Source organism: Achromobacter pulmonis, assembly GCF_002885955.2.
Lineage (GTDB): Bacteria > Pseudomonadota > Gammaproteobacteria > Burkholderiales > Burkholderiaceae_B > Achromobacter > Achromobacter pulmonis_A.
Genome location: NZ_POQS01000007.1, coordinates 244,062 through 299,260 on the forward strand (window position 1 = coordinate 244,062; position 55,199 = coordinate 299,260).

At 68.5% G+C, this 55,199-nt stretch carries 53 protein-coding genes, 2 pseudogenes and 1 riboswitch (1 of these 56 only partly in view); of the genes and pseudogenes, 22 read left to right on the top strand and 33 right to left on the bottom strand.

The annotated features are described in order from the left end of the window. From C1I89_RS25355 to metF, 10 genes and pseudogenes are all read left to right on the top strand, one after another. Window positions 1-595, top strand: a pseudogene (locus C1I89_RS25355) (tripartite tricarboxylate transporter substrate-binding protein); its annotated part reaches 131 nt to the left of the window's first position; the annotation flags it as partial. A 2-nt stretch (window positions 596-597) separates the two neighbouring features. Next, window positions 598-1,011, top strand: a pseudogene (locus C1I89_RS25360) (tripartite tricarboxylate transporter substrate-binding protein); the annotation flags it as partial. A 16-nt stretch (window positions 1,012-1,027) separates the two neighbouring features. Beyond that, window positions 1,028-2,443, top strand: coding sequence for a 3-isopropylmalate dehydratase large subunit (leuC, locus tag C1I89_RS25365; RefSeq protein WP_102775378.1), 1,416 nt, complete (start codon window positions 1,028-1,030; stop codon window positions 2,441-2,443). Beyond that, on the top strand, window positions 2,444-3,094 hold the full coding sequence (gene leuD / locus C1I89_RS25370; RefSeq protein ID WP_102775148.1) for a 3-isopropylmalate dehydratase small subunit: 651 nt from the start codon (window positions 2,444-2,446) through the stop codon (window positions 3,092-3,094). A 9-nt stretch (window positions 3,095-3,103) separates the two neighbouring features. Next, window positions 3,104-4,006, top strand: coding sequence for an alpha/beta fold hydrolase (locus tag C1I89_RS25375; RefSeq protein WP_102775149.1), 903 nt, complete (start codon window positions 3,104-3,106; stop codon window positions 4,004-4,006). 74 nt (window positions 4,007-4,080) lie between these two features. Beyond that, window positions 4,081-4,317 carry a DUF1289 domain-containing protein gene (locus tag C1I89_RS25380; RefSeq protein WP_062683348.1) on the top strand — a complete coding sequence of 79 codons (237 nt, stop codon included), beginning with the start codon at window positions 4,081-4,083 and terminating at the stop codon, window positions 4,315-4,317. Between the two features lie 263 nt (window positions 4,318-4,580). After that, complete coding sequence (locus C1I89_RS25385) at window positions 4,581-5,645, top strand: glycosyltransferase family 4 protein (RefSeq protein ID WP_102775150.1); 1,065 nt, start codon at window positions 4,581-4,583, stop codon at window positions 5,643-5,645. 57 nt (window positions 5,646-5,702) lie between these two features. Next, a riboswitch (S-adenosyl-L-homocysteine riboswitch) is annotated at window positions 5,703-5,806 on the top strand. Between the two features lie 100 nt (window positions 5,807-5,906). Then, window positions 5,907-7,325, top strand: coding sequence for an adenosylhomocysteinase (gene ahcY / locus C1I89_RS25390; RefSeq protein WP_102775151.1), 1,419 nt, complete (start codon window positions 5,907-5,909; stop codon window positions 7,323-7,325). A gap of 120 nt (window positions 7,326-7,445) precedes the next feature. Next, entirely contained in the window at window positions 7,446-7,781 is a 336-nt protein-coding gene (locus C1I89_RS25395; protein WP_006389784.1) for a phage holin family protein, read from the top strand. A 138-nt stretch (window positions 7,782-7,919) separates the two neighbouring features. Continuing rightward, the gene (gene metF / locus C1I89_RS25400; protein WP_102775152.1) at window positions 7,920-8,768 is read left to right on the top strand and encodes a methylenetetrahydrofolate reductase [NAD(P)H]; all 849 of its coding nucleotides are present in this window, start codon (window positions 7,920-7,922) and stop codon (window positions 8,766-8,768) included. A gap of 178 nt (window positions 8,769-8,946) precedes the next feature. Here metF and C1I89_RS25405 read toward each other — a convergent pair whose 3' ends face one another. From C1I89_RS25405 to C1I89_RS25445, 9 genes are all read right to left on the bottom strand, one after another. Beyond that, entirely contained in the window at window positions 8,947-9,918 is a 972-nt protein-coding gene (locus tag C1I89_RS25405) for a Bug family tripartite tricarboxylate transporter substrate binding protein (protein WP_102775153.1), read from the bottom strand. A gap of 28 nt (window positions 9,919-9,946) precedes the next feature. After that, the gene (locus C1I89_RS25410) at window positions 9,947-11,104 is read right to left on the bottom strand and encodes a CaiB/BaiF CoA transferase family protein (RefSeq protein WP_102775154.1); all 1,158 of its coding nucleotides are present in this window, start codon (window positions 11,102-11,104) and stop codon (window positions 9,947-9,949) included. Between the two features lie 2 nt (window positions 11,105-11,106). Then, window positions 11,107-11,961 carry an HpcH/HpaI aldolase/citrate lyase family protein gene (locus tag C1I89_RS25415; RefSeq protein WP_102775155.1) on the bottom strand — a complete coding sequence of 285 codons (855 nt, stop codon included), beginning with the start codon at window positions 11,959-11,961 and terminating at the stop codon, window positions 11,107-11,109. A gap of 10 nt (window positions 11,962-11,971) precedes the next feature. Continuing rightward, window positions 11,972-12,421: a MaoC family dehydratase gene (locus tag C1I89_RS25420; RefSeq protein ID WP_102775156.1), complete on the bottom strand. Its 450-nt coding sequence runs from the start codon at window positions 12,419-12,421 to the stop codon at window positions 11,972-11,974. A 252-nt stretch (window positions 12,422-12,673) separates the two neighbouring features. Further along, complete coding sequence (locus C1I89_RS25425; protein WP_102775157.1) at window positions 12,674-13,435, bottom strand: IclR family transcriptional regulator; 762 nt, start codon at window positions 13,433-13,435, stop codon at window positions 12,674-12,676. Window positions 13,436-13,491: 56 nt separating this feature from the next. Continuing rightward, the gene (locus C1I89_RS25430; RefSeq protein WP_102775158.1) at window positions 13,492-14,490 is read right to left on the bottom strand and encodes a tripartite tricarboxylate transporter substrate-binding protein; all 999 of its coding nucleotides are present in this window, start codon (window positions 14,488-14,490) and stop codon (window positions 13,492-13,494) included. Window positions 14,491-14,622: 132 nt separating this feature from the next. Beyond that, entirely contained in the window at window positions 14,623-15,129 is a 507-nt protein-coding gene (locus C1I89_RS25435) for a DUF3800 domain-containing protein (protein ID WP_102775159.1), read from the bottom strand. A 314-nt stretch (window positions 15,130-15,443) separates the two neighbouring features. Continuing rightward, window positions 15,444-16,307, bottom strand: a complete 864-nt coding sequence (locus C1I89_RS25440; RefSeq protein ID WP_102775160.1) for a proteasome-type protease — start codon at window positions 16,305-16,307, stop codon at window positions 15,444-15,446. Window positions 16,308-16,414: 107 nt separating this feature from the next. Further along, window positions 16,415-17,089: a 5-formyltetrahydrofolate cyclo-ligase gene (locus C1I89_RS25445; protein ID WP_102775161.1), complete on the bottom strand. Its 675-nt coding sequence runs from the start codon at window positions 17,087-17,089 to the stop codon at window positions 16,415-16,417. Window positions 17,090-17,163: 74 nt separating this feature from the next. Between C1I89_RS25445 and C1I89_RS25450 the strand changes: the two genes are divergently transcribed. Together C1I89_RS25450 and C1I89_RS25455 are read left to right on the top strand one after the other, a co-directional pair. Beyond that, window positions 17,164-19,299, top strand: a complete 2,136-nt coding sequence (locus C1I89_RS25450; RefSeq protein ID WP_102775162.1) for a lytic transglycosylase domain-containing protein — start codon at window positions 17,164-17,166, stop codon at window positions 19,297-19,299. Beyond that, the gene (locus C1I89_RS25455; protein ID WP_102775163.1) at window positions 19,296-20,408 is read left to right on the top strand and encodes a CCA tRNA nucleotidyltransferase; all 1,113 of its coding nucleotides are present in this window, start codon (window positions 19,296-19,298) and stop codon (window positions 20,406-20,408) included. The genes C1I89_RS25450 and C1I89_RS25455 overlap by 4 nt, the downstream gene beginning before the upstream one ends. On the opposite strand, the gene C1I89_RS25460 is transcribed toward C1I89_RS25455, so the two are convergent. The 6 genes from C1I89_RS25460 to nhaA all read right to left on the bottom strand — a co-directional run bounded on the left by C1I89_RS25460 (window position 20,403) and on the right by nhaA (window position 27,030). Further along, complete coding sequence (locus C1I89_RS25460) at window positions 20,403-21,593, bottom strand: class I SAM-dependent methyltransferase (RefSeq protein WP_102775164.1); 1,191 nt, start codon at window positions 21,591-21,593, stop codon at window positions 20,403-20,405. The two genes, C1I89_RS25455 and C1I89_RS25460, sit on opposite strands and share 6 nt — an antisense overlap. Window positions 21,594-21,682: 89 nt before the next feature. Beyond that, complete coding sequence (locus C1I89_RS25465) at window positions 21,683-23,551, bottom strand: DEAD/DEAH box helicase (RefSeq protein WP_102775165.1); 1,869 nt, start codon at window positions 23,549-23,551, stop codon at window positions 21,683-21,685. 275 nt (window positions 23,552-23,826) lie between these two features. Next, on the bottom strand, window positions 23,827-24,588 hold the full coding sequence (locus C1I89_RS25470) for a uracil-DNA glycosylase (protein ID WP_102775166.1): 762 nt from the start codon (window positions 24,586-24,588) through the stop codon (window positions 23,827-23,829). A 33-nt stretch (window positions 24,589-24,621) separates the two neighbouring features. Next, the gene (gene tenA / locus C1I89_RS25475) at window positions 24,622-25,284 is read right to left on the bottom strand and encodes a thiaminase II (RefSeq protein WP_102775167.1); all 663 of its coding nucleotides are present in this window, start codon (window positions 25,282-25,284) and stop codon (window positions 24,622-24,624) included. A gap of 82 nt (window positions 25,285-25,366) precedes the next feature. After that, window positions 25,367-25,756 (bottom strand): DUF488 domain-containing protein, encoded by a 390-nt coding sequence (locus C1I89_RS25480; RefSeq protein WP_102775168.1) that lies wholly within the window; start codon window positions 25,754-25,756, stop codon window positions 25,367-25,369. Between the two features lie 65 nt (window positions 25,757-25,821). Then, complete coding sequence (nhaA, locus tag C1I89_RS25485; protein WP_102775169.1) at window positions 25,822-27,030, bottom strand: Na+/H+ antiporter NhaA; 1,209 nt, start codon at window positions 27,028-27,030, stop codon at window positions 25,822-25,824. Window positions 27,031-27,335: 305 nt separating this feature from the next. On the opposite strand from nhaA, the gene C1I89_RS25490 reads away from it, so the two are divergent. Continuing rightward, a complete protein-coding gene (locus C1I89_RS25490; RefSeq protein WP_102775170.1) occupies window positions 27,336-27,710 on the top strand; it encodes a hydrogenase in 375 nt (124 codons plus the stop codon). Next, window positions 27,704-28,840 carry a glycosyltransferase gene (locus tag C1I89_RS25495; protein WP_102775171.1) on the top strand — a complete coding sequence of 379 codons (1,137 nt, stop codon included), beginning with the start codon at window positions 27,704-27,706 and terminating at the stop codon, window positions 28,838-28,840. The genes C1I89_RS25490 and C1I89_RS25495 overlap by 7 nt, the downstream gene beginning before the upstream one ends. A 4-nt stretch (window positions 28,841-28,844) precedes the next feature. Here C1I89_RS25495 and C1I89_RS25500 read toward each other — a convergent pair whose 3' ends face one another. From C1I89_RS25500 to C1I89_RS25515, 4 genes are all read right to left on the bottom strand, one after another. Then, a complete protein-coding gene (locus C1I89_RS25500) occupies window positions 28,845-29,309 on the bottom strand; it encodes an HIT family protein (protein ID WP_102775172.1) in 465 nt (154 codons plus the stop codon). Beyond that, a complete protein-coding gene (locus C1I89_RS25505; RefSeq protein ID WP_102775173.1) occupies window positions 29,306-29,755 on the bottom strand; it encodes a GNAT family N-acetyltransferase in 450 nt (149 codons plus the stop codon). Before C1I89_RS25505 ends, C1I89_RS25500 begins: the two co-directional genes overlap by 4 nt. A gap of 22 nt (window positions 29,756-29,777) precedes the next feature. Beyond that, complete coding sequence (pap, locus tag C1I89_RS25510) at window positions 29,778-31,244, bottom strand: polyphosphate:AMP phosphotransferase (RefSeq protein WP_102775174.1); 1,467 nt, start codon at window positions 31,242-31,244, stop codon at window positions 29,778-29,780. Between the two features lie 89 nt (window positions 31,245-31,333). Continuing rightward, window positions 31,334-32,197 carry an MBL fold metallo-hydrolase gene (locus C1I89_RS25515; RefSeq protein WP_102775175.1) on the bottom strand — a complete coding sequence of 288 codons (864 nt, stop codon included), beginning with the start codon at window positions 32,195-32,197 and terminating at the stop codon, window positions 31,334-31,336. A 124-nt stretch (window positions 32,198-32,321) separates the two neighbouring features. Between C1I89_RS25515 and C1I89_RS25520 the strand changes: the two genes are divergently transcribed. The 5 genes from C1I89_RS25520 to C1I89_RS25540 are packed head-to-tail and all read left to right on the top strand — an operon-like array spanning window position 32,322 to window position 35,604. Continuing rightward, complete coding sequence (locus C1I89_RS25520; RefSeq protein WP_102775176.1) at window positions 32,322-32,657, top strand: ArsR/SmtB family transcription factor; 336 nt, start codon at window positions 32,322-32,324, stop codon at window positions 32,655-32,657. Further along, window positions 32,654-33,088 (top strand): YeeE/YedE family protein, encoded by a 435-nt coding sequence (locus tag C1I89_RS25525; RefSeq protein ID WP_102775177.1) that lies wholly within the window; start codon window positions 32,654-32,656, stop codon window positions 33,086-33,088. The genes C1I89_RS25520 and C1I89_RS25525 overlap by 4 nt, the downstream gene beginning before the upstream one ends. A 1-nt stretch (window position 33,089) precedes the next feature. After that, a complete protein-coding gene (locus C1I89_RS25530; RefSeq protein ID WP_102775178.1) occupies window positions 33,090-33,509 on the top strand; it encodes a YeeE/YedE family protein in 420 nt (139 codons plus the stop codon). Between the two features lie 18 nt (window positions 33,510-33,527). Beyond that, entirely contained in the window at window positions 33,528-34,763 is a 1,236-nt protein-coding gene (locus C1I89_RS25535) for an NAD(P)/FAD-dependent oxidoreductase (RefSeq protein WP_440130664.1), read from the top strand. Window positions 34,764-34,773: 10 nt separating this feature from the next. Further along, the gene (locus C1I89_RS25540; RefSeq protein ID WP_102775180.1) at window positions 34,774-35,604 is read left to right on the top strand and encodes a sulfite exporter TauE/SafE family protein; all 831 of its coding nucleotides are present in this window, start codon (window positions 34,774-34,776) and stop codon (window positions 35,602-35,604) included. Here C1I89_RS25540 and C1I89_RS25545 read toward each other — a convergent pair. From C1I89_RS25545 to C1I89_RS25575, 7 genes are all read right to left on the bottom strand, one after another. Next, window positions 35,595-36,863: a phenylacetate--CoA ligase family protein gene (locus C1I89_RS25545; protein WP_102775181.1), complete on the bottom strand. Its 1,269-nt coding sequence runs from the start codon at window positions 36,861-36,863 to the stop codon at window positions 35,595-35,597. The two genes, C1I89_RS25540 and C1I89_RS25545, sit on opposite strands and share 10 nt — an antisense overlap. A gap of 82 nt (window positions 36,864-36,945) precedes the next feature. Next, on the bottom strand, window positions 36,946-37,782 hold the full coding sequence (locus C1I89_RS25550) for an ABC transporter ATP-binding protein (RefSeq protein WP_102775182.1): 837 nt from the start codon (window positions 37,780-37,782) through the stop codon (window positions 36,946-36,948). A gap of 198 nt (window positions 37,783-37,980) precedes the next feature. Next, window positions 37,981-39,318: an ABC transporter substrate-binding protein gene (locus tag C1I89_RS25555; protein WP_102775183.1), complete on the bottom strand. Its 1,338-nt coding sequence runs from the start codon at window positions 39,316-39,318 to the stop codon at window positions 37,981-37,983. Between the two features lie 86 nt (window positions 39,319-39,404). Beyond that, window positions 39,405-40,469 carry a branched-chain amino acid ABC transporter permease gene (locus C1I89_RS25560; RefSeq protein WP_102775184.1) on the bottom strand — a complete coding sequence of 355 codons (1,065 nt, stop codon included), beginning with the start codon at window positions 40,467-40,469 and terminating at the stop codon, window positions 39,405-39,407. Window positions 40,470-40,479: 10 nt separating this feature from the next. After that, entirely contained in the window at window positions 40,480-41,409 is a 930-nt protein-coding gene (locus tag C1I89_RS25565; RefSeq protein ID WP_102775185.1) for a branched-chain amino acid ABC transporter permease, read from the bottom strand. An 11-nt stretch (window positions 41,410-41,420) separates the two neighbouring features. After that, the gene (locus tag C1I89_RS25570) at window positions 41,421-42,218 is read right to left on the bottom strand and encodes an ABC transporter ATP-binding protein (protein WP_102775186.1); all 798 of its coding nucleotides are present in this window, start codon (window positions 42,216-42,218) and stop codon (window positions 41,421-41,423) included. Window positions 42,219-42,221: 3 nt separating this feature from the next. Continuing rightward, window positions 42,222-44,198: an AMP-dependent synthetase/ligase gene (locus C1I89_RS25575; RefSeq protein ID WP_102775187.1), complete on the bottom strand. Its 1,977-nt coding sequence runs from the start codon at window positions 44,196-44,198 to the stop codon at window positions 42,222-42,224. 167 nt (window positions 44,199-44,365) lie between these two features. Here C1I89_RS25575 and C1I89_RS25580 point away from each other — a divergent pair, with 167 nt between their 5' ends. Further along, on the top strand, window positions 44,366-45,073 hold the full coding sequence (locus C1I89_RS25580; protein ID WP_102775188.1) for a Crp/Fnr family transcriptional regulator: 708 nt from the start codon (window positions 44,366-44,368) through the stop codon (window positions 45,071-45,073). Between the two features lie 99 nt (window positions 45,074-45,172). Here the strand turns inward: C1I89_RS25580 and C1I89_RS25585 are convergent, their stop codons facing one another. The 6 genes from C1I89_RS25585 to C1I89_RS25610 all read right to left on the bottom strand — a co-directional run bounded on the left by C1I89_RS25585 (window position 45,173) and on the right by C1I89_RS25610 (window position 51,879). After that, window positions 45,173-45,895, bottom strand: a complete 723-nt coding sequence (locus C1I89_RS25585) for an ABC transporter ATP-binding protein (RefSeq protein WP_102775189.1) — start codon at window positions 45,893-45,895, stop codon at window positions 45,173-45,175. Between the two features lie 18 nt (window positions 45,896-45,913). After that, entirely contained in the window at window positions 45,914-47,836 is a 1,923-nt protein-coding gene (locus tag C1I89_RS25590; RefSeq protein ID WP_102775190.1) for a branched-chain amino acid ABC transporter ATP-binding protein/permease, read from the bottom strand. Between the two features lie 2 nt (window positions 47,837-47,838). Further along, entirely contained in the window at window positions 47,839-48,711 is an 873-nt protein-coding gene (locus C1I89_RS25595; RefSeq protein WP_102775191.1) for a branched-chain amino acid ABC transporter permease, read from the bottom strand. A 105-nt stretch (window positions 48,712-48,816) separates the two neighbouring features. Continuing rightward, window positions 48,817-49,980, bottom strand: a complete 1,164-nt coding sequence (locus C1I89_RS25600) for an ABC transporter substrate-binding protein (RefSeq protein ID WP_102775192.1) — start codon at window positions 49,978-49,980, stop codon at window positions 48,817-48,819. Between the two features lie 243 nt (window positions 49,981-50,223). Next, on the bottom strand, window positions 50,224-51,162 hold the full coding sequence (locus C1I89_RS25605; RefSeq protein ID WP_181391049.1) for a LysR substrate-binding domain-containing protein: 939 nt from the start codon (window positions 51,160-51,162) through the stop codon (window positions 50,224-50,226). Between the two features lie 84 nt (window positions 51,163-51,246). Next, window positions 51,247-51,879, bottom strand: a complete 633-nt coding sequence (locus C1I89_RS25610; RefSeq protein ID WP_102775193.1) for a LysE/ArgO family amino acid transporter — start codon at window positions 51,877-51,879, stop codon at window positions 51,247-51,249. A gap of 149 nt (window positions 51,880-52,028) precedes the next feature. On the opposite strand from C1I89_RS25610, the gene C1I89_RS25615 reads away from it, so the two are divergent. Next, window positions 52,029-52,928, top strand: coding sequence for a LysR family transcriptional regulator ArgP (locus tag C1I89_RS25615; RefSeq protein ID WP_102775194.1), 900 nt, complete (start codon window positions 52,029-52,031; stop codon window positions 52,926-52,928). Between the two features lie 31 nt (window positions 52,929-52,959). Next, the gene (locus C1I89_RS25620; protein WP_102775195.1) at window positions 52,960-53,451 is read left to right on the top strand and encodes a copper chaperone PCu(A)C; all 492 of its coding nucleotides are present in this window, start codon (window positions 52,960-52,962) and stop codon (window positions 53,449-53,451) included. A gap of 141 nt (window positions 53,452-53,592) precedes the next feature. Here C1I89_RS25620 and gdhA read toward each other — a convergent pair whose 3' ends face one another. After that, a complete protein-coding gene (gene gdhA / locus C1I89_RS25625; protein WP_102775196.1) occupies window positions 53,593-54,939 on the bottom strand; it encodes an NADP-specific glutamate dehydrogenase in 1,347 nt (448 codons plus the stop codon). Window positions 54,940-55,199: the final 260 nt, after the last annotated feature.

Sequence of the window (55,199 nt, forward strand, 5' to 3'; positions counted from 1 at the left end):
CGGCAGCGTGGACATCGCCGCCCGCCTGATCTCCGACGCCTGGGGCCGCGCGCTGGGGCAGAGCGTGGTGGTGGAAAACCGCGCCGGCGCTTCCGGCAATATCGGCATGGCCGCCGTGGCGCGGGCCCAGCCCGACGGCTACACGCTGGCGATCAACACCATGTCGCTGGCCATCAACCCGGCGCTGTTCCAGAGCATGCCGTTCGACACGAAGAAAGACCTGCGCTCGGTGGGCACGGTGGGAACCTCCCAGCACGTGCTGACGGTGACCAACGGCCTGCCGGTGGCCACCGTCGGCGAGCTGCTGTCCTACGTGCGGGCGCGGCCGGCCAACGATCTGAGCTTCGGTTCCGCGGGCACCGGCAGCACCTTCCACATGGCCGCGGAACTGTTCAAGTCCGTCTCGCAGACGCAGATCCTGCACGTGCCGTACAAGGGCGGCGGTCCGGCCATGCTCGACACCATCAGCGGCCAGGTGCAGATGAGTTTCCCGGTGCTGTCCGCGGCCAAGCCGCAAGTCGACGGCAAGAAGCTGCGCGCGCTGGGCGTGACCGGCACGCGGCGCTCGCCGCTGTTGCCGGACGTGCCCACCATCGNGGCGGTCCGGCCATGCTCGACACCATCAGCGGCCAGGTGCAGATGAGTTTCCCGGTGCTGTCCGCGGCCAAGCCGCAAGTCGACGGCAAGAAGCTGCGCGCGCTGGGCGTGACCGGCACGCGGCGCTCGCCGCTGTTGCCGGACGTGCCCACCATCGCGGAATCGGGCCTGCCCGGCTACGAATTCAATACCTGGTTCGTCATCAGCGCGCCCGCCAATACGCCGCAGGCGGTAATAGACACGCTCAACGCCAAGCTGGAGCAGGCGCTGCGTTCGCCCGAGCTGGCGCAGCGCATGGGCAAGGAAGGCTTCGATCCGCTGATCTCCACGCCCGCCAGGACGGACGCGATGGTGGACGAAGAAATGACGCGCTGGGCCGGCATCGTCAAGCAAGCCGGCATCAAGGCCAACTGATTCAAGGATGCAAGACATGCCCGGCATGACGCTGTACGACAAACTGGTGGCCAGCCATGAGGTGGCCCAGATCGACGACGAGCACGTGCTGCTGTACGTCGATCTGCACATCATGAACGAATACACCAGCCCGCAGGCCTTCAGCGGCCTGGCCGCGCGCGGGCGCGCGGTGCTGCGCCCCGGGCAGCAGATGGCGGTGGTGGACCACGTCATCCCCACCCATCCGGTCGCGCCGGCGCTGCGCGTCATCGCCGACGAGGCGTCCTCGCGCCAGGCGGGCAACCTCAAGCGCAATTGCGATGCGCAGCAGATCGCGCTGTTCGACACCACCGATCCGCTGCAGGGCATCGAGCACGTGATCGCGCCCGAGCACGGCATGGTGCTGCCGGGCATGGTGGTGCTGTGCGGCGACAGCCACACCACCACCTACGGCGCGCTGGGCGCGCTGGGCTTCGGCATCGGAACCTCGGAAGTCGAGCACATCCTGGCCACCCAGACGCTGGTGTACCGAGTGGCGCGCAACATGCGCATCCGCATCGACGGCACGCTGGGCCGCGGCGTCACGGCCAAGGACCTGGTCATCTGCGTGGTGCATCGCATCGGCGCGCAGGGCGCGCGCGGCCATGCCGTGGAGTTCTGCGGCGAGGCGATAGACGCGCTGTCGGCCGAGGCCCGCATGACCCTGTGCAACATGACGGTCGAGGCCGGCGCGCGCGCCGCGCTGATCGCGCCGGACGCCACCACCGACGCCTATGTCGCCGCGCACGCGCCGCAGCTGCGGGGCGACATTTTGGCGCAGGCGCGCGCCAGCTGGGCCGGATTGCGATCGGACGCCGACGCCGTCTTCGACGTGGAGCACGTGCTCGACGCCGCAACCATCGCGCCCTTCGTCACCTGGGGCACCAGCCCGGACCAGGCCGTGCCGATCGATGGCGTCGTGCCCGACCCGCAAGCCGAGCCCGACGCGCTCGCCCGCCTGGCGCTGGAGAAGGCCATGGACTACATCGGCCTGACGCCGGGCGCGCCCATCGCGGGCCTGCCGATAGACCGGGTGTTCATCGGCTCCTGCACCAACGGCCGCATCGAGGATCTGCGCGCCGCGGCCAGCGTGGTGCGCGGGCGCAAGGTCGCGGCCGGCGTGCGGGCCATGGTGGTGCCGGGCTCGGGCGCGGTGCGCGCCCAGGCCGAGGCCGAGGGCGTGGCCGCGCAATTGATCGAGGCGGGCTTCGAGTGGCGCCAGCCGGGCTGCTCCATGTGCCTGGCCATGAACGACGACGTGCTGAGCCCGGGCGAGCGCTGCGCCTCCACCACCAACCGGAATTTCGAAGGCAGGCAGGGCCGGGCGGGGCGCACCCACCTGATGAGCCCGGCCATGGCCGCCGCCGCCGCGCTGGCCGGCCGCATCGTCGACGTGCGCGAATGGGAGAAATGAATGAACCCGATGATCGAAGGCGTGGCCGCGCCCCTGCCTTTTTCCAATCTGGACACCGACCAGATCATGCCCAAGCAGTTCCTGCGCATCATCGACAAGTCGGGCCTGGAGCGGGGGCTGCTGTATGACCTGCGCTTCGACGCCGACGGCGCGCCGCGGCCCGGTTTCGTGCTGAACCAGCCGGCCTACGCCGGCGCGCGCATTCTGGTGGCGGGGCCGAACTTCGGCTGCGGCTCCAGCCGCGAGCATGCCGTGTGGGGCCTGCAGCAGTTCGGCATCCGCGCGGTGATTGCGCCCAGCTTCGGCGAAATTTTCTACTTCAACGCGGTCAACAACGGCTTGCTGCTGGTCAGCCTGGCGCCAGCCGAGGTCGATGCGCTGCTGGCCCGGGCATCCGATACGGCCGCCAACCGCGTGAGCATCGACGTGGCGGCCGGCCGCGTCAGCGCCGCCGACGGCTGGACCGCCGGTTTCACGCTGCCCGAACGCCATCGCCGGATGTACGCTCAGGGCCTGGACATGGTGGGCGCCTCGCTGCAGCGGCTGGACGAAGTGCAGCGTTTCGAGGCCGGACATTGGGCGCGCCATCCATGGATGAAAGACGTGGCGCGCCGGGTGCGCGACCGCCTGGACGCCGGCCGCGCAGACTGAGGCAGACCCATGACCGATTTCTTCGACCTACCCATCCGCCGCATCGCCGTCGACGGCGTGCGCATCGCCGCGCGCATCGACGGCTCGGGGCCGCCGCTGCTGCTGCTTCACGGCCATCCGCAGACCCATGCCATCTGGCACCGCGTGTGGCCCGAGCTGACGCGGCACCGCACCTGCGTGGCGGCGGACCTGCGCGGCTATGGCGACAGCGACAAGCCGCCCGCCAGCGCCGGCCACGCCGCGCATTCCAAGCGCGCAATGGCGGCCGACATGGCGGGGCTGATGCAGGCGCTGGGCCATGCGCGCTTCGAGGTGCTGGCGCACGATCGCGGCGCGCGCGTGGCGCACCGGCTGGCGCTGGACCATGCCGCGGCGGTCCAGCGCATGATGCTGCTGGACATCGCGCCGACCCTGGACATGTACGAAGGCACGACGCGCGCCTTCGCCCAGGCCTATTTCCACTGGTTCTGGCTGATCCAGCCGGCGCCGCTGCCGGAAACCATGATCGAGCGCGACCCCGTTTTCTACCTGCGTTCGGTCATGGGCGGGCGGCCCGGCGGGCTGGCGCATTTCTCCAAGGAGGCGATGGCCGAGTACGAGCGCGCCGCGCGGCTGCCGGGCTGGGCCACCGGCATCTGCGAGGACTACCGGGCCTCGGCCACCCTGGACCTGGAGCATGACCGCGCCGGCCGCAAGGCCGGCGAGCGCTTGACCCAGCCGCTGCGGGTGCTGTGGGGCGAGCGCGGCGCGGTGGGCAGGAATTTCGACGTGCTGGGCCTGTGGCGCGCGGTGGCCGACGACGTGTCGGGCGGCCCGCTGCCGGGAGCGCACTACCTGGCGGAGGAGTGCCCCGAGGCGCTGATGGCGCAGGTGCGGGCGTTCTTCGGATGGGACGGCGATCCGGCCCCTTAGCCCACGGGGGCAAGCCTGGACGCGGAGTAGGGCCATCCAAAAAGGGACGCACCGTGGATGTTAACCTTCGGCCCATGAATCGCTACACCGTCGACCTCTCCGAGCTGCCCGCCGCCGAAGACGCGCAACGCGCCTTCAAAGCCACCGATTCGCCCTGCGTGGCGGTGTGCTCCACGCTGTTCGACGAAATCTGCCGCGGCTGCGGCCGCACGGCCATGGAAGTCGCCAACTGGGTCTTCATGACCGAGGAAGAAAAACGCGAGGTCTGGGTGCGCATCAAGGCGCAGGGCTATCCGCGCCGCAACAACTAGTGTGCTGTCCCGTAGATACGCCCGCACGAAATTCCCCCCTTGACGCCAGGGCGTCGTTGCAAATCCTCGCGATACCTACGGGTATCGCTGCGGTTTGCGCCTAGCCCTGACGCCAAGAGGAGAAATTTCGTCATGCGGACGCATCTACGGGACAGCACACTAGCCGGGCGTTGCGCGGCCGCAAAGGCCGTCTTGGGCGTGTCACATGGAGCGGGCTAAATCGCGCTTGTCATCCATTTCCGGCCCCCGCCACCGGCTCCATCATGCGCATCGTCCTGGTCACGGATGCCTGGCATCCGCAAGTCAATGGCGTCGTCCGCACCTGGACGACCATGCAGCAGATCCTGAGCGAATGGGGCCACGAGCTGATCGTGGTGAATCCCCAGGGCAGCCGCACGGTGCCCGCGCCGTCCGAGCCGGACCTGCGCCTGTGCCTGCAACCCGGCCGGCAGCTGCGCCGCATCCTGGGCGAGACCGTGCCCGACGCGCTGCACATCGCCACCGAAGGGCCGCTGGGCCTGGCGGCGCGCCGGCTGGCGCTGGCGCGGGGCTGGCGCTTCACCACCTCCTTCCACACCATGTTCCCCGACTATCTGCAGGCGCGCATGGGCATTCCGGCGGCCTTGCCGTGGCGCTACCTGCGCTGGTTCCACCGGCCCTCGCAGCGCGTGCTGGTGCCCACGCCCACGGTGCGCGACGTGCTGGCGCGGCGGGGGCTGGCCAATCTGCGGATCTGGTCGCGCGGGGTGGACCCGCGCAAGTTCCGGCCTGGCGCCGGCGCGGCGTTCGAAGGCCTGCCCCGGCCCGTGTTCCTGAGCGTCGGGCGCGTGGCGCGCGAGAAGAATCTGGACGCCTTCCTGGAGCTGGACCTGCCGGGCAGCAAGGTGGTGGTCGGCGCCGGTCCGGACGAGGCGCGCCTGAAAAAGCGCTTTCCCGGCGCGGTCTTCATGGGCATGCAGCAGGACCCCGCGCTGCCGGCGCTGTATGGCGGCGCCGACGTGTTCGTGTTTCCCAGCCTGACCGACACCTTCGGCCTGGTCATGCTGGAGGCCATGGCCTGCGGCACGCCGGTGGCCGCGTTTCGCAGCGAGGCGCCGCTGGCGGTGGTGGCGCAGGGGGTGACCGGCGTGCTCGACGAGGACCTCGGCCACGCCTGCCGCGCGGCGCTGTCGCTGGACCGCCACGCGGTGCGCGAGCACGCGCTGACCCGCAGCTGGGACGCGGTGGCCTCGGACCTGCTGGCCGCGCTGGTGCCGCTGGACGGCACCGCCCGCGGCGCGCACCTGTTCAGCATGCCGGAGAACGCCGGCCGGCCGGCGCGGCAATAAGCGTCCGTGGCCCCGCGCCTGCTGCCCGCGGCACGGTTCCCGGGTACAATGCTCGGCAATCCTGAGGAGCGTTGCGACGACCCAGCGGTCGCCAGGCTCAGGAATCCTTGTTCAAGCGGCGCGCCCTCGGCGCGGCGCTGCAGCAACGGCGCTCACCTTTGTCGCATATGGCGGAAAAGGCGGGCACTCGACTGTCGTGGTGTATTCGCGTTGTCCGGCCATCTTGCGCGCCGTTCGTATTTCACGTGGAGCCTACACACCATGAACGCTGTGACTGACAAATCCTTCTCCGACTACATCGTCGCCGACCTGTCGCTGGCCGGCTGGGGCCGCCGCGAGCTGGCCATCGCCGAGACCGAAATGCCCGGCCTGATGGCCATCCGCGAGGAATTCGCGGCCCAGCAGCCGCTCAAGGGCGCCCGCATCGCCGGCAGCCTGCACATGACCATCCAGACCGGCGTGCTGATCGAAACGCTGGTGGCCCTGGGCGCCGAAGTGCGCTGGGCCTCGTGCAACATCTTCTCCACGCAGGACCACGCCGCCGCCGCCATCGCGGCCTCGGGCACGCCGGTCTTCGCCGTCAAGGGCGAGACGCTGGAAGAGTACTGGCAGTACACCCACAAGATCTTCGAATGGCCCAACGACCAGCACGCCAACATGATCCTGGACGACGGCGGCGACGCCACCTTGATGCTGCACCTGGGCACCAAGGCCGAGAAGGACATCTCGGTGCTGGCCAACCCGGGCAGCGACGAAGAGCGCATCCTGTTCGCCGCCATCAAGGAAACGCTGCAACGCGATCCCAAGTGGTATTCGACGCGCCTGGCCCAGATCAAGGGCGTGACCGAGGAAACCACCACCGGCGTGCACCGCCTCTACCAGATGTCGCAGAAGGGCGAACTGGCCTTCGCCGCCATCAACGTCAACGACTCGGTCACCAAGTCCAAGTTCGACAACCTGTACGGCTGCCGCGAATCGCTGGTCGACGGCATCAAGCGCGCCACCGACGTGATGGTCGCGGGCAAGATCGCGGTGGTGGCCGGCTACGGCGACGTGGGCAAGGGCTGCGCCCAGGCGCTGGCCGCGCTGCGCGCCCAGGTCTGGGTCACCGAGATCGACCCGATCTGCGCCCTGCAGGCCGCCATGGAAGGCTTCAAGGTCGTGACCATGGAAGAGGCCGCCGCGCACGGCGACATCTTCGTCACCGCCACGGGCAACTACCACGTCATCACGCGCGAGCACATGAACGCCATGAAGGACCAGGCCATCGTGTGCAACATCGGCCACTTCGACAACGAAATCGACGTCGCCAGCCTGGCCGACTGCAAGTGGGAAGAGATCAAGCCGCAGGTCGACCACGTCATCTTCCCGGACGGCAAGCGCATCATCCTGCTGGCCCAGGGTCGCCTGGTGAACCTGGGTTGCGCCACCGGCCACCCGTCGTTCGTGATGTCCTCGTCGTTCGCCAACCAGACGATCGCCCAGATCGAGCTGTACACGCGCAACGAGGCCTACAAGTCGGGCGAAGTCTACGTGCTGCCCAAGCACCTGGACGAGAAGGTCGCGCGCCTGCACCTGAAGAAGCTGGGCGTGAAGCTCACCACCCTGCGCCAGGAACAGGCCGACTACATCAGCGTGCCGGTCGAAGGCCCGTACAAGCCCAACCACTACCGTTATTGAGGGTTGTAGCAAAATAGGGGAAGTACCGCGCCATGTCGGCGCGGGCTTACCGGTCCGCAGCTCCCTCTCGCGACCGCATTGCGGCCGCGAGGCCGGCGGACCCAACACAGGAGGTCGAACATGGCATTGATACTCGTCTGGATCCTGAACGCGGTGGCCCTGCTGGCGGTTGCCTATCTGCTGCCCGGCATCACCGTGGCCAGCTTCGGTTCTGCACTCATCGCCGCGCTGGTGCTGGGCCTGGTCAACATGCTGGTCAAGCCGGTGCTGGTGCTGCTGACGCTGCCCATCACGATCGTCACGCTGGGCCTCTTCCTCATCGTCATCAACGCCTTGTTGTTCTGGTTCGTCGGCTCCGTGCTGAAGGGCTTCCAGGTCAACGGGTTCTGGTGGGCCGTGGGCGGTGCGATCCTGTACAGCATCATCTCGGGCCTGCTCACCAAGCTGATCCCCTAGAGTCGATCCCACCCCCGAGCGCTGCGCGCTCCCCCTCAAGGGGGCATGCCGGCGGACCGGCGAAGCCGGCTCCGCGGCATCCCGGTGGGGCGCACCCGGTTCATGCGGGACGCGTAGTGCTTATAGATAACTGCTGATATGTCCGATTCGATTTCTCCTGCTTTCAGTCTGGAATTTTTCCCCCCGCGCGACCTGGCCGGCCAAGAACGGCTGGTGCGCGCGGCCAAGCAGATGCTGGCCATCCAGCCCAAGTACGTCAGCGTGACGTTCGGCGCGGGCGGCTCCACGCGTGCGGGCACGGCGGACGCCGTGCGCACGCTGCGCAACCTGGGCTGCGATGCGGCGCCGCACCTGTCGTGCGTCGGCGCCTCGCGCCAGGACCTGCGGGACATCCTCCAGGCCTACAAGAGCGAAGGCGTGCGGCGCGTGGTCGCCCTGCGCGGCGACCTGCCCTCGGGCATGGGCGGCGATGCGGGCGAGCTGCGCTACGCCAACGAACTGGTGACGTTCATCCGCGAGGAGACCGGCGACTGGTTCCACATCGAAGTGGCGGCCTATCCCGAAATGCATCCGCAGGCGGCCAACCCCTCGGCCGACCTGGACCATTTCGTGCGCAAGGTGCGGGCCGGCGCCAATGCCGCCATCACGCAGTACTTCTTCAACGCCGACGCCTACTTCGACTTCGTCGACCGGGCCCAGGCCAAGGGCGTGGACGTGCCCATCGTGCCGGGCATCATGCCCATCACGAACCACACGCAGCTGCTGCGCTTCTCGGAAATGTGCGGCGCGGAAGTGCCGCGCTGGATCCGCCTGCGCCTGGCGGAGTTCGGCGACGACAAGGCCTCCATCCGCGCCTTCGGCGTGGACGTGGTGACCGAGCTGTGCCAGACGCTGCTGGACAACGGCGCGCCGGGCCTGCATTTCTACACCCTGAACCACGCCGAAGCGCCGATGGCGGTGTGGCGGGAATTGTCGCTGCAGGGATGAGGGCGGGGGCTTTGGGCGCCTGATGGGTTCCGCGCGCTCGAGCCTTGATTTCTTGTGTCGAATATCTCGCGCTGCACCCATCCTACGGCCTCACCACCGTAGGATGGGCGCAGCGCGAGAACGCCTGGGCAAGAACACGAATATCGAACGCGCGTAGCCCATCGGCCCCCCGGGCCGCCTATTCCGGCTGAATCCCCGCCTGGCGGATCTGCTCGCCCCAGGCTTCATACTGCGACCGGACGAATTGCTGCAAAGGCTCGCCGACCGCCAGGTCCGGCTCCATGCCCATCGCGCGCAGCCGTTCCTGGACGGCGGCATCGCGCATCGTCGCGCTCAACTGGTCGGCCCACCACTTGGCCGCCTCGGGCGCCAGGCCGGCCGGGCCGGCCACGCCGATCCAGCCGGTCAGGTCCAGGCTGCCCATGCCCAGCTCGCCGGCCGTGGGCACCGCGGGCAGAATGGTCGAGCGCTTGCTGGAGACCAGCGCCACGGCGTTCAGGTTCTGCGCGCGGATCTGCGGCAGCACCGCGCCCAGGTCGGCCGCCACGAAATCGATGCGCCCGCCCAGCAGGTCGGTCACGGCGGCGGGCTGGCCCTTGTAGGGCACGCCCAGCACCTCGGCGCCGGCGGCGCGGCTGAAGGCGGCCGCGACCACCTGGCCGGTGCCCGAGCCGTAGCCGCTGGTCACCGACTGCGGCTTCTGCCTGGCCGCCGCCACCAGCTGGCGCGCGTCGCCGTACGAGCCGCTGGCGCGCGTGACGATCACCACGTCGAACCGGACCACCCGGCCCACCTGGGTGAAGTCCTTGATCGCGTCATAGCGCTGGAACGCCTTGGACAGGTAGGGGCCCGAGGAACTGGTGGCGCTGGAGCTGGGCATCATGGTGTAGCCGTCGGGCGCGGCCCGGGCCACGGCGTCCACGCCCAGCACGCCCAGGGCGCCCGGCTTGTTCTCGACGACGATCTGCGCGCCGGTGCGGGCGCGGATGTCGTCGACCACCACGCGCGAGACGTTGTCGATGGTGCTGCCGGCCGGAAAACCGACGATGAAGCGTATGGGCTTGTCGGCCTGCGGGTAGCCGCCGGCGGCGGCCAGCGCGGGCACGCAGAGCGCGGCCGCCGCCAGGGCGGCTCGGATCGGGTTGTGCATGGTTGTCTCCTCTGTTTCTTTGTGCGGGTCAGCGAGCTTGGCCGGCGCGCGCCAGCGCCAGGATCTCGTCGGTGTGTTCGCCCAGCCCCGGCGGATGCCGGCGGATCTCGCCCGGCGTGCGGCTGAATCTGACGGGCAGGCCGGCCTGGATCAGGCGTCCTTCTGTGGGATGCTCCGATTCGTGCCAGAAGCCGGTGGCCTTGAGATGGGGGTCGGCCAGCAGCTCCTCGAAGCCGTTGACCGGCGCGAAGGGGATGTCGGCGCTGGCCAGCAGTTCGGTCCATTGCGCGGTGCTGCGTTCGGCCAGCACCGTCTCCACGTAGCGGTACAGCTCCGGGAAATGGCGGCTGCGGCTGTTGAGGGTCTGGTAGCGCGGGTCCTGCGCCATCTCGGGATGGCCGGTCAGGTCGAAAAAGCGCTGCCATTGCGGGGTGGTGTAGGGCACCACGCTCATGTAGCCGTCGCGCGTGCGGAACGGGCGGCGGTATTCGTTGAGCAGGCGCGTGTAGCCCGCCGGGCCCTCGGGCGGCACGAAGGTCAGGCCGGCCAGATGTTCCGGCGCCAGGAAGGCCACCATGCATTCGAACATCGGCACCTCGACCGCCTGGCCGCCGGCGCCGCGTTCGCGCGCCAGCAGCGCGCTGGTCACGGCGTTGGCCACGTACAGGGCCACCACCTTGTCGGCGACCACCGAATTGACGTAGCAGGGCGCGCCGGCGCCCGCGCCGCCTTGCAGCCAGGCCATGCCCGAGGCCGCCTGGATGGTGTCGTCGATGGCGGCTCGTCCGGCGTACGGGCCGGCTTCCGAATAGCCGTAGCAGGCGCAATACACCAGCTCGGGAAAGCGCGCCGCCAGCGTCGCGTAGTCCAGGCCCAGGCGGCGCATGGCGGGCGCGCGCATGTTGGAGATGAACACGTCGGCCCCGCCGATCAGCGCGTCCAGCTGCGCGCGGCCTTCGGCGGTCTTGACGTCGATCACCGCGCTGCGCTTGTTGCGGTTGAGGTTGAGGTGGGTGTGGCTCATGGCGGCATGGCGCTGCGGCGTGACGTGGCGGAACACGTCGCCTTCGGCGGACTCGATCTTGATCACGTCCGCGCCCATGTCGCCGAGCATCTGGGTGGCCATGGGCCCCATGCCCACGCTGGTCATGTCGATGACGCGTATGCCGTGCAGCGGTCCGGGCATGCTCAGTCCTCCCCCAGCAGGCGGCGCGCCAGGCGCAGGTGCGGCCGGTCGATCATCTTGCCGTCCAGCCGCAGCGTGCCCGCGCCGGGATGCTGCGCGAACGCATCGATCACGGCCCGCGCCCATTGCAGCTGCTGCGCGTCGGGCGTCAGCGCGGCGTTGACGGCGTCGACGTGGCGCGGATGGATCGCCATCTTGCCGACGAAGCCGTCGCGGAAAGCCTCGCGGGACTCGTCGGCCAGCACGTCAGGCGCGTCCAGGTCCACGCAGACCGTGTCGATGGCGCGCACGCCGGCGGCCGCCGCGGCCATCAGGCACAGCGAGCGCGCCAGCCGGAACGGTTCGGTATAGCGGCCGGCATCGCGGTTGCGCAGCGCGCCCACGTCGGCGGCCAGGTCTTCCCCGCCCCAGGACAGGCCCCACAGGCGGGCGGTGGCGTCGCGGTAATCGTGCAGCCCGAACAGCGACTGCGCGGTTTCGGTGACGATGGCCAGGATGCGGGTCGCGCCGGCGGCGGCGCCCGCGGCCGCCTCGAACGCGTCCAGGTAGTGCGCAAGCTGGCGCATGTCTTCGCGGCTGCGGCACTTGGGCAGCACGATGCCGCAGGGAGCGGCCGGCATCACGGCCGCCAGGTCGGCCAGCGCCGCGCCGCTGTCCAGCGCGTTGATCCGCACCCACAGGGACTTGCCGGCCGCGCCGCGTTCCAGCATGGCGCGCACCTGGGCGCGGGCTTCGGCTTTCTGGTCCGGCGCGACGGAATCCTCCAGGTCCAGGATCAGCGCGTCGGCCGCGCTGGCGGCGGCATGCTCGAATTTGCGCGCGGAATCGCCGGGCACGAAGAGCAGGGATCGGGTCATGGCGAGCCTCCTAGGGCTGCTTGCGCATCAGGGCCGAGCGCTTGCAGGTGGCGACCACTTCGTCGCGGTGGTTCAGGGCGGTGTGCTCGAACTCGACGATGCCCGCGTCCGGGCGCGAGCGGCTCTCGCGCATGGAGAGCACGCGGGTGCGCACATGCAGCGTGTCGCCGGCGAAGACCGGCTTGGGGAAATTCACGTCGGTCATGCCGAGGTTGGCCACCGTGGTGCCCAGCGTGGTGTCGTTGACCGTCATGCCGATCAGCAGGCCCAGCGTGAACAGGCTGTTGACCAGCGGCTTGCCGAATTCGGTCTTCGCGGCGAAATGCGCGTCCAGGTGCAGCGGCTGCACATTCATCGTCAGCGAGCTGAACAGCACGTTGTCCATCTCGGTCAGGGTGCGGGTCCAGGCATGATCGAAAGCCTGTCCGACGGAAAACTGTTCGTAATAGAGGCCAGCCATGTTTCTTCCTTCTGGGGGAGAGCGCCGGGCGCCAGCCCGGTTCCGGAGTCGCCGCAACAGAGGGGATTCCGGCGGCGTTCTTACTCTTGAACAAAAGTTTATAGTCATGAACTCGTGTCGGCAACGCCCGGGCCTAGGCGTAAACCCGCATGGCGTCGCCGCGGGCCTGGCGGGCGGCCGCGGGAATCCGGGGAAGGGAAGGGGGAAACCGCGCCCCGGGAACCGGGCGCGGGCAGCGGCAGGGGAAAAGCCCTACCGGGCGAGCGGGGCGGGGGTGTCGATGCGCTGGGCCAGCTGGCGGCTGGCGGCCAGCAGGGTCTGGCCGATGGCGTCGGCCTTGGCCGCCGACCGGTCCAGCGGCGCGCCCACGACCAGCGCCAGCACCGTGCCGTACAGCACCAGGGAGGCGGCGACCGACAGCGTGTCGGCCTGGTGTTCCGCCAGGTTCACGTGCCAGCCGCGCTCGGCCTCGGACGCGATCAGGCGCAGCAGCTGCTTGTGGGTCTTGACGGTCTGGCTGGTGTAGCGGTCCAGGCTCAGGCGCGCAGCCAGCGCCTCGCGCTCGGCGGGCGCCATGGCGCCCAGCAGGGCGCGTCCGGAGGCCGAGGCGTGCAGCGGCTTGCGCTGGCCGGCCTTGGCCGTGAACCGCACGATGCGTTCGGGTTCGACGACGTCCAGGTAGACCACGTGGTCGCCGGCGCGCTGCGCCAGGATCAGCGTCTCGCCCAGCTCGTCGCGCAGCGCTTCCAGCGTGGGCCGGATGCGCGTGGTCAGCTGGTCATGTTCGGCCACCGTGCTGGCTTCGTTCAGCCAGCGCCGGGTCAGGTAATAGCGCCCCGCGGTCTGGTGCGCATAGCCATCGCCTTCCAGCGTGTCGAGCAGGGCCAGGCAGCTGGATTTGGGTATGCCCAGCCCCGCCGAAATCTGCGACAGGGTGGCGGGCGCCTGGGTGGCGGCGAAGAACTGCAGGATGTCCAGCACCCGCCGGGCGCTTTTTACGTCGTTCGTACTCATGCACGGCAATATATATTCATGAACAGGCACCGGCAACCGCCGCTGCCCGCCGTGCTTCAGTCGGCGTATACCCCCGCCTTGCGGATCACGCCGCCCCACTTGTCGACCTCGCTCTTGAGCCAGGTCTGCAGGCCTTCGGGCGTCTGCTTGGATTCCGGCACGATCTCGGCGCCCAGCTCGGCCATCTTCTGCGTGAAGGCGGGGTCCTTGAGCGCGGCGCGCAGGGCCGCGTTGAACTTGGCGATGGCCTCGGGCGGCGTGCCCTTGGGCGCGTAGACGCCATGCCACACCTTGACCTCAAAGCCCTTCAGGCCGCTTTCCTGCAAGGTCGGCGCATCGGGCAGCGTCTTGATGCGTTCCAGCGTGGTGACGCCGTACAGCTTCACGCGGTCGGCCTTGATTTGCGGAATGGTCTGCGTGGTCTGGTCGCACAGCACGTCGACCTGGCCGCCCAGCAGCGCGGTCATCGCCGGCGCGGTGCCGGCGTAGGGCACGGTGGTGAACTGCACGCCCAGCGATTCCTGCAGCAGCATGCCGCAAAGCTGCGACACGGCGCCCAGGCCGGCATTGGCCAGGTTGATCTTGTTGCCGTTTTCGCGCGCGTACTTGATGAAGGCCGGCATGCCGTCGGCCGGCAGGTCCTTGCGGCCCAGCAGCGTCATGGGCACGTCGGCCACTTGGCCGACATAGGCGAAGTCGGTCAGCGGATTGAACGACAGCTTGCGGTACAGCGCCGGCGCGGTGGCCATGCCGTTGTGATGGATCAGGAAGGTGTAGCCGTCGGGCGCGGCGCGCGCCACGTGCTGCGAGGCCAGCGTGCCGCCGGCGCCCGTGCGGTTCTCGATGACGATGCTCTGGCCCAGCGTCTTGGCCATGGATGCGCCCAGGCTGCGCGCGACTACGTCGGTGGGTCCGCCCGCGGCGAAGGGCACGACCAGCGAAATCGGATGGTTGGGATAGGCGCCTTGCGCGGCCGCATTGCCGGCCGCCAGGCACGAAAGGGCCAGGACCGGCCAGGCGGCGCGTCGGGCCGCGCGCATGAAAATAGGGGGCATGTCTCGCTCCTCGTGGTTTTATCGGGGGCCCCCAGGGCAAAGCATGACGGGCCATGGCCAGTGTGGCCCACCCGCGCCCGGATGAGAATTCGCGGTTCTGCAAGCCGGGTTTCGGTAGCTGGAAAGGAGGGTTTATACGGAAGGCTGGCTACCTGCGGGCATCGCCGGCCGTTCGCATCGTTCCAGGCCGCTGCAGGGCAGCGCGACCGCCTGCAGCCGAGCGTGAAAGTAGCGGTGGAATATCTCCCAGTCCCGGTACTGGCTGGACGCCGCCTCATACGCGCACAGGCGGCCCACCAGACCGCAGATCCAGTCCGCGCACTGCAGCGTCTGGAAAAGATGGCTCTCGCCTTGGATCAGCGGCTCGATCAGGGTTCTGCATCGGTGGGCGGCATCTTCGAACATTGCCAGCGTGCAGACCTCCACGTTCATTTCGCGCCAACTGCCGCCGGCTTGTTGCTCGTCGACCAGGAGCATGAAGGTGGCCTGCCGCGCCGAGAAGAAGCGGTCCGCACGTCGGACAATGCGTAGCAGCTGGTGTTTGAAGCGTTCTGCGGACTGGTGCCGCGAGGTGCTGGCCGTCTTGCGTTCGCCGCTGTAGACCACGTGCCCGCCGATCTGCCGGATATGGTTGAGCAATCGGCCCGTGGCGGTCCGCAGTTGGCTGTATCGCTGCACATTCCTGACGGTATAGCGCAGTGTATTGCGCGGGAGCCGGTTGTTTACCCTTCAGTGCATGGAAATGTCACGCATGGAGCGGCCCGGACCAAAACACGAAAGCCCGCCGCAATTCATTGCGGCGGGCCTCGGAAGGTGGGCACATGACGGGCATATGCGTTGACGAAAATGTAGTCCCCTGCGCGCTCCGGTGCAAGAAGCCGGGCGCCTCGACACCCCTGTATCGGACTGAATCCCGGCAACGAGGGCGAGCGGCCGGATTCGATGGCCCGCCGCTAGCCCGCCTGCTTCTTGCCCGGGTCTTCGGCGAGCGACTGCGGTGCCGGGTGGCTTGCGCCCGTTTCGCCGGCCGGTTCGGCGCGCAGCGGCTGGTGCACGCGGCTGGGCGGCACCAGCGAGGTCGGGGCCTCGGGGCTGGTCCACAGCGGAGCGGGGATTTCGGCGAAGACCTGGCGCAGGCGCTCGCCCCAGCTGCCGCGGATCATGCGGAAGTATTCATTGTTCTCGTCGATGCAGGCGAAATGCGTGACCCGCAGCGTATCGGCGCCGTAGACCAGCAGATCCAGCGGCAGGCCGACCGAGATGTTGGAGCGCAGCGTGGAGTCCATGGAGATCAGCGCGCACTTGGCGGCTTCGTCCAGCGAGGTGTCGGGGCGCAGCACCCGGTCCAGGATGGGCTTGCCATACTTGGCCTCGCCGATCTGGAAGTACGGACATTCCTGGCCGGCCTCGATGAAGTTGCCGGCCGAGTACACCTGGAACAGCCGGCAGCGCTCGGCGCCGATCTGGCCGCCGAAGATCAGGCTGACGTTGAAGTCGACATGCTGCTCGTGCAGGGCGGCGGCTTCGTGGCGGTAGACCTCGCGCACCGCCGCGCCGACCACGCAGGCGGCCTCGAACATGTCGGGCGCGCTCCAGAGCGTTTCGCAGCCTTCGGGGCGAGGGCGCGTGAGCGCGTTCAGCACGGCCTGGCTGACCGCCAGGTTGCCCGAAGTCATCAGCGTCATGACGCGGTCGCCGGCGCGCTCGAAAACCGTCATCTTGCGAAAGACGCTGATCTGGTCGACGCCCGCATTGGTGCGGGAGTCGGAAAGGAACACCAGGCCGGAATCGAGACGGGCCGCGACGCAATAGGTCATGATCGGAACCGGGAAAAGCCATGCCGCATTCATTGTATTGCGGGGCGTTCCGGCGCGCGTTACGGTTTGCACCGTTTTGGTGCAAACCGCAGGCTGTCGCAGCGGCGTCAGCTCAGGCGGTAGCTGTGCAGCGTGGTGCCGCCGGCGCCGCCTTGCTCCAGCGGCGCGGCGGGCACCCAGCCGTCCTCGGTCAGGACCGCGTCCAGCGGGAAGTCATGCGCGGCCGGCGCGTAGCCGGCGTCCAGCGCGCCGCAGCTCCAGGCGATGCCGATGGCGATGAACGGGTGGCCGCGGTCGCGCAGCGCGGCCAGGCTGCGGTCGTAGTAGCCGCCGCCGTAGCCCAGGCGGTCGCCTTGGGCGGTGTAGCCCAGGGTGGGCACCAGCACCACGTCGGGCAGCAGTTCGGCGCCGTGCACCGGTTCCTGGATGCCGTAGGGGCCCGCGCGCAGTTCGGCCTCGGGCGTCCAGGGCAGGAAGGCGAGCGGCGCATTGCGTTCGCGCACCACCGGCAGCGCCACGGCCACGCCGCCGTCGGCCCATTGCTGCAGCAGGGGGCGCAGGTCGGGCTCGTCGGCCATGGGCCAGAACGCGGCCACGGTGGCGGGCGCGGCGCGGCCGGCGCGGACCGCTTCGTCGCGCGCCGCGTTCAGCCAGGTGAACAGCCGCGCGCGCATCAGCAGGGCGCCGCGGCCGCGCTGGTTTTCAGGCAGTTCGGCGCGCATTTTCCGCAATCGCGCGCGTAGCTGGACTGCGGTATTCTCTGGAATATTTTGCGTACTCATGCGGTGGTAGTGACAGGAATGGACAAAGATGGCGGAAGTGGCGGCGGCTTTGGCGGTCGAATGAGGGACGGCGCATGACACAAACTCTCCAAACCGGACGGTATCAGAAATCCGCGCACAAGGCCGCGGGCCCCGTCGCCGGAGCCGGGCTGCGCCGCTGGCTGCCGCTCCTGGCGCTGTTCACCGCGGCCTGTGCGCCGGTGGACGCGCAGCAGCGCAACGCGTCCATCAATGCCCAGCCGCAGGCCGCCGCCCAGGCCGCGCAGCCTGTCATTTCCGTGCCGCCCGCCGTGCTGGCGGGCCTGCCGCCCACCAACGATACGCCCGCGCTGGCCGCCGTGGTGGCCGCGCGCGAGGCCATGCAGCGCAAGCAGTGGTCCATCCTGGGCGCGCTGGTGCCGCAGGCCAAGTCCGACCCGCTGGGCATGTATCCCGAATACTGGCTGCTGCGCTATCAGCTGTGGACGCCGCCGGCCAGCGGCCGGCCCACCGCCGCGCTGCAGCAGTTCGTCAGCAGCAATCCGGATTCCTATCTGGCCGACCGGCTGCGCGGCGACTGGCTGCTTGCGGCCGCGCGCAGCGGCGACTTCGAAACCGTGCGCAAGCTGGCGCCGGTGAAAAACAGCAACGCCCAGATCGAATGCGCCATCCTGGACGCCCAGCACATGACCGGCAAGCGCGTCACCGCCGCGCAGGCCACCAGCGCCTTCGCGCCGGGCTCGGCCTGCTGGGCGCTGTATGACCAACTGGTGGCCGACGGCGTGCTCGGCTGGCAGGAGATCGAGCCGCAGCTGCGCGACGCCATCGAGGCCAACAAGACGACCGATGCGCGCAAGTTCGTGCAATACATCTTCGAGCCCGGCGACCTGAAAGCCTACGATCAGCTCATGAAGGATCCGATGCGGTGGCTGACGCGCCAGGACCGCCTGCCCGTGGGCCGCAACGAAAAAGAGCTGGTGACCATCGCGCTGGCCCGCCTGGCGCGCTCTGATGTCAGCGTGGCCGATTCCTACCTGCGCCGCGAATGGTCCAAGTCCGGGGAGTGGTCCAAGGCGATGGCCAAGTCGAACCTGGCCTGGGTCCGCAGCCAGTACGCGCTGACCGCCGCGCTCAAGCTCGACAGCCGCGCCGACGACTGGTATCGCGAGGCCGGCCATATCCGCATGACGGAATACAACGCCGCCTGGAAGGTGCGCGCGGCCCTGCGCCAGCCCAAGATCGACTGGAAGTGGGTCATCGAATCCATCGACCAGATGCCGGCGGCGCAGCAGGCGGACCCTTCGTGGGTGTACTGGAAGGCGCGCGGCCAGGCCGCGCTGGGCAACAAGGAACAGGCCGCGGCCGCCTACGCCAGCATCGCGGACCGCTTCGACTTCTACGGCCAGCTGGCGGCCGAGGAGCTGGGCCGGCGCATCAACGTGCCGCCGCGTCCGGCGCCCGTGACCGACCAGGAAATCGCCGAGGCCCGCGCCAACCCGGGCCTGCGCCGCGCGGTCCAGCTGTTCCGCCTGGGCTGGCGCGCCGAGGCGGTGCCGGAATGGAATTACAGCCTGCGCGGCATGAGCGACCGCCAGCTGCTGGCCGCCGCCGAACTGGCCCGGGCCGAGAACATCTACGACCGGGTGGTCAACACGTCCGACCGCACCGAGAAGGAATTCGATTTCAGCCAGCGCTTCATCGCGCCCTTCGAGGGCCGTGTCACCGCCAAGGCCAACGCCATCGCGCTGGACCCGGCCTGGGTCTACGGCCTGATCCGCCAGGAATCGCGCTTCATCATGGACGCGCGTTCGCACGTGGGCGCCTCCGGCCTGATGCAGCTGATGCCGGCCACCGCCAAGTGGGTGGCGGGCAAGATCGGCATGAGCGACTTCACGCCCGACAGCGTCAACGATTTCGACACCAACACCGTGCTGGGCACCAACTACCTGAACATGGTGCTGCGCGACCTGGACGGCTCGCAGATGCTGGCCAGCGCCGGCTACAACGCCGGTCCGCGCCGCCCGCACAACTGGCGCTCGACCTTCACCCATCCGGTCGAGGGCGCAATCTTCGCCGAGACCATCCCCTTCACAGAAACGCGCACCTACGTCAAGAACGTGATGTCCAACGCGGTCTATTACGCCGCCATGTTCAGCGGCCAGCCCCAGTCCCTGAAAGAACGCCTGGGCAGCGTCGTGCCGCTGGGCGCCGAAACTACCGCGCTGCCATGAGCCGCGATCCCGCCATCGCGGGCCTGCGGGTCTATATCGTGGGCGGCGCGGTGCGCGACGCGCTGCTCGGCCTGCCGCCCGGCGACCACGACTGGGTCGTGGTGGGCGCCACGCCGGAAGACATGGCGCGGCGCGGCTTCATACCGGTGGGCGGCGATTTTCCCGTGTTCCTGCATCCCCGCAGCAAAGAGGAATATGCGCTGGCGCGCACCGAGCGCAAATCGGGCCGCGGCTACAAGGGCTTCACCTTCTATACCGGCTCCGACGTCACGCTGGAGGAAGACCTGCGCCGGCGCGACCTGACGGTCAATGCCATTGCCCAGACGCCCGAGGGCGAGCTGGTCGACCCGCTGGGCGGCGTGGCCGACGTGCGCGCCCGCGTGCTGCGCCACGTGGGCGAGGCCTTCGAGGAAGATCCGGTGCGCATCCTGCGCCTGGGCCGCTTTGCCGCGCGCTTCGGCGATTTCACCATCGCGCCCGAGACCCTGGAGCTGTGCCGGCGCATGGTCCAGGCCGGCGAGGCCGACGCGCTGGTGCCCGAACGCGTCTGGAAGGAACTGTCGCGCGGGCTCATGGCGTCCACGCCGTCGCGCATGCTGGGCGTGCTGCGCGATTGCGGCGCGCTGGCCCGGGTGATGCCGGAGCTGCAGGAGGTGGACGTCACGGCCGCCGACGTGGACCGCGCGGCCGGACTGGGCCTGCCGCTGCCCGGCCGCTACGCGCTGCTGTGCCGCCTGACGCCGGAACGCGAGGCGCTGGGCCGCCGGCTGCGCGTGCCCACCGAGTGCAACGACTACGCGCGCCTGCTGCCCGAGGTGCTGGCCGGGCTGGACGCGGCGCATCAGGCGGCCGACGCCGCCGACGCGCAGCTGGCCTTGATGGAACGCGCCGACGCGCTGCGCAAGCCGCAGCGTTTCGCCGATCTGCTGGAGACGGCGGCGGTGCTGCGTCCGGTGGACCGGCAGGCGTGGCGCGCGCGCGTGGAAGCGGTGCGTGGCGTGGATGCGGGCGCGATCGCGCGGGCCAGCGCCGGCGATCCGGCGCGCATCAAGGAAGGGGTGCGCGCCGCGCGCCTGCAGCAGCTGCGCGCGGGCGCCGCGCCGCTATAGCTTGCCCAGCCGGTCGCCGCGCGCGAAGCCGGCCAGCGGCTGCGCGATGCCGCGCCCCACCGCCAGCACCTTGAACAGTTCGCCCATCTCCGCTTCGGACAGCAGCTTCTGCACGGGCGCGACGGTCTTGGCGTAGTTCTGCACGTCGGCCGGATCGAGCTGCGCGAGCAGCTCCATCAGCCCGGCGTTCATGAGGAAGCGGGCCTGCGAGGTATAGCCCAGGACCTGCAGGCCGGCGGCCTGCGCCGCGTCGGCCATCGCGGTGAAATCGACGTGCGCGGTGATGTCCTGCAGGCCGGGGGCGGTAAAGGGATCGCCGTGCGCGTGATGGCGCAGATGGCACATGAGCGTGCCGCCGGCGCGTTGCGGGTGGTAGTACTCGCCTTGCGGAAAACCGTAGTCCACCAGCAGCGCCGCGCCGCGTTCGAGCCAGCGGCCCATCGCGGCGATCCAGGCTTCGGCCTGCAGATTGATCTCGGAAACGTAGCCCGGCAGCGGCGGCATGCGGTCGGCCACGGCGGCAGCCAGCGCCGGCGGCGCCGGCCGGTCTTCCCAGACGAAGCCCTGCGCATCGTCGACCGCCACGCCGCGTTCCAGCACGGCGGCGCCGTCGTCGCTCCAGCGAAAGAGCGAGACCGGCATCGCGTCCAGCACTTCGTTGGCCAGCACGCAGCCGGCAAAGGCCTCGGGCAGCGCGTCCAGCCACTGCACGCGGTCGCCGAACGGCGCCAGTCTTTCGGCCTGGCGCGCGCGCAGGTCGGCCGACACTTCCAGGATCAGGTAGCGGGTCTGCGCCAGCCCCAGCGCATCCAGCTCGCGCAGCACGCCTTCGGCCAGCGCGCCGGTGCCGGCGCCGAACTCCAGCACGGCGTCGGCGCCGGTCTGGCGCAGCACCTCGGCGGCCTGGCGCGCCAGCGTGCGGGCGAACAGCGGCGTCAGCTGCGGGGCCGTGACGAAGTCGCCCGCCGGTGTGGCGGCAGAGGCATCCGCCTCGGCCAGCTTGACGTTGCCTGCCGCGTAATAGCCCAGCCCGGGCGCGTACAGCGCCTGCGCCATCCAGCGGTCGAACGGCAGCCAGCCGCCATGGGCCGCGATGGCATCGCGCAGATGGGCGGCCGCGGCCTCGGAATGTTCGAGGGCGGCGGGCGACAGGGTGGGGAGATTGGCGGGGGCGGAGCGTTGCATGATCGGATGAGGCGGTGGCAGGCCGCCATTTTAAGAAAACCCCGCGTCCGTTACCGGAGCGCGGGGTTTGCGTGGCTCAGGCCGTCGGATCAGCCGCGGCGGTCGAAGCGCTTGGGGCCGCCGGGGCGCTTGTCGAACGAGGGCTTGCCGCGGAAACCGCCTTCCGGACGGTCGCCGCCGCGGAAGCCGCCTTCGCGTTGCGGGCGGTCGCCGAAGCTGGCGCGGTCGTTGTAGCTGTGGCGCGAATCGCGGTNGCGCTTGTCGAACGAGGGCTTGCCGCGGAAACCGCCTTCCGGACGGTCGCCGCCGCGGAAGCCGCCTTCGCGTTGCGGGCGGTCGCCGAAGCTGGCGCGGTCGTTGTAGCTGTGGCGCGAATCGCGGTCGCCGCCGCGGAAACCGCCTTCGCGCGGGCCGCGCTCGCTGAACGGACGCGGATCGCGCTGCGGACGGTCGCCGTAGCTGGGACGATCGTTGTAGCCGCGCGCCTCGCGCTCGCCGCCGCGGAAACCGCCCTCGCGCTGGGGACGGTCGCCCCAGGAGCGGTTGCCCTGGTAGCCGCCGTCGCGCTGCGGACGGTCGCCGAAGCTGGGGCGGTCGCCGAAGGAACGCGCCGGACGGTCGCCGAACGGACGATTGCCCTGGTAGCCGCCTTCGCGCGGGGCGCTGTCGCGGTGGCCTTGGTAGCCGCCTTCACGCGGCTTGAACTCGCCGCGCGGGCCGCCGAAGGAACGGCCTTCGCGATGGCCCTGATAGCCGCCGCCGGGACGCTTGCCGAACGGTTTGCCGCCGCGCGGGCCGCCGGTGGACGGACGCGGGGTGCGCTTGGGTTCCAGGCCGGCGATCACTTCGGGCGTGATCGACTGGCCGATGTAGTGCTCGATGCGGCGGACCTTGTGGCGCTCGGAATGCGTGGCCAGCGTGAACGCCAGGCCGTTGCGGCCGGCGCGGCCGGTGCGGCCGATGCGGTGCACGTAGTCCTCGGCCTGCATCGGCAGGTCGAAGTTGACGGCGTGGCTGATGCCCTGCACGTCGATGCCGCGGGCGGCCACGTCGGTGGCCACCAGGATGCGCAGCTGGCCGCGCTGCAGCTGCGACAGGGTGCGGGTGCGCTGGCGCTGGTTCATGTCGCCGTGCAGGGCGGCGGCGGCGAAGCCCTGGTCGGCCAGGTGGTCGGCCAGATCGTCGGCGCCGCGCTTGGTCGAGGTGAAGACGATGGCCTGGTCCAGCGAGGCGTCGCGCAGCACGTGGTCCAGCAACTGCATCTTGTGGCTGGCGTCGTCGGCGTACAGCAGGCTTTGCGTGATGTTGGTGTGCTTTTCCTTGTGGCCGGCGATCTCGATGCGTTGCGGCTCGCGCATCATGCGCGCGGCCAGCTTGGCGACGGTGCCGTCCAGCGTGGCCGAGAACAGCAGCGTCTGGCGGCCTTCGGGCAGGCGGCCGACGATGGTCTCGATGTCTTCGATGAAGCCCATGTCCAGCATGCGGTCGGCTTCGTCCAGCACCAGCGTGTGCACGGTGTTCAGCTTGACGCGGCCCGAGTTCAGGTGGTCGATCAGGCGGCCCGGGGTGGCGACCAGCACGTCCACGCGGCGCGACAGCGCCTTCAGCTGCGCGCCGTAGGGCATGCCGCCGACGACGGTGGCGGTGCGCAGGTCGGCCAGCTTGCGGCCGTAGGTGGCGGTGGCGTCGGTGACCTGCAGGGCCAGCTCGCGGGTCGGGGTCAGCACCAGCACCTGCACGCCCACGCCCTTGTTGGCGGGGTGCTGGGCGATGCGGTGCAGGGCCGGCAGCATGAAGGCGGCGGTCTTGCCGCTGCCCGTCTGCGAGGACACCATCAGGTCGTGGCCGGCCAGCGCCTGCGGAATGGCGGCGGCCTGGACGGCGGTGGGGGTGGTGAAGCCAGCTTCTTGGACGGCCGACAACAGGGCGGGAGCGAGACCCAGGTTTTCGAAAGACATTACTTTCCCTTGCCGCAATCAATGCGACGCAATGCTTGGTCGGGCCAGGGGATTAGGCGGCCGGATCCAGGCGACGGTTGATGGAGCATCGTGCCGACCGGATCAACCATGCGCGTGGCGCGTTCTCTTGTACTGACTGGAACGCAGGGCGAAAGGAAAGGGGTCAGGAATCGATGATAGTTCGGCATGGGGCCGGGGCGGTTGCCCGGCGAACTGCGAAAACTTCCGCTAAATCAAGGCGGTAAATGCCGAACTCGTTTTGTGCAGTGCGGCGATCATAACCCGAATTCGCCTTGCAAGGGAATTATTTTTTTGTCCAGCTCCCAATCAATAGGGTTTTTCCCTTGGTTGGCCAGCCATTCGTTGGTTTTCAGGAAATGGCCGCAGCCCAGGAAGGGCACGGGCGGCCTTCTGGCCGACAGCGGCGAGGGGTGGTTGGCCATCAGGACCAGGTGGCCGCTGTCGGCCGGCAGCAGGGCCTGCTTGGCCTGGGCGTGGGCGCCCCACAACATGAAAACCTTGGGGGACGGATCGCGCGCGACCAGGGCGATCAGCGCGTCGGTCACGGTTTCCCAGCCGCGCCGGGCGTGGGAGGCGGGCTGGCCGTCCTCCACGGTCAGCGCCGTGTTCAGCAGCAGCACGCCCTGTTCGGCCCAGCAGCTCAGGTCGTTGCCGGCCGGCACGCGGGAGCCCGGGTACTCCAGCGCGATTTCGTTGAAGATGTTGCGCAGGCTGGGCGGGCGCTTGCAGTCGTCCGGCACCGAGAAGGCCAGGCCCTGGGCCTGGCCGGGGCCGTGGTAGGGGTCCTGGCCCAGGATCACCACGCGCACGTCCGAGGGCGCCAGGCCGTGCAGGGCGCGAAACGGCGTGGCGGGATAGACGGTGGCGCCTTCGGCCAGACGTTTTTCCACGTGGGCGGTCACCGCGGCCAGCGCGTCGGCCACCGGCCGGTCGGAAAAGGCGGCCAGCCAGGCGGCGGGAAGTTGCGCCGTCTGGGCGGCGAGGGCGGCGGGAATCAGGCGGTTGTCGGTCGGCATGGGCGCGATTTTGGCACACGGCGCGGCCGCGCCTCAGACCGGCCAGCCGGCCTGGCGATAGGCCGAGTCCCAGAACATCCATTCCAGCTGGGCCGCGTGCGTGTAGGCCTGGTGCATCGCCGCCAGCGTCTGCGCCGAGGCCGATTCCGCGGCGCGATCCACCGAGGCGATCACGGCCCGCACCAGCGCATGGAATTCGTCACCCGCGTAGGTGTCGATCCAGGCGGCGTAGGGATTGGGCCGGGTGGCGCGCGCGTGGATCTCGCGGCCGATCTCGGCGTAGATCCAGAAGCACGGCAGCAGGGCGGCCAGCGCCACCGGGTACGGCGCGCTCCAGGCGGTGGCGATCAGGAAGCTGGTGTAGTGGTGGCTGGCCGGCGTCAGCGGCGTGGCTTCGAAGGTGGCGGCGTCGATGCCGTACTGCTTCATGAAACCTTCGTGCAGCGAGCGTTCGGCGACCACCGCGCCGCGGGCGGCTTCGGCGAACTGCACCACGCCGTCGGCGTCGTCGGCCTTGGCGGCGGCGATGGCCAGCGCGCGTCCGAACGCCACCAGATAGTGCGCGTCCTGGATCATGTAGTGCTTGAACGCGCTCTCGTCGAGCTGGCCGCTGGCCAGTTCGCGGTTGAACGGCATGTCGCGCGTTTTTTCGTAAAGCGCGGCGTTGCGCGCCCAGGCGTCGGAGCTGAAAGACATGGGGATTCCTCGAGGCGGGTGGGCAGGCTGCCCGGCCAAAGGAGGCTAGGGTACCAAAGACCGGCGCGCCCCGAGGCGGGCCTCAGGCGTGGCGCTTGCCGTGCCGTTGGGCGTAATCCAGCAGCGCGTCGCGCAGCACCACGGCCTGGTTGTGCTCGGCGTCGTGGGCGCCATAGAGCAAGGTCAGCGGCCGCTTGCCGGCGGCCTGCAGCAGGGCTTCCAGGCGGGCCTGCTGCTCGGGCGTGGCCAGCTCGGCCAGGTATTTGCGGCGGAACTCGTCCCAGCGTTCCTCGACGTGGTTGAACCACTTGCGCAGTTCGGTGGTGGGCGCGAGGTCGCGGGCCCATTCGTCCAGCCCCAGGTCGTCGCGGCGCAGCCCGCGCGGCCACACGCGGTCCACCAGCGCGCGGTAGCTGCCTTGCGGTCCGGTGCCTTCGTAGACGCGTTGCAGGGTGATGGCGGGCGGTTTCATGGCGGCTCCTCGGGGCGTGGCGGCTGACCCCGTCTACCGTCTACTTTAGCGCCGCCCGCCCGTCGTCATGGCGTTTCGGCGCGGCCGCCGGCGCGCAGCAGCACGAACCCCACGATGGCCGAGGCCAGCGAGCCCGTCAGCACGCCGATCTTGGTGGCGTCCACGGCGGCCGGGTCGGTGAAGGCCAGGGCGCCGATGAACAGGCTCATGGTGAAGCCAATGCCGCAGAGCAGCGCGACGCCGTAGAGCTGGGTGTAGGTGGCGTGGCGCGGCAGGGTGGCGAGGCCGCTCTTGATGGCCAGCCAGGCAAAGCCGAACACGCCCAGCTGCTTGCCCAGGAACAGGCCCAGCGCCACGCCCAGCGGCACCGGCTGCGCCAGCGTGGCCAGCCCCAGGCCGGCGAAGGAGACGCCCGCGTTGGCGAAGCCGAACACCGGCACGATGAGCAGGGCCACCGGCTTGTGCAGCGCGTGTTCCAGCGCATGCAGCGGGGAATATTCGCCGGTATCGCCCTGGTTCTGCGGGCGCAGCGGGATGGCCAGGGCCAGCGCCACGCCGGCCAGCGTGGCGTGCACGCCGGATTTCAGGACGAAGTACCACAGCATCGCGCCGATCAGCAGATAAGGCGCCAGGCGCAGCACGCCCATGCGGTTCATGCAGAACAGCACGACCAGCAGGGCGCCCGCCATGCCCAGCGCGAAGGTATTGAGCGTGGACGTATAGAAGAGCGCGATGATGACGATGGCGCCCAGGTCGTCAAGAATGGCCAGCGCGGTCAGGAAGACCTTCAGCGAGGTCGGCACCCGGCTGCCCAGCAGCGCCAGGATGCCCAGCGCGAAGGCGATGTCCGTGGCTGCCGGGATGGCCCAGCCGCGCAGCGTCTCGGGGCTGCCGGCGTTGATCAGCACGTAAATCAGCGCAGGCAGCACCATGCCGCCCACCGCCGCGATGCCCGGCAGCACGATGCGGGCCGCGCCGCGCAACTGGCCGTCCAGCACCTCGCGCTTGATTTCAAGGCCGACCAGCAGGAAGAACACCGCCATCAGGCCGTCGTTGATCCAGTGCAGCACGCTTTCCTTGAGCACGACCGGGCCGGCCTGGAAGCCGAACTTGGTTTCGAGCGCGCCGAAGTAGTACGGCGCGGCCGGACTGTTGGCGACGATCAGCGCGACCAGCGCGGCCAGCATCAGGACATAGCCGCCGAGCGCTTCGGACTGCAGGAAGGCCTGGAAGAGGGAGGGGGATTTGGGGGTGGACGAAGCCGGTCGATTCACTTTTTACGGCCTTGATTACATTTTGATAATATACGCGGCGAGAACCTGAATTTTACCTGAATACATGAACGATGGCGCTCTATTTCGGATATCTTCGCTGATTTTCAGCAAAAAACGGGCGATTCGCATTCAATCTTTATTCCGCGGTCTCGGACCGATTCCCCTGCCGTATCCGAAAATCCTCTACTAGAGTCTGGCCCAGGCGCATGACCGCGCGATAACCATCCGCCGATTCCCGCAATCGGCCTTTCCCGACATTCCGATCCGCCCCTCGGTCGAGCCGTCCCGGCAACGCCGGCCAGTACATGCCTTTATCTCCTCTCACGGTATTGACCTACACCCCCGCCCGGCCCGGCGCCGCCAGCCGCCTGGTAGATGTCGGCGACGCCCTCGTCGCGCCGGCCGGCCCCATCGCCCACGGCGTTTACCGAACCCACAGGCTCGCGCCCAGCGCGCGCCTGCTGGCCTGGGCCCGTGCCGGGGCGCGTTTCGACCTCTCCCGCACGGGCGCGGCGCGCGTCTGGGCGGACGGCAGCCTGCAGGCCTCCGAGTGCCCGCATGAATGTTGCGCCACGGGTGCCGCCGCGCTGGACCCCGAAGACATCGCCTACCTGGGCGCGTACCTGATGCACCAGGGCCGCCGCTGGAGCGATACGGACGACGCCTCCCCATCATGCTGAACGCCGCCGAAACGCCGCGCCGGCCCGCCGCGGGCCTGCGCATCCTGCATACCGAAGCCGCCACTTCGTTCGGCGGGCAGGAGTTCTGCATCTACAAGGAAATGATCGCCATGCGCGAGCGCGGCCACCATCTCGAGGCGCTGTGCCAGCCCGAGGCGGAACTGGGCCGCCGCCTGCGCATGGCGGGGTTCACGGTGCACCTGATGCCCATGGACGGCCCGCACAATTTCCTGCGGGGCGTGGCGTCGGTGCGGCGCCTGCTGCGGCGCGGGGGCTTCGACGTGGTCAATACGCACAGCCGGCGCGACACCGTGCTGGCCGCGATCGCGGCGCGCCTGGCCGGCACGCCGCTGATCGTGCGCACGCGGCATCTGGCCAAGCCCATCAATTCGCTCTATGCCTACACCTGGCTGGCGCATCGCGTCATCGCGGTCAGCGCCTATGTGCGCAAGCAGCTGCTCGACGGCGGCGCGCGGCCCGCGTCCATCGCCACCATCTATTCGCCGGTGGCGCTGCCGCAGGCGCGCCAGGGCGTCTGCGTCCGGCGCGAACTGGGCCTGGCCGCGGACGACCTGGTCATCGGCTGCGTGGCCGTGATGCGGGCGGACAAGGGCCACGCCGACCTGATCGAGGCCTTCCACCGCATTTCCGGCGCGTTCCCGCAGGCCCGGCTGGTGCTGGCGGGCGACGGCATGCCGCTGTTCGAGCGCCTGCAGGCGCAGGCGGCTTCGCTGGGGCTGGCGCCGCGCGTGCATTTCCTGGGCCGGCGCGACGACATCGGCGACGTGATGGCGGCCTTCGACGTGTTCGCGCTGCCCACACAGCGCGAGGCGCTGGGCACCGTCTTTATCGAGGCCGCGGCTATGGGCGTGCCGGTCATCGGCGGCAACGTGGGCGGGGTGCCGGAAACCATGCAGGCGGACGTGACCGGCCTGCTGGTGCCGCCGCGCGATCCGGCCGCGCTGGCGGCGGCGCTGGAGCGCCTGCTGGCCGACCCCGGGCTGCGCCGGAGCATGGGCCGGGCAGGCAGAGACTGGATACGCGGGCAGGGGTTGTTCTCGGCGGAAACCGCCGCCAGCCAGGTCGAGCAGGCCTACTCGCGCTGGCTGGCCGAACTGGGCGCGCGCTAGTGCGCTAGTGCCAGAGCAGGGCGTTCATCGCCTCGACCAGCCGGTTGCGGTAGCGCGGCAGCAGGGCCTGCAGTTCCGCGCGCCGCGCCTTCCATTCCTCGGATTCCGCGCCCTGCGCCACGCGCGGCGGCGCCCAGATCGCGTCGGGGAAGTGGCGGTCGCCGCGCCAGCGCGGGATCACATGCCAATGCAGGTGCGGCACCATATTGCCCAGCGAGGCCAGGTTGACCTTGTCGGGCGACAGTATCGATTGCTGCGTTTCCTCCACCACGTACACGGCCCGCATCAGCAGGTCGCGTCCATGCGTGGACAGGCTGGTCATTTCGGCCAGGTGGCCGTTCCAGACCACCCGCGTGAAGCCGGGATAATCCGGATCGGCGACTTCGATGATGCGCAGGTGCGGGCCGCGCCACAGCAGCGCGCCGCCGTCTTCCTGGCACAGCGGACAGTTGGGATCACGTGCGCTCATGTCAGCGTTTTCCGGTATTGAATGAAGCCGGAGCGGTCGGCGATGCGGTCGTACAACTGGATGGCGGTGGCGTTGGTTTCATGGGTCAGCCAGTATACGCGCGCGCAATTGGCCGCGGCCGCCTGCGCGTAGACGTGTTCGATCAGCTTGCGGCCCGCGCCGGCGCCGCGCACGTCCGGGGCCACGTACAGGTCCTGCAGATAACAGTAGTCGCCGGCGGTCCAGGTCGAGCGGTGGAAGATCCAGTGCACCAGTCCGATGGCGCGGCCGCTGTCGTAGGCCAGCGCGGCGTGCATGGGCTGCGCGCCGTCCAGCAGGCGCGCCCAGGTGTTGCGCGTGACGGCGTCGTCGATGTCGACGCGGTAGAAGTCCTGGTAGCCCTTCCACAGCGGCAGCCAGGCGTCGAAGTCGGCGGCGACGATGGGTCGGATCTCTACGGTACTCATGGCGGGGCCCTCCGGCGGGATTTCAGAGCTGGGTTTCCAGGGCTTCGACGATGTGCCGCAGCACCTGCACGCGAGCGTAGCGCTTGTCGTTGGCCGAGACCACATGCCAGGGCGCGCGGGCCACGTCGGTGCGGGCCAGCATTTCGTTGGCCGCGGCCGCGTAGTCCTGCCATTTGTCGCGGTTGCGCCAGTCCTCGGCGGTGATCTTGAAATTCTTGAACGGCGATTTCTCGCGTTCCTTGAATCGTTCCAGCTGCACGTCCGGCGTGATCGCCAGCCAGAACTTCAGCACCAGCGCGCCGCTGGCGGCCAGCTGCCCTTCGAAGTCGTTGATCTCGGCGTAGGCCCGGCGCCATTGGGCCGGCGGGGTCAGTTTCTCGACGCGTTCGACCAGCACGCGGCCGTACCAGGACCGGTCGAAGATGGCGATGCGCCCATGGCGCGGCACCTGGCGCCAGAACCGCCACAGATAGGGGCGGGCCAGCGCTTCGCTGCCTGGCGCGGCGATGGGCGTGATGTCGAACTGGCGGGCGTCCAGCGCATGCGTCACGCGCCGGATGGCGCCGCCCTTGCCGGCGGCGTCCTGCCCCTCGAACACCAGCACCAGCGAACGCTCCTGGAACTTGCGCGAGCGCGCCGCGCGCGCCAGCCGGCCCTGCAGCAATCCGAGTTCGGACTCGTAGTCGCTCTTGTCGAGGCGCGCGTCATAGTCCAGCTGGCCCAGCCGGTCCGCCACGCGCGTCGGCCGCGAGTGGGGCACGAAGCTGGCCGGAATGCGCGGCACGCCGCGCTGGCGCATGGCGGCCAGCACCGCCTCGGCCGTGCGCGCCGTGCGCATCTGCTCGTCGGCGCTGGGGATCACGACCCAGGGCGCATGGCCGCTGTCGGTATGGTTCAGCACCGTCTGCCCGGCGTTGCGGATGCGGTCGTACTTCTTGTAGACCTTGAGGTCGACCGGGCTGACCTGCCACGAGGTCTCGGGGCTGGCCAGCAGGCGCTTGGCGCGCGCCTTCTGGGCCTGGGCCGACAGGTGGAACCAGAGTTTCACGATCTGCACGCCTTCGGCGGCCAGCATCGCCTCGAAGCGCCGGATCGCGACGGCCTGCGCCTCGATGCTGTCCTGGTCGGGCCGCTTGCGCATGGCCTCCAGGATCATCGGCGCGTACCAGGAGCCGAACACGATGCCGGTGCTGCCCTTGGGCGGCAGATCGTTCCAGTAGCGCCACAGCGGCGGACGTTCCAGTTCCTCGCCGACGCGCGGGCCGTAGGCCAGCGTCTTGATGTGGCGCGGGTCCATCCATTCGTTGAGCAGGTTGATGGTGGCGCCCTTGCCGGCGCCGTCGATGCCGGCCACCACCACCAGCAGCGTCTTGTCGGCCTTGGCCAGACGCTGGTATTGCGCATTCAGCAGGGCGACGCGCAGCCGCGCCTCCATCGGCTTGAATGCCTCTTTCGAGAGGCTGGGGTCGGCTTCGGCTTCGGCAAACATGGACGGTCCGTCGGTCGGCATTTCTGCGATCGGCCGATCTTGCGGGATAAGTCCGGGGCACGCAAGCCCGGGGCGCAAGCCCGCGCCGTTCAGAGCGCGTCGACGGGTATCTTCAGGTAGCGCACGCCGTTGTCTTCGGCCGGCGGGAAGTGGCCGGCGCGGATGTTGACCTGGATGGCCGGCAGGATCAGGGTGGGCATGGAAAGCGTGGCGTCGCGCCGCGTGCGCATGGCCACGAACTCGTCCTCGCCGATGCCGTCGCGCACATGGATGTTGGCGCGGCGCTGTTCGGCCACTGTGGTCTGCCAGGCGGCTTCGCGGCCGGCGGGCGGGTAGTCGTGGCACATGTACAGCTTGGTCTCGGCGGGCAGGCTCAGCAGGCGCTGGATGGAGCGGTACAGCTGATGGGCGTCGCCGCCGGGGAAGTCGCAGCGCGCGGTGCCCACGTCGGGCATGAACAGCGTGTCGCCCACGAAGGCGGCGTCGCCGATCAGGTAGGCCATGTCGGCCGGCGTATGCCCCGGTACGTGGATGGCCTGCGCCGTCAGCGCGCCGATGCGGAAGGCCTCGCCGTCGGCGAACAGGTGGCCGAACTGCGAGCCGTCGAGCTGGAACGCCGGCTCCAGGTTGAAGATCTTCTTGAACACGCCCTGCACGGTCTGGATGCTTTGCCCGATGGCGATGACGCCGCCGAGCTGCCGCTGCAGATAGGGCGCGGCCGAAAGATGGTCGGCGTGGGCGTGGGTTTCCAGCAGCCATTCGGTCTTCAGGCCGTGCTGGCGCACGTAGTCGGCCACGCGGTCGGCGCTGCCGGTGCTGGTGCGGCCCGACTTGGGATCGTAGTCGAGCACGGAGTCGATGATGGCGCAGGCGCCGCCCGGGGCCGTTTCATGGACCACGTAGGTGATGGTGGCGGTGACGGGGTCGAAAAAGCCTTGGATATGAGAGGGCATGGACGCTCGCCTGGCAGCGCATTGCTGCGTGCATAAAACAATATATGTTTTTCAATAATATTGTTGAATATTCTATCGGTCAATATAATGATCAACATCCTCCAGGCAGATTGATGCTCATCAAATGAACGAAGTGCTGACCGAATGCGAGGTCGCCGTCCTGCGCGAATCCGCATCCCAGGCCTGCGCGCTGCTCAAGGCGCTGGCCAACGAAGACCGTCTGCTGCTGCTGTGCCAGCTGGTGCAGAACGAACGCAACGTCGGCGAACTCGAGGCGCTGACCGGCATCCGTCAGCCCACGCTGTCGCAGCAGCTGGGCGTGCTGCGCGACGAAGGGCTGGTGGCGACGCGGCGCGTCGGCAAGTATGTGTACTACCAGATGGCCAGCTTCGAGGTCAGCCAGGTCATGAAGACCCTGTCCAGCCTGTATTGCGGCCGCGCCATGGAGTCGCTCAAGTGACGCTGGACTGGCCGGCCTTCACCCCTGTTGCCTCCGCCCTGGGCGGCCTGCTGATCGGCGCGGCCGCGGTGCTGATGATGGGCGGCGCGGGCCGCATCGCCGGCATCAGCGGCATCCTGGGCGGACTGCTGGGGCCCGCGGGCGCGGGCCGGGGCTGGCGGCTGGCCTTTCTGGCGGGCCTGTTCGCCGCGCCCTGGCTGTACCGGCTGGGCGCGGCGCTGCCCGCCATCGCCGTCGAAGCCGGCACGGCCAGGCTGATCGCCGCCGGCCTGCTGGTGGGCCTGGGCACGCGCTATGCGTCGGGCTGCACCAGCGGCCACGGCGTCTGCGGCATATCTCGCGGCTCGCCGCGTTCGCTGGCGGCGACCGCGCTGTTCATGGCGGCGGGCTTCGTCACCGTCTACGCCTTGCGCCACCTGGGAGGCAGCTGACATGGCCGCCTTGTTCGCATTCGCATCGGGCCTGGTGTTCGGCCTGGGACTGATCGTCTCGGGCATGGCCAACCCCGCCAAGGTGCTGGGTTTTCTGGACCTCGCCGGCGCCTGGGACCCGTCGCTGGCCTTCGTGATGGGCGGCGCGGTGCTGGTGACGGCGGCCGGCTTCGCCGTGCTGCGGCGCCGTCGCGCCAGCCTTTCGGGCGAACTGCTGCACTGGCCGACCGCCGCTCGCATCGACAGGCGCCTGGCGCTGGGCAGCCTGACGTTCGGCGCGGGCTGGGGCCTGGCCGGCTTCTGTCCGGGCCCCGCGCTGGTGGCGGCGTCGGCCGGCGTGCGCGAGGCGCTGGTGTTCGTGGCCGCCATGCTTGCCGGCATGGCGGTATTTTCAATCCTTGAAAGAATCAAAAGCCGGTAGACCGGCATGGAGACAAGCATGCCCATGACGCAAAGCCAACGAGATTTCGACGTGCTTGTGGTGGGCGGGGGCGCGGCAGGCATAGGCGTGACCGCCAGCCTGCTGCGCCGGCGTCCGGACCTGCGCATCGGGGTCATCGAGCCCAGCGACAAGCACTATTACCAGCCCGCCTGGACCCTGGTGGGCGGCGGCGCTTTCGACGTGGCCAAGACCGTGCGCGCGACCCGCGACGTGATGCCGGCGCGCGCCACCTGGCTGCAGGCCGCCGCGGCCGGCTTCGAACCCGAGGCCGACCGCGTGCTGCTGGCCGACGGCCGCGCCGTGACCTACCAGCAGCTCATCGTCTGCCCCGGCCTGCGCCTGGCCTGGGAACAGGTGGACGGCCTGACCGAGACGCTGGGGCGGCAGGGCGTCACGTCCAACTACCGCTACGACCTGGCGCCCTACACCTGGGAACTGGTGCGCGGCCTGAAGGGCGGGCAGGCGCTTTTCACGCAGCCGGCCATGCCCATCAAATGCGCCGGCGCGCCGCAAAAAGCGATGTACCTGGCGTGCGACCACTGGCGGCGCAGCGGCGTGCTGGACCGCATCGAGGTCGAGTTCGACCTGGCAGGCGCCGCGCTTTTCGGCGTGCCGACCTTCGTGCCGCCGCTGATGCGTTACGTGGAAAGCTACGGCATCGCGCTGGCCTTCAATTCGGCGCTGGTGGCCGTGGACGGCGCCGCCCGCAAGGCCTGGTTCGACGTAAAGGGCGAAGACGGCGCGGTGGCGCGCGTGGAGAAGTCTTTCGACATGCTGCACGCCGTGCCGCCGCAGACGCCGCATGCCTTCATGAAGAACAGCCCGCTGGCCGACGCCGCCGGCTGGTGCGAGGTCGACCCGGCCACGCTGCGCCACGTCCGCCATGCCAACGTGTTCGGGCTGGGCGACGGCATCTGCACGACCAACGCCAAGACCGCGGCGGCCGCGCGCAAGCAGATCGTCACGGTCGCCGAAAACCTGCTGGCGCTGCGCGAAGGCCACGCCATGCCGGTGGCCTACGACGGCTACGGCTCCTGCCCGCTGACGGTGGAGCGCGGCCGCGTCGTGCTGGCGGAATTCGGCTACGGCGGCAAGCTGCTGCCGACCTTCCCGCTGGACCCGACCGTGCCGCGCAAGAGCGCCTGGTTCCTCAAGGCCAGTATGCTGCCGTGGATCTACTGGAACGGCATGTTGAAGGGCCGTGAATGGCTCGCCCGGCCGTTCGGCAACTGAGCGCGCGTCCATGATCGCGACAGTCTGGGCGGCCAGCGCGGCGCTGGGCGGCTGCGTGGGCCTGATACTCGGGCTGACCGGCGCGGGCGGGGCCATCATGGCCGTGCCCCTGCTGGTCTTCGGCCTGCATCTGCAACTGGCGCAGGCCGCGCCCATCGCCCTGCTGGCCGTGGGCCTGTCGGCCGCGCTCGGCGCCGTGCTGGGCCTGCGCAAGGGCCAGGTGCGCTACCGGGCGGCGGGCTTCATGGCGCTGACCGGCATCATCGTGTCGCCGCTGGGGCTTTGGGCCGCGCGGCGCCTGCCGAACGCGCCGCTGTCCATTGTTTTCGCAGGCGTGCTGGGCCTGGTGGCGTGGCGCATGTGGCGCCAGGGCGCCGGCGCCGCGGCGGCGGCCGTGCAGGCGACGCGCGTGCCGCCGTGCCAGCTCAACGCCGGCACCGGCCGGCTGCGCTGGACCGCGCCCTGCGCGCGCGCCTTGACCGGCACGGGCGTGATCGCCGGTTTCCTGTCGGGGCTGCTGGGCGTGGGCGGGGGCTTCGTGATCGTGCCGGCGCTGCGCCGCGCGACCGATCTGCCGATGCAGGCCATCGTGGCCACCTCGCTGGGCGTGATCGCGCTGGTGTCGGCCAGCGGCGTGGTGGCCGCGACGGCGGGCGGTCACCTGGACTGGGCGATCGCGGCGCCGTTCACGGCGGCCGCGGTGCTGGGCATGCTGGCCGGGCGCGCGGTCGCCGACCGCTTCGCGCCGCGCCGCCTGCAGCAGGGCTTCGCGCTGTTCGCCGCCGTGGTGGCCGCGGCGATGCTGGCCAAGGGCGTGATGGCGCTGGCCGCCTATTCGTAGGTGCGCACGTCGTCGATGACCTTGCCGTCGTTCGGCAGGCTGCCGACGTCCACCCATTGCACGTCGCTGCGCAGCTTGGTGACGTCGCGCACCGATTCCGCGATGCGCTGGCCGAGTTCCTCGCTGCGGTCCTGCGATTCCACCTTGAGCACCATGCGGTCGGACCCGGTGTTGCCGCTGATCACCAGCCGCGCGCGCAGGATTTCCGGATGGCGGCGCGCCACGTCGGCCACCTGCGACGGATGCACGAACATGCCGCGCACCTTGGTGGTCTGGTCGGCGCGGCCCATCCAGCCCTTGATGCGGGTATTGGTGCGCCCGCAGGGCGACAGGCCCGCCATGACGGCCGACAGGTCGCCGGTGCCGAAGCGCACCAGCGGGTAGTCGGGATTGAGCGTGGTGACCACGACCTCGCCGACTTCGCCGTCGGGCACCGGCTCACCGGTGCCGGGGCGCACGATCTCGACGATGATGTCCTCGCCCAGCACCAGGCCTTCGCGCGCCGGCGTCTCGAAGGCCACCATGCCCAGGTCGGCGCTGCCGTAGGCCTGGTAGCCCTCGATGCCGCGCGCCGCCAGCCAGTCGCGCAGCGACGGCGGGAAGGCCTCGCCCGAGACCAGCGCGCGGCGCAGCGAATCCAGCTTCACGCCGAGTTCGTCGGCCTTCTCCAGGATGATCTTGAGAAAGCTGGGCGTGCCGGTGTAGCCGGTGGGCGCGAGATCCTGGATCGCGCGCACCTGCTGTTCGGTCTGCCCGGTGCCGCCGGGAAACACGCTGCAGCCGACGGCGTGCGCCGCGGTTTCCATCATGGAGCCGGCGGGGGTGAAGTGATAGGAGAAACAGTTGTAGGCCAGCTCGCCGGCGCGGAATCCCGCCGCGTGCAGGGCGCGCGCGAAGCGCCAGTAGTCGGCGCGCGCGCTTTCCGGTTCGTAGATGGGGCCGGGCGAAGCGAACACGCGCAGCGCCTCGCCCCAGCCGATCGCGGAGAAGCCGCCGAAGGCCTTGCGCGGCCCGGCGGGCGCGGCCGCGTCGCCGCGGCTGTGCTGCTGGCGTTCCAGCAGCTCGTGCTTGCGCAGCACCGGCAGGCGCGCCAGCGCGGCGCGCGAGGTGATGGTGGCGGGGTCGACGCCGCGCAATTGCTCGGCGATGGCCGGCGCCCGGGCCATGGCCCGGGCGATCGCGCCGGGCAGGGCGGCCATCAGATCGCGCTCGCGCTGCTCGGGCTGGCGGGTTTCCAGAACATCGAAAAACTCGGACATGGGATCGCACCCTCTCGTGTGCCGTACTGCGGTGTCGTTGCCGGCGGCGGGCCGGGCCGCGCCGGCTTCGCCGCGTCAGGAATCAGGCCAGCCAGCGTTTGCGGCGGCGGTAGAACTTGTTGTCCCGGAAACTCTTGCGCTCGCCGCTGGAGATGCCCAGGTAGAACTCTTTGACGTCCTCGTTCTCGGCCAGGTCGGAGGCGGCGCCGTCCATCATCACGCGGCCGTTTTCGAGGATGTAGCCGTAGTCGGCGTAGCGCAGCGCGATGTTGGTGTTCTGCTCGGCCAGCAGGAAGCTGACGCGCTCGCGCTGGTTCAGGTCGCGCACGATCTCGAAGATCTCTTCCACGATCTGCGGCGCCAGTCCCATGGACGGCTCGTCCAGCAGGATCATGTTGGGATTGGCCATCAGCGCGCGGCCGATGGCGGTCATCTGCTGCTCGCCGCCCGAGGTGTAGCCGGCCTGGCTGGCGCGGCGCTGCTTCAGGCGCGGAAAATACTGGTAGACCCGGTCCAGCGCCGCCGCGGTGTCGCCGCGCCCCATGTTGCGCGTATAGGCGCCGGTCAGCAGGTTCTCTTCGATGGTCAGGTGCGCGAAGCAGTGGCGGCCTTCCATCACCTGGACCACGCCGCGCTTGACCAGCTCGGCCGGAGACAGCTTTTCGATGCGCTGGTCGCGGTACTGGATATAGCCCTTGGTCACGTCGCCGCGCTCGCCCTTGAGCAGGTTCGAGATCGCCCGCAGCGTGGTGGTCTTGCCCGCGCCGTTGGCGCCCAGCAGCGCCACGATCCGGCCTTCCGGCACCTGCAGGGACACGCCCTTGAGCACCAGGATGACGTGGTTGTAGATCACCTCGATGCCGTTGACGTCGAGCAGCACCTTGGGGGCGTCAGCGGCGGCGATATTGGTGGCGTTCATGATCGTTCCTGCTACGTGATGACGTCCGGTCCTGTGCGGGCCGGCCGCCGGTTCATACGAAGCTGCAGACTGCTAGTTCAATACTCCCTACGCCGCATGCAAGTGGCGCTCCCGAGGCGGGGCCGCGCGGATCCGGCTCTGCCGGTCCGCAGCGGCGCCCCCCTGGGGGGGAAGCGCCGCCGGCGCTTCGGGGGGGGTCTACTTGCACTCGCGGGGCGTGATGTTCTTTTCCTTGGCGTACTTCGCGGCGCCTTCCTTCACCATCGGGTCCAGGATGGACTTGTCGGACTGGTACCAGTCGGAGACGACCTTGAACTTCGCGCCGTCCCACTGCACGATGCGGGCCCAGTCGTCGCCCATGTGGTTGCCGCAAGAGGTCTTGACCGGGCGCATGATCTTGCCGAAGCCCAGCTTGTCGAGCTTCTCCTGCGTCAGGTCGAGGTTCTCGAAGCCCCAGCGCACCTGTTCCGGCGTGAGCGCCTTGCCCTTGCCGTACTTTTCCTGCGCGGCGCGGATCGCCTCGACCTGCAGCATCGAGATCATCATGCCGCGCGTGTGCGCGATGGTGCCCAGCGTGGTGTTGCCCGACTTGTCCGAGCCCTGGCCCTTGTCGTAGACGTACTTCTTCAGGTCGTCGTAGACCTTGTCGTGGTCGGCGCCGCTGTTGTGGATGGTGATGGCGTTGTAGCCCTTGGCGACGTCGCCGAGGTCTTTCACGTCGCCTTCGGAGCCGGCCCACCAGATCGCGTACATCTTGTCGCGCGGATAGCCGCTGGCCTGGGCTTCGCGGATGGCGGTGGGCGTCATGATGCCGGCGCTCCACAGCAGCACGTAGGCCGGACGCGCCTGGCGGATCTGCAGCCAGGTGGACTTCTGTTCCACGCCGGGGGCGGTCACGGGATAGAGCAGCAGCTCGAAGCCTTCCTTGGCCGCGCGCTTCTGCAGCAGCGGGATCGGCTCCTTGCCGTAGGGCGAATCGTGATAGACCAGGGCGATCTTCTTGCCCTTGAGCTTGGCCATGCCGCCTTCTTTCTTGGCGATGTCCTGGATCATCACGTCGGCCGCGGTCCAGTACGTGCCCAGCAGCGGGAAGTTCCATTCGAACACGCTGCCGTCGACCGACTGCGACAGGCCGTAGCCCATGGTCTCGACCGGCACCTTGTCGACCATGGCCTTGTCGCTGACGGCGAAGGTGATGCCGGTGGACTGGGTATCGAAGCCCGAGGCGCCGGTGCCCTTGCCCTTGAGGCGTTCATAGCACTCCACGCCGCGGTCGGTGGCGTAGGCGGTTTCGCACTCTTCGTACGTGATCTTGACGCCGTTGACGCCGCCGTCGCGTTCGTTGACCAGCTTCAGGTAGTCCAGCTTGCCGTCCGCCCAGGGAATGCCCAGCGGGGCGAAGGATCCGGTGCGATACACCAGCAGCGGAACGAACTGCTCTTCTGCCGCCATCGCCGGCGTGGCCACGGCGCCTACGGCGCCGGCTGCGGCCACCAGGGCTGCCGCCAACTTCAGGTTAAGACGCTTCATCTCCATTTACCTCCTGCGTGGTGTTGGGTCCATGAACCCTGGGACACCGGGGTTGGCCCGGTCTTGAGCCGGGTATTCAGTACAGCAATGTGCTAGTGGGGGAAGGGCCAGATGCGGAGTTTTTCCTTGCCGATGCTCCACAGGCGGGCCAGTCCATGCGGTTCCGCGATCAGGAAGAACACGATCAGCGCGCCGAACACCATGTGCTCGACGTGCGCCGCGGTGTCCACCGACAGCGACAGGCCCAGCATGTGCGGCACGTTGGTCAGCGCCACCGGCACCAGCACGATGAACGCGGCGCCGAAGAAACTGCCGATGATCGAGCCCAGCCCGCCGATGATGACCATGAACAGCAGCTGGAACGAACGCCCCAGGTCGAAGGCCAGCGGTTCCCACGAACCCAGGTGGATGTAGCCCCACAGCGCGCCGGCCACGCCGACGATGAACGAACTGACCGCGAACGCCGTGAGCTTGGCGTACATGGGGCGGATGCCGATGACCGAGGCCGCCACGTCCATGTCGCGGATCGCCATCCACTGGCGGCCGATGGCGCCGCGCACCAGGTTCTTGGCCAGCAGGCTGAATACCACCACCAGCGCCAGCACGAAGAGATACTTCTCCAGCGCGCTCTGCACCGGCAGGCCGAAGAAGTGCAGCGGCGGCACCGACACGTTGCCGGACGAGGAGTAGTTGGTGAAGAACGGGATGCGCAGGAACGCCCAGTCCACGAAGAACTGCGCCGCCAGCGTCGCCACCGCCAGGTACAGGCCGCGGATGCGCAGGCTGGGTATGCCGAAGACCACGCCGACGATGGTGGCGAAGAAGCCCCCCAGCAGGATCTGCACGATCAGCGGGATCTCGGGAAAGCGCACGCCGAAGTTCCACGCCGCATAGGCGCCGACGGCCATGAAGGCGCCGGTGCCCAGCGAGATCTGGCCGCAATAGCCCACCAGGATGTTCAGGCCCACGGCGGCCAGCGCCAGGATCAGGAACGGGATCAGGATGGCGCGCAGCAGGTAGTCGCTGGCCAGCGCCGGCACGGCGATGAAGGCCGCCGCCAGCAGCAGCCAGATGAAGATGCGGTCCTGGCGGATCGGGAAGATCTGCTGGTCGCTGCGATAGCTGGTCTTGAATTGGCCGTTTTCGCGATAGAACATGTTTTATTCCTCAGACCCGGTCGATGATCTTCTCGCCGAACAGCCCTTGCGGACGGAACAGCAGGAACACCAGCGCAAGCACATAGGCGAACCAGATTTCGATGCCGCCGCCCACGAGCGACCCCAGGTAGACCTCCGACAGTTTTTCTCCGACGCCGATGATCAGGCCGCCCAGGATGGCGCCCGGCACCGAGGTCAGCCCGCCCAGGATCACCACCGGCAGCGCGCGCAGCGCCGCGGTCGAGAGGGTGAACTGCACGCCGAACTTCGAGCCCCAGATCACGCCGGCCACCAGCGCCACCAGGCCCGCCACGCTCCAGACGATGACCCAGATGCGGTTCAGCGGAATGCCGATGGATTGCGCCGCCTGGTGATCGTCGGCGACCGCGCGCAGGGCGCGGCCGGTCGAGGTGTACTGGAAGAACAGCGCCAGCGCCGCCACCAGCAGGGCGGCGATCACGGCCGCGGTCAGGTCTTCCAGGTTGATCAGCAGGCCGCCCTCGAACACGGAGTCCAGGATCAGCAGCGGGTCCTTGGGCATGCCGACGTTGATGGAATACACCGAGCTGCCGAAGGTGATCTGGCCCAGGCCGTCCAGGAAGTAGCTGATGCCCAGCGTGGCCATGAGCAGGGTGGTGGCCTCCTGGTTGACCAGGTGGCGCAGCACGTAGCGTTCGATGGCCACGGCCAGCAGGAACATCACGCCGGCGCTGACGATGAAGGCCAGCACGTTGGCCAGGATCATGTTGTCGAAGCCCAGCCATTGCGGCAGCCACTCCGAGAAACGCGCCATGGACAGCGCGGCCACCAGCACCATCGCGCCCTGCGCGAAGTTGAAGACGCCGGAAGCCTTGAAGATCAGCACGAAGCCCAGGCCGATCAGCGCGTACAGCATGCCGCTCATCAGGCCGCCGAATAAGGTCTCTAGAAAAAATCCCATGTCTGTCCGCCTCAGTGCGACACGCCTAGATAGGCCTTGACCACTTCTTCGTTTGCCCGGACCTCGTCCGGCTTGCCGTCGCCGATCTTCTTGCCGTAGTCCAGCACCACCACGCGGTCGGAGATGTCCATGACCACGCCCATGTCGTGCTCGATCAGCACGATGGTGGTGCCGAATTCGTCGTTCACGTCGAGGATGAAGCGGCTCATGTCCTGCTTTTCTTCGATGTTCATGCCGGCCATGGGCTCGTCCAGCAGCAGCAGGCGCGGCTCCATCGCCAGCGCGCGGCCCAGGTCCACGCGCTTTTGCAGGCCGTAGGGCAGCCGGCCCACCGGGGTCTTGCGGTAAGCCTGGATCTCCAGGAAGTCGATGATGTTCTCGACGAACTCGCGGTGCTGGATTTCCTCGCGCTCGGCGCGGCCCAGGCGGAAGGCCTGCGCCAGCAGCCCGCACTTCATGCGCAGGTTGCGGCCGGTCATGATGTTGTCCAGCACGCTCATGCCCTTGAACAGCGCCAGGTTCTGAAAGGTGCGCGCGATGCCCATTTCGGCGGCGCGGCGCGGATTCATGCGCGAGAAGTGCTCGCCGCGGAAGGCGATGGCGCCTTCCTGCGGCGTATAGACGCCGTTGATGACGTTGAGCATCGAGCTCTTGCCGGCGCCGTTGGGGCCGATGATGGCGCGGATCTCGTGTTCGCGCACGTTGAAGGAAATGTCGGTCAGCGCCTTGACGCCGCCGAACGACAGGGAAATGTTCTGCATGTCCAGCATGACGTCGCCGATACGCTGGTCGCGGTCGTTGTGGCTCATGGTCTACGCGGCTCGGGCGGTGATGGCGGGAAACGTCTTTACCGGGCGGATCTTCAGGTCCGCCGAAATCTTGCCGGTGCGTCCGTCTTCGAATTTCACTTCGGTCTCGATGAACTGCGACTGCTTGCCGCCGTACAGCGCGTCGATCAGCACGCCGTACTTCTGCGCGATGAAGGCGCGGCGCACCTTGCGCGTGCGGGTCAGTTCGTCGTCGTCGGGATCGAGCTCCTTGTGCAGGATCAGGAAGCGGCTGATCTGCGAGGCCGACAGCTTGGGATCGGTGGCGAGATCCGCGTTGACCTGCTCCACGCAGTCGGCGATGAGCTGGTAGACCTCGTCCTTGGAGGCCAGGTCGGTATAGCCCGCGTAGGGCATGCCGCGGCGCTCGGCCCAGTTGCCCACGGCCTCCAGGTCGATGTTGATGAAGGCGCAGACGTCGTCGCGGTTGGCGCCGAAGGCCACGGCCTCTTTGATGTGCTGGAAGAACTTGAGCTTGTTCTCGATGTACTTGGGCGCGAACAGGCTGCCGTCGGCCAGCTTGCCCACGTCCTTGGCGCGGTCGATGATCTTGAGCTGGCCGTCGGTGTCCAGATAGCCGGCGTCGCCGGTATGGAACCAGCCGTCGGCGCTGCGGGCCTCGGCCGTCGCTTCCGGGTTGCGGTAGTACTCCTTGAAGAGGCCGGGGCTCTTGACCAGGATCTCGCCGTTCTCGGCCACGCGGATCTCCACGCCGTCGACCGGCGGGCCGACGGTGTCGTCGCGCACGTGGCCGTCGGGCTGCACGCAGACGAACACCGAGGTCTCGGTGGAACCATACAGCTGCTTCAGGTTGATGCCGATCGAGCGGTAGAACACGAACAGGTCGGGGCCGATGGCCTCGCCCGCCGTGTACGCCACGCGCACGCGGCTCATGCCCAGCGCGTTGCGCAGCGGGCCGTAGATCAGCACATTGCCCAGCGCGTAGCGCAGGCGGTCCCACGCGCCGACGGATTCGCCGTCCAGGATGCGGGTGCCGACGCGGCGCGCCAGCTTCATGCAGCTGGCGAACAGCTTGCGCTTGATGAGGCCGGCGTCTTCCATGCGGATCATCACATGGGTCAGCAGGCCTTCGAGCACGCGCGGCGGCGCGAAGTAATAGGTGGGGCCGATGTCGCGCATGTCGATGGACACGGTGTCGGGCGACTCGGGATGGTTGACGGTGAAGCCGGTGACCAGCAGCTGCGTGTACGAGAACATGTTCTGGCCGATCCAGGCCGGCGGCAGATAGGCCAGCACGTCTTCCTGGTCGGTCAGTTTTTCCAGTTCGGAGACGGCGCGCGCGCGGTCGATCAGCGCATGGTGGGTCAACACCACGCCCTTGGGCTTGCCGGTCGTGCCCGAGGTGTAGAACATGGCGGCGGGGTCCTGCGGCTGCACCGCGGCGATGGCGGCGTCCAGAAAGCCGGGGTGCCTGGCCGCGTATTCGTCGCCCAGCGCTTCCAGCTTTTCATACGACATCAGCATGTCGTCGGCGTAGTGGCGCAGGCCGCGCGGATCGTCGAACACCACGCGCCCGAGCGCGGGGCACTGTTCGCGGATCTCCAGCATCTTGTCGACCTGTTCCTGGTCCTCGACCACGGCGACGCTGATCTCGGCGTCCTGCAGCACGTAGACCATTTCCTGGGCCACGGCGTCCTGGTAGAGCGGCACCGGGATCGCGCCCAGCGACTGCGTGGCCATCATGGCCATGTACAGGCGCGGCCGGTTCTCGCCGACCACGGCCACGTGCATGCCGGGCCGGATGCCCAGGGCGGCCAGGCCATTGGCGACGCGCCGTACGTGCTCGGCCACTTCCGACCACGTAAGGGTTTGCCAGATCCCCAGATCTTTTTCGCGTATCGCGGGCCGCGACCCGCGCACCTTGGCATGCGTGAACAGCAGCGCCGGAAAAGTATCCGACGCCGCCGGCATCCGGGCGGATGCGGGCGGTGTATGTGCCACGTTGTCTCCTCCGGTTTGGGCGCTACGGGCCGGGGCCGCGCGGGGCGGCGCTGGCGATGGGCGCTTGACCAGTTGGTTTTAGATTTACGGCAGGACTTAAGGTATAAGGTTGGGTTGCTACCAACTGTCACCATCGCGACATTCAAGGACCTTTTAGGGTATTCCCGATGCAGCTAGCCGACTCCCTGCAACTCGCCGCGGCCTGGTTTCGCGTGCTCGACCGCGACCAGCAATCGCGGGTCGAGCGGGACCTGACCGTGCAGCAGGCCGCCGCCGGCTCGATCATAGAGCGCAAAGGGGAACTCGCACAGGCTTGGATCGGCGTGCTGGCGGGGCTGGTCAAGGTGTCGGTGGGCAATGCCGAAGGCAAGGTCGCATCGCTGACCGGCGTGCCGGCCGGCGGCTGGATCGGCGAAGGTTCGCTGCTCAAGCGCGAGATCCGCAAATACGACATCGTCGCGCTGCGCGACTCGGTGGTCGCGCGCCTGCCGGCGGCCACCTTCGACTGGCTGCTCGACACCAGCATTCCCTTCAACCGTTATCTGCTGCATCAGTTGAACGAGCGCGTCGCGCAGTTCATCGGCAAGGCCGAATACGACCGCCTGCTGGACCCGGACGCGCGCGTGGCGCGTTGCCTGGCCGAGCTGTTCAACCCCTTGCTGTATCCCGGCATGGGGATGCGATTGACGATTACGCAGGAAGAGGTCGGCTATCTGGCCCGGGTATCGCGCCAGCGCGCCAACCAGGCCCTGCGCAAGCTGGAAGAAGCCGGCCTGCTGAATGTGGAGTACGGGGCGGTGCGGGTGCTGGACCTGGACGGGCTGAAAGGGTATGGGTCGGATCGTGGGGCGGAGGATGGGACGGGCGGCGCCTGATGGGTTGCGCGCGTTCGGCCGCGGGTTTCTTATGTTGAATGTCTCGCGCTACACCCATCCTACGGACATCGAACGCGCGCAACCCATCTGCCGCCCTCCCTAATGCGACCCCCCCAGATACGCCGCCACCACCGCCGGATCGTGCTTGAGCTTGTCGGCGCTGCCGTGCACCGAAATCCGCCCGTTCTCCAGCACGTAGCCATAGTCGGCGACGTTCAGCGCGGCGGCGGCGAATTGCTCCACCAGCAGCATCGTCACGCCCTCGCTCTTGAGCCGCTCGATGATCCTGAATACTTCTTCCACCAGGATCGGCGCCAGCCCCATCGACGGTTCGTCCAGCAGCACCACTTCGGGGTTGAGCATCACGGCGCGGGCCATGGCCAGCATCTGCTGCTCGCCGCCGGACAGCGTGCCGGCGAGCTGGGTGCGGCGTTCCTTCAGGCGCGGGAACAGGTCCATGGCGCGGCCCAGGTCGGCCTGGACGTCGCCTTTGGGGCGGCTGCCGCTCAGGCGCGGAAAGGCGCCCAGCAGCAGGTTGTCGGTCACCGACAGGGTGGGGAACACGCGCCGGCCCTCGGGCGAGTGCGCCAGCCCCAGCCGCGCGATGCGGTGGGACTCCAGCCCGTCGATGCGCCTGCCGCCCAGCGTGACCTCGCCCGCGGCGGGGCGGATCATGCCCGAGAGCGCGCGCATGGTGGTCGTCTTGCCGGCGCCGTTGGAGCCGATCAGCGTCACCACCTTGGCCTTGGGCACCTCCATGCTGATGCCGTGCAGCACCTTCACCTTGCCGTAGCCCGCTTCCAGATTCTTGATCGATAGCATGTTGTCGTCTCCCTGGCGTCAGGCGGGCGCGCCGCCCAGATACGCCTCGATGACCTTGGCGTCGCTTTGCACTTCGTTGGGCAGCCCCTCGGCGATCTTCTGCCCGAAGTCCAGGACCGACACGGTGTCGCAGACCCCCATCACCACGTCCATGTGATGTTCGATGAGGATCAGCGTGAGGCCGTGGTCGCGCACCTTGCGGATGATGGCGAGCAGTTCGACGATGTCGGGCGCGGTCAGGCCGGCCGCGGGCTCGTCGAGCAGCAGCAGCTGCGGGTCCAGCGCCAGCGCGCGCGCGATCTCCAGCAGGCGCTGCTTGCCGTAGGGCAGGTTGCGGGCTTCTTCGCCGGCCAGGGACTGCAGGCCGACGAATTCCAGCAGCGCCATGGCGCGCGCGCGGGCGCGCCGTTCCTCGTCCTTCCATCGGGACGTGCGCAGCGCGATGCCGGCCAGTCCGGTGGTAAAGGTGTGGTGCAGGCCGACCAGCACGTTCTCCAGCGCGGTCATTTCGCCGAACAGCTGCACGTTCTGGAAGGTCCGCGCGATGCCCGCCTCGGCGATGTCCGCCGGCGCCAGGCCCACCAGCGACTTGCCGGCGAATTCCACCGCACCGGCCGTCGGCACGTAGATGCCCGTCAGCACGTTCATCATGGTGCTCTTGCCCGAGCCGTTCGGTCCGATCAGGCCGTGGATGGTGCCGCGCCTGACGGTCAGGTCGACCTGGTTCAGCGCCTTCAGGCCGCCGAACTGCATCAGCACGCCTTTGGCCGCCAGCAGGGTTTCGTTCTTGCCGCGGGCCGCGTCGGGCACGGCGTCCTGGGTCCTGACCAGCTCCGATTCGACCGCCAGCGCGCTGCGGCGTCCCGAGAAGAACAGATTGCGCACGAAACCCACGATGCCGTCCGGCAGGTAGTACACGACGAACAGGATCATGGCGCCGAAGATCGTCAGGCGCCAGTCGGTCACGGCATCGAGCCAGTACGCGAAAATTGCCAGCACGATGGTGCCGGCCACCGGCACGGCCACCCGGCGCGGTTCGGCGCGGCCCTTGGAGACGGCCACCGCGCTGCCGATGGCGACCACGATCGCCACGCCCAGCGCGATCAGGCGGAAGGTGGCGATGTCGTCCAGCATCTTGGGCAGCAGCACGATGATGGCGGCGCCCAGCAGCGCGCCCGTGCGGCTCTTGCGCCCGCCCATGATGATGGCCAGCAGGAACAGGATGGTGAGCTCGAAGTTGTAGGTGTTGGGCGAAATGTACTGTTCCGAGTACGAGTACAGCGCGCCCGCCAGCCCGGCGAAGCCGGCGCTGATGACGAAGGCGAACACCTTGTGCCGGTACACCGACACGCCCATGCAGTCCGAGGCGATCGGGCTGTCGCGCAGGGCCTCGAACGAGCGGCCCAGGTGCGATTTCAGGATGCGGTGCACCACGATCAGCGACAGCACCAGCAACGCGGCCACCAGCCAGAAGTACTCGCTCTTGGTCAGGATGTGCCCGGCGATCGACGGTTTCGGGATCTTGATGCCCAGCGGGCCTTCGGTCAGGAAGGTCATCTCGTTGATCAGGATCTGGATGATGGTGCCGAACGCCAGCGTGACCATGGCCAGGTATGGTCCCGTGACCCGCAGCGCGGGCAGCGCCAGCACCGCGCCGAAGGCCGCCGCGATCAGGATGGCCGCCGGAAGCGTGGCCCAGATCGGCAGCTGCAGATGGAAAAACAGCGCGCCGGCCACGTACGAGCCGATGCCGAACAGGCCGGCATGGCCGAGCGAGACCTGGCCGGTATAGCCCACCACGATGTCGAGCCCGAACAGCAGGATCGCGTAGATCATGATGGTTTCGATCAGGTGCAGGTAGTACGTGTTGGTGACGCCCAGGGGCACGGCGGCCAGGCAGGCCACGGCCACGATGGAAAGCAGGAGGTGCAGGGGTTTCATCGTCACACCTTCTTGATCGCGGTCTTGCCGAACAGGCCGGCGGGTTTGAACGTCAGCACGAGCAGAAGCAGCACCAGTCCGGGCACGTCCTTGTACCCCGTCGACAGATAGAAGCCGGTGGTCGTCTCGGCGATGCCCAGAATGAGTCCGCCCACCACCACGCCCATGCCGCTGGACAGGCCGCCGATGATGGCGACCGCGAAGGCCTTCAGGCCCAGCACCGCGCCCATGGTGGCGCCGGTCAGCGTCAGCGGCGCCACCAGCACGCCGGCGAATGCGGCGGTCAGCGAAGACAGCGCGTACGAGAACGTGATGACCATGCCGGTGTTGATGCCCATCAGGCCGGCGGCGTCGCGGTCGTTCGAGGTGGCGACGAAGGCCTTGCCGTAGATGGACTTGCGGTTGAACAGCTCCACCAGCAGCATCATGGCGAGCGCGCCGAACACCACCAGCAGCTCCATCGGCAGGACGTTGGCGCCCAGCACCTGTATCGGCGCCTCCGGCAGGGGCGAAGGGAAACGCAGGTCGTCGCGGCCCCAGATGTTCTCGGCCACGTTCTTGAAGATGATGCCCAGCGCGATGGTGGCCATGATCCAGCCGAACTCGGAGCGGGTCTTGATGGCGGGCCGCACGCCCACGCGTTCGACCAGCGCGCCCTGCGCGAAGCCGAAGATGCAGACGATGGGAATCATCACCCAGTAGTTCACGCCCAGTCCGACCAGCGTGAGGCCGACGAGCGCGCCCAGCATGAGGGCTTCGCCCTGGCCGAAGTTCAGGGTGCCCGAGGTGGCGAAGGTGAGCTGGTATCCGAACGCGATGACGGCATAGATCATGCCCAGCGCGATACCGCTGTAGACAAGCTGTAGAAGAATCATGGTGTCAGTGTGGTGTAGCGGGGCGGAACGCGGCTTGCGGGCGGCACGAGGCCCGCGCCCCGGCGGCCGGGGCGCGGATGGCGGCGCGGCCGCCGCGATGCGTTGCTAGTTGGCTTTGACGACGCGGCCGCTCTTGACCTCGCCGATGACCACTTCCTTGGCGGTGATCGCGTCGTGGTTGTCGTGGCTGAACGGCTTGTTGTAGGTCATCACCACGCCTTCGACCGGCGTCTGCAGGTTCTCCAGCGCTTCGCGGACCTTGGGGCCGTCGGTGGAATTGGCCTGCTTGATCGCGGCCGCCAGCAGGAAGATCGAGTCATAGCCCTGGGCCGCCGACACCGGGGAATCGATGCGGTCGTTCTTGGGCTTGAACTTGGCCAGATAGGCGTCGATGAAGGCCTTGCGCTTGGGCGTGTCCGGGTCCTGGATGAAGGTCTGCGGCATGCGCGCGCCTTCCCCGTTGGCGCCCGAGTTATCGATATAGTTGGCCATCGACAGGGTCCAGCTGCCGATCATCGGCACCTTCCAGCCCAGCTTGGTCATGCCGTTGGCGATCTGGGCCAGCTCGGGTCCGATGCCATAGGTCAGCACGGCTTCGGCGCCGGCGGACTTGGCCTTCAGCAGCTGGGCCGTCATGTCGACGTCCTTGATGTTGAACTTCTCCACGGCCACCGGCTTGATGCCCTTGCTGGCCAGCGCCTTCTCCAGGTCTTCGCGGCCGAGCTGGCCGTAGTTGGTGGAATCGGCCAGGATCGCGACCTTCTTGTAGCCGCGGCGGGTGATCGCCTCTTCGACGATCATGGGCGCCTGGATGCTGTCGTGCGCCGCGTTGCGGAACACGTAGTTGTCCGGGTATTCGGGCGCCTGGAACTGATGCGTGATGACGCTGCCGGTGGCCACGTTGTTGAACACCGGGATCTTGGCGTCCTGGTAGAAGCGCTGCGAGGCCAGCGCCACGCCGGTATTGATGTAGCCGACGGTGGCGGTCACCTGTTCCTTGTTGATCAGCTCCTGCGCGATCTGCACGCCGCGTTCATTCTTGGCTTCGTCGTCGCGTTCCACCGCGACCAGCTGCCGACCCAGCACTCCGCCGTTCTTGTTGATTTCTTCGATGGCCAGGCGCACACCGTCGCGCATGCTCACGCCCATGGAGGACGACCCGCCGGTGTAGGGACCGGCGACGCCGATCTTGATGGGGTCGGCGGCGTGGCTGACGGCCGTTGCGGCAAATGCGAGGGTTCCTGCAAGCAGCTTCAAACGAAAATCCATGGATGTCTCCGTTGTAATTGGTAGGACTGCGTGGAAAACCGAATGCCGGCGCGTAGGTGCTGCGGCGCGCTCTATGTTGCAAGGGTGTGACTGTCTGCCCTATCACTTACGCGAATCTGACGCGATGGGGCTTGTGCGCGTAAATACCTACGCGTGGACGAGGACGCCGGAAACGGCGCCGCGCGCGCCTGGCCAGGGCGGCGGCGCCTTAGGCGGAATATCGTTCCGCCTCTTGCTGGAAATTTATTCCTGACTGGTCCGCGCGCCGCGCGGCCATTGCGATACCCGCTGGCATACGTCGTGCAGCCAGTCGGAGAACGCCTGGCGCGCGCGGGTCAGCGGACGCGAGGCTTCGGTGCAGAGGTAGTACTGGGATTCGCCGGGGATCTCGATGTCGAAGACGCGCACCAGCCTGCCTTCGTCCAGCCACTGCGCGGCCAGGGTGCGGCGCGTAAGCGCGATGCCCTGGCCGGCGCGCGCGGCTTCCAGCGTCATGCCCAGATCCACCAGCCACACGCCGCGCGACGGCTCGGGCCAGTCCAGCCCGGCCGCGTCCAGCCAGGGGCGCCAGGGCTCCATCGGACTGCGCAGCAGCTGCGCCCGCGCCAGGTCCGCGGGCTGTCTGAAGGGACCGTGGGCGTCGAGATAGCCGGGCGTGCAGACCGCGAACACCGGGTCGGCGGTGAGTTGGCGCGTGTGCAGCCCCGGATACTTGCTGCTGCCGAAGCGGACCCAGACATCCGCGTTCGGCGGCATGATTTCCAGGTAGGGGATGGAGAGCATGATCTCCAGTTCCACGTCGGGATGCGCGGCGGTGAACTCGGCCAGGCTGGGGATCAGGACCTGGCGCGCGAAGGTCGGCGTGGACACCACGCGCAGCGTTTCGGGCTTGGGCTCGCCGCGCTTGTGCAGCGAGGCGTCCGACAACAGGTCCAGCGCGGTGCGGACCTGTTCCAGGTATTCCTGTCCGGCCGAACTCAGCGTCGCCCCGCGGCGGCTGCGTATGAAGAGCGAGACGTCCAGCAGCGCTTCGAGCATGGCGATGCGCTTGCCGATGGCGCTGGCCGTGACGAAGAGTTCTTCGCTGGCGCGCTCGAAGGAGCCGAGCCGCGCGGCCGCTTCGAACGCCTGGATGGCGGCCAGCGGCGGCAGGCGCACGTCTTTGGAGGAGGGTCCGCGCATGATCGTCTGGCGGGCCGGCGCTGCGCCCGACGCAAGATTGGCAAGGGGCCGATTATAAGGACGGCGCCCTTGCCGGGCTGCGCGTCATACGCCCTTGAGGGCCAGGCTCACCGCCAGCGCCGCCATCACCACCGCGATGATGCCGTCCAGCACGCGCCAGGCCGAGGCGCTGGCGAAGAACGGGGCGAACAGGCGCGAGCCGATGCTGAGCACGGCCAGCCACAGCAGGCTGGCGGTGAGCGCGCCGGCGGCGAACGCCATGCGGGCGTCCTCGAAGCCGTGCGCCAGCGAACCGACCACCACCATGTCCAGCCAGAAGTGCGGATTGAGCAGCGAAAAGCCCAGCGCGCCCAGCATGGCGGCGCGGCGCGACGGCACCACGTCGCGGGCGGCGGCCAGCCCGCCGTTGGCGGTCCAGGCGCGGCGCGCCGATTGCAGGGCGTACCAGGACAGGAAGGCGACGCCGAACCACAGCACGGCGGTCGTCAGCCACGGAAACCAGGTGGTCAGGGCCTGCAGCCCGGAGACGCTGGCGAAGATGAAGACGGCGTCGATCAGCGCGCAGATCGCGACCACGCTCAGCAGGTGCGCCCGCATCAGCCCCTGGCGCAGGATGAACGCGCTTTGCGCGCCCACGACGGCGAACAGGCCCAGCCCGGTGGCCGTTCCGCTGGCCCAGGCAGTGAAGAAGAGGGGGGAAGACAACGTGGCGAACATGACGCAAACACCTTATGACTGCTACGCCTGTGGCGGCGCTTGATTTGGCGCCGGCAGCGGCGGGGCGTGCCGGCAATGCGTCATTTTCCCTTGCCGGATAGATGAAATAAAGCTAATTTTCCTTCACTATCTTAAGCAAAGCTAATGATATGAAACTCGATCACGGCAACCTCAGGGCCCTGGCGGCGGTGGTGCGCGAAGGCAGCTTCGAGCGCGCCGCGCTGTCGCTGAACGTCACCCCGTCGGCGGTGTCGCAGCGGATCAAGGCGCTGGAGGATCGCATGGGCCGCCTGCTGGTGCAGCGCACGGTGCCGGCGGCGGCCACCGCCGACGGCCAGGTGCTGGTGCGGCTGGCCGAGCAGACTGCGCTCCTGGAGCACGACGCGCTCAGCCGGCTGGGCGTGGCCGACGACGACGTGCCCTATGCCAGCATCCCCGTGGCGGTGAACCACGACAGCCTGGAAACCTGGTTCGTCGACGCGGCGGTGCAGTTCTCGGCGCGTACCCGCGCCACGCTGGACATGCAGTCCGAAGACCAGGACCACACCGCCGCCTTGCTGCGCAACGGCTCGGTGCTGGGCGCGGTGACCGCGCTGGCCGAGCCGGTGCAGGGCTGCCGCATTCATGCGCTGGGCAGCATGCGCTACGTCGCGACCTGCACGCCGGCATTCCACAAGCGCTATTTCTCGCAAGGGGTCAACGCGCAGACGCTGGCGCAGGCGCCGGTGCTGGTGTTCAACCGCAAGGACGCCCTGCAGGCCCGCTTCGCCCACAAGATCGCGGATCCGGCGCCGTGGCAGCCGCCGGTCTGGTGGGTGCCGTCGACGCGCGCCTTCGTGCAGGCCACGCTGGGCGGGCTGGGCTGGACCATGAATCCGCTGCCGCTGGTGCAGGAGCACCTTGACGCAGGTCAGCTGATGCTGCTGCGCGGGCGCGCCTGGGAGGATGTGCCGCTGTATTGGCAGCATTGGCGGGTAAACTCCGAAGCCATGGAAGCCCTGACCGATTCGGTTCTGTCAGCCGCCCGCAGCCTGGTCAGGAGGCGTTGACCCGCGGCGTTAACCCTTAGGAGTACTAGTCATGAACATCCGCAAGTTCGCTGTGATCGCCGCCCTGGGCCTGTGCACGGCCGGCACGGCCTGGGCGAAGGACTACAAGGTCGGCCAGATCGAGATCGACGACCTGTGGGTGCGCGCCTCGGCGCCGGGCCAGTCCAACGGCGCGGGCTATATGGACATCGACAACGACGCCAAGACCGAGGACCGCCTGCTGTCGATCACGTCCGACGCCGCCGAACGCGTCGAGCTGCACACGGTGCAAACCGAAAACGGCGTGTCCAAGATGCGCCAGGTCGAAGGCGGCATCGCCTTGCCCGCCGACACCGAGGTCAAACTCAGCCCGGGCGGCTACCACGTCATGTTCATCAAGCTGAAAGCGCCGTTCGCCGAAGGCGCAACCGTGCCCGCCACCCTCAAGTTCGAAAAGGCCGGTGAAGTCGCGGTCCAATTCAAAGTCAAACCCGCCACCCACAACCCCGGCATGAACATGAACCACGGCACGATGAAGCATTAAGGAGCACTAAGGCGCGCGCCGCGCGCCTTCGCCCCACGGGGCAAACCCTCCCCAAGAGCGCGGGGCCGCACGGATCCGGCTCCGCCGGTCCGTAGCGGCGCCCCCCTGGGGGGGAAGCGCCAAAGGCGCTTCGGGGGGGGCCTAATACAAGCCTTGCTGCCGCATAGCGTCAGCCACCTTCACGAAACCGGCGATGTTCGCGCCGTCCAGGTAGTTGACGTACTCGCGCTCGGTGTGGCCGTGGCGCACGCAGTTTTCATGGATGTCGCGCATGATGGCGTGCAGGCGGGTGTCGACTTCCTCGCGCGTCCAGGACAGGCGGGCCGAGTTCTGGGCCATTTCCAGGCCCGATACCGCCACGCCGCCGGCGTTGCTGGCCTTGCCCGGGGCGTACAGCACGCGGGCCGCGACGAAGGCCTTGGCGGCCTCCAGGGTGGCCGGCATGTTGGCGCCTTCGGCCACGCACAGCACGCCGTTCTTGATCAGCGTCTTGGCGTCGTCCAGCTCCAGCTCGTTCTGGGTGGCGCAGGGCAGGGCCACGTCGACCGGCACGTGCCACGGACGCTTGCCGGCTTCGTATTGCAGGCCGAATTCGCGCGCGTAGGTGTCCAGGCGGCCGCGCAGGTCGTTCTTGATGTGCATCAGCGCGACCAGCTTTTCATGGGTGAAGCCGGCTTCGTCGACCACGGTGCCGTTGGAGTCGGAGACGGTGACCACCTTGGCGCCCAGCGCCATGGCCTTCTCGATGGCGTACTGGGCGACGTTGCCCGAGCCCGACACCGAGACGCGCAGGCCGTCGAACGAACGGCCGACGCGCTTGAGCATTTCTTCGGCGAAATAGACCGTGCCGTAGCCGGTGGCTTCGGGGCGGATCAGGCTGCCGCCGAAGGTCAGGCCCTTGCCGGTGAACACGCTGGCGGTCGAGTTCGACAGCTTTTTCATCATGCCGGCCATGAAGCCGACTTCGCGCGCGCCCACGCCGATGTCGCCGGCCGGCACGTCGGTGTCCGGACCCAGGTGGCGGTACAGCTCGATCATCAGGGCCTGGCAGAAACGCATGACTTCGGCGTCGGACTTGCCCTTGGGGTCGAAGTCCGAACCGCCCTTGCCGCCGCCCATGGGCAGCGTGGTCAGCGAGTTCTTCAGGGTCTGTTCGAAAGCCAGGAACTTCAGGATCGACAGGTTCACCGAGGGGTGGAAGCGCATGCCGCCCTTGAACGGGCCGATGGCCGAGTTGTGCTGAATGCGGAAAGCGCGGTTGACCCGGGCCTGGCCGCGGTCATCGGTCCAGCACACGCGGAACTGGATCACGCGTTCCGGCTCCACCAGGCGCTCGAGCAGGGCGTGCTCGGCGTAGTGCGGGTGCTTCTCGATGAAAGGCCACAGACTCAGCATCACCTCCTGGACGGCTTGCATGAATTCAGGTTGTTGCGGGTCGCGCGCGGCAACGCCACGCAGGAAGTCGTCCAGACTCTGCACTTTCAACATGTTCTCCTCGGGGGTGCTTCGAATAGGTGCGGGGTGGCCCCGGATTGGGGCGCGATAGACACGGGTTTGGTGCAAGTTCGCACCCGTATGGTGCGGAATTGTAGGGCTAAATTATTGCCCTGCGCAAAGCCGTGAAATGCTGCATCACATTGATATCAAAGCGATTTTTTGCGACCCGGTAATTGGGGTCGCATAATGTCGAAATGGGCGGCTCACGTCTGGAAAATTCCCTGGTCCGGTGGAATTCCGTTGAATTTCCT

What these genes read in the sequence shown, in the direction of transcription:
- C1I89_RS25560 (WP_102775184.1), bottom strand. Translation starts at nt 40,469, where the DNA reads ATGTTCTATCGCGAAAACGGCCAATTCAAGACCAGCTATCGCAGCGAC.
- C1I89_RS25460 (WP_102775164.1), bottom strand. Translation starts at nt 21,593, where the DNA reads ATGCAACGCTCCGCCCCCGCCAATCTCCCCACCCTGTCGCCCGCCGCC.
- C1I89_RS25600 (WP_102775192.1), bottom strand. Translation starts at nt 49,980, where the DNA reads ATGGATTTTCGTTTGAAGCTGCTTGCAGGAACCCTCGCATTTGCCGCA.
- C1I89_RS25605 (WP_181391049.1), bottom strand. Translation starts at nt 51,162, where the DNA reads ATGCGCGGACCCTCCTCCAAAGACGTGCGCCTGCCGCCGCTGGCCGCC.
- C1I89_RS25490 (WP_102775170.1), top strand. Translation starts at nt 27,336, where the DNA reads ATGCCTTTATCTCCTCTCACGGTATTGACCTACACCCCCGCCCGGCCC.
- C1I89_RS25540 (WP_102775180.1), top strand. Translation starts at nt 34,774, where the DNA reads ATGATCGCGACAGTCTGGGCGGCCAGCGCGGCGCTGGGCGGCTGCGTG.
- leuD (WP_102775148.1), top strand. Translation starts at nt 2,444, where the DNA reads ATGAACCCGATGATCGAAGGCGTGGCCGCGCCCCTGCCTTTTTCCAAT.
- C1I89_RS25570 (WP_102775186.1), bottom strand. Translation starts at nt 42,218, where the DNA reads ATGAGCCACAACGACCGCGACCAGCGTATCGGCGACGTCATGCTGGAC.
- C1I89_RS25595 (WP_102775191.1), bottom strand. Translation starts at nt 48,711, where the DNA reads ATGATTCTTCTACAGCTTGTCTACAGCGGTATCGCGCTGGGCATGATC.
- C1I89_RS25550 (WP_102775182.1), bottom strand. Translation starts at nt 37,782, where the DNA reads ATGAACGCCACCAATATCGCCGCCGCTGACGCCCCCAAGGTGCTGCTC.
- C1I89_RS25495 (WP_102775171.1), top strand. Translation starts at nt 27,704, where the DNA reads ATGCTGAACGCCGCCGAAACGCCGCGCCGGCCCGCCGCGGGCCTGCGC.
- C1I89_RS25450 (WP_102775162.1), top strand. Translation starts at nt 17,164, where the DNA reads ATGACACAAACTCTCCAAACCGGACGGTATCAGAAATCCGCGCACAAG.
- C1I89_RS25425 (WP_102775157.1), bottom strand. Translation starts at nt 13,435, where the DNA reads ATGAGTACGAACGACGTAAAAAGCGCCCGGCGGGTGCTGGACATCCTG.
- C1I89_RS25470 (WP_102775166.1), bottom strand. Translation starts at nt 24,588, where the DNA reads ATGCCGACCGACAACCGCCTGATTCCCGCCGCCCTCGCCGCCCAGACG.
- tenA (WP_102775167.1), bottom strand. Translation starts at nt 25,284, where the DNA reads ATGTCTTTCAGCTCCGACGCCTGGGCGCGCAACGCCGCGCTTTACGAA.
- C1I89_RS25545 (WP_102775181.1), bottom strand. Translation starts at nt 36,863, where the DNA reads ATGTCCGAGTTTTTCGATGTTCTGGAAACCCGCCAGCCCGAGCAGCGC.
- C1I89_RS25555 (WP_102775183.1), bottom strand. Translation starts at nt 39,318, where the DNA reads ATGGAGATGAAGCGTCTTAACCTGAAGTTGGCGGCAGCCCTGGTGGCC.
- C1I89_RS25580 (WP_102775188.1), top strand. Translation starts at nt 44,366, where the DNA reads ATGCAGCTAGCCGACTCCCTGCAACTCGCCGCGGCCTGGTTTCGCGTG.
- C1I89_RS25455 (WP_102775163.1), top strand. Translation starts at nt 19,296, where the DNA reads ATGAGCCGCGATCCCGCCATCGCGGGCCTGCGGGTCTATATCGTGGGC.
- ahcY (WP_102775151.1), top strand. Translation starts at nt 5,907, where the DNA reads ATGAACGCTGTGACTGACAAATCCTTCTCCGACTACATCGTCGCCGAC.
- leuC (WP_102775378.1), top strand. Translation starts at nt 1,028, where the DNA reads ATGCCCGGCATGACGCTGTACGACAAACTGGTGGCCAGCCATGAGGTG.
- C1I89_RS25535 (WP_440130664.1), top strand. Translation starts at nt 33,528, where the DNA reads ATGCCCATGACGCAAAGCCAACGAGATTTCGACGTGCTTGTGGTGGGC.
- C1I89_RS25590 (WP_102775190.1), bottom strand. Translation starts at nt 47,836, where the DNA reads ATGAAACCCCTGCACCTCCTGCTTTCCATCGTGGCCGTGGCCTGCCTG.
- C1I89_RS25615 (WP_102775194.1), top strand. Translation starts at nt 52,029, where the DNA reads ATGAAACTCGATCACGGCAACCTCAGGGCCCTGGCGGCGGTGGTGCGC.
- C1I89_RS25445 (WP_102775161.1), bottom strand. Translation starts at nt 17,089, where the DNA reads ATGAGTACGCAAAATATTCCAGAGAATACCGCAGTCCAGCTACGCGCG.
- C1I89_RS25405 (WP_102775153.1), bottom strand. Translation starts at nt 9,918, where the DNA reads ATGCACAACCCGATCCGAGCCGCCCTGGCGGCGGCCGCGCTCTGCGTG.
- gdhA (WP_102775196.1), bottom strand. Translation starts at nt 54,939, where the DNA reads ATGTTGAAAGTGCAGAGTCTGGACGACTTCCTGCGTGGCGTTGCCGCG.
- C1I89_RS25385 (WP_102775150.1), top strand. Translation starts at nt 4,581, where the DNA reads ATGCGCATCGTCCTGGTCACGGATGCCTGGCATCCGCAAGTCAATGGC.
- C1I89_RS25505 (WP_102775173.1), bottom strand. Translation starts at nt 29,755, where the DNA reads ATGAGTACCGTAGAGATCCGACCCATCGTCGCCGCCGACTTCGACGCC.
- C1I89_RS25420 (WP_102775156.1), bottom strand. Translation starts at nt 12,421, where the DNA reads ATGGCTGGCCTCTATTACGAACAGTTTTCCGTCGGACAGGCTTTCGAT.
- C1I89_RS25430 (WP_102775158.1), bottom strand. Translation starts at nt 14,490, where the DNA reads ATGCCCCCTATTTTCATGCGCGCGGCCCGACGCGCCGCCTGGCCGGTC.
- C1I89_RS25395 (WP_006389784.1), top strand. Translation starts at nt 7,446, where the DNA reads ATGGCATTGATACTCGTCTGGATCCTGAACGCGGTGGCCCTGCTGGCG.
- C1I89_RS25375 (WP_102775149.1), top strand. Translation starts at nt 3,104, where the DNA reads ATGACCGATTTCTTCGACCTACCCATCCGCCGCATCGCCGTCGACGGC.
- pap (WP_102775174.1), bottom strand. Translation starts at nt 31,244, where the DNA reads ATGTTTGCCGAAGCCGAAGCCGACCCCAGCCTCTCGAAAGAGGCATTC.
- metF (WP_102775152.1), top strand. Translation starts at nt 7,920, where the DNA reads ATGTCCGATTCGATTTCTCCTGCTTTCAGTCTGGAATTTTTCCCCCCG.
- C1I89_RS25620 (WP_102775195.1), top strand. Translation starts at nt 52,960, where the DNA reads ATGAACATCCGCAAGTTCGCTGTGATCGCCGCCCTGGGCCTGTGCACG.
- C1I89_RS25585 (WP_102775189.1), bottom strand. Translation starts at nt 45,895, where the DNA reads ATGCTATCGATCAAGAATCTGGAAGCGGGCTACGGCAAGGTGAAGGTG.
- C1I89_RS25415 (WP_102775155.1), bottom strand. Translation starts at nt 11,961, where the DNA reads ATGACCCGATCCCTGCTCTTCGTGCCCGGCGATTCCGCGCGCAAATTC.
- C1I89_RS25380 (WP_062683348.1), top strand. Translation starts at nt 4,081, where the DNA reads ATGAATCGCTACACCGTCGACCTCTCCGAGCTGCCCGCCGCCGAAGAC.
- C1I89_RS25410 (WP_102775154.1), bottom strand. Translation starts at nt 11,104, where the DNA reads ATGCCCGGACCGCTGCACGGCATACGCGTCATCGACATGACCAGCGTG.
- C1I89_RS25565 (WP_102775185.1), bottom strand. Translation starts at nt 41,409, where the DNA reads ATGGGATTTTTTCTAGAGACCTTATTCGGCGGCCTGATGAGCGGCATG.
- C1I89_RS25515 (WP_102775175.1), bottom strand. Translation starts at nt 32,197, where the DNA reads ATGCCCTCTCATATCCAAGGCTTTTTCGACCCCGTCACCGCCACCATC.
- C1I89_RS25520 (WP_102775176.1), top strand. Translation starts at nt 32,322, where the DNA reads ATGAACGAAGTGCTGACCGAATGCGAGGTCGCCGTCCTGCGCGAATCC.
- C1I89_RS25500 (WP_102775172.1), bottom strand. Translation starts at nt 29,309, where the DNA reads ATGAGCGCACGTGATCCCAACTGTCCGCTGTGCCAGGAAGACGGCGGC.
- C1I89_RS25480 (WP_102775168.1), bottom strand. Translation starts at nt 25,756, where the DNA reads ATGAAACCGCCCGCCATCACCCTGCAACGCGTCTACGAAGGCACCGGA.
- C1I89_RS25610 (WP_102775193.1), bottom strand. Translation starts at nt 51,879, where the DNA reads ATGTTCGCCACGTTGTCTTCCCCCCTCTTCTTCACTGCCTGGGCCAGC.
- C1I89_RS25440 (WP_102775160.1), bottom strand. Translation starts at nt 16,307, where the DNA reads ATGACCTATTGCGTCGCGGCCCGTCTCGATTCCGGCCTGGTGTTCCTT.
- C1I89_RS25530 (WP_102775178.1), top strand. Translation starts at nt 33,090, where the DNA reads ATGGCCGCCTTGTTCGCATTCGCATCGGGCCTGGTGTTCGGCCTGGGA.